We start from the raw sequence: 57,293 nt of genomic DNA on the forward strand, positions 1-57,293 counted from the left end.
GTGATACCCGAGACTTAATGAAGCAATCGCCTGATATTGATGTAGAAGAACTTGCAAAATATGCGAAAAGCAAAAATGTAGATTTAATTTTATGGACCAGTTGGCTCGTATTGGATAAACAATTGGATCAAGCTTTAGATGTCTTCGAAAAATGGGGCATAAAAGGTATTAAGGTAGACTTTATGCAACGCGATGACCAAGACATGGTTAACTATTACGAAAAGGTTTCTAAAACTGCTGCAAAAAGGAAACTCATGGTCGATTTTCATGGTGCCTTTAAGCCAACCGGTTGGAATAGAACTTATCCAAATGTGATGACATCTGAAGGCGTTTTAGGTAATGAGATTAGTAAATTTGCAGGCTCCATTACTCCAGATCATACCACAACCATTCCTTTTATTAGAATGGCTGCCGGACCAATGGATTTTACACCGGGCGGGATGTTAAATGTACAGAAAAATGCATTTGCAGGTGTGCCGTCAGAACCGATGACACTAGGAACACGTTGCAATCAATTGGCTATGTATGTGGTTTTCGAAAGTCCGTTGCAAATGCTTTGCGATATTCCAACGCATTATTATAAAGAGCCAGAAGCGATGGAGTTTTTAAAAGAGGTTCCGTCCGTTTGGAAAAATACGGTGCCTTTAGATGCCAAAGTTGGCGATTATATTGCTGTAGCCCGTCAGGCAAAAAACAACGATTGGTATATTGGCGCAATGACAGATTGGACGGCTAGGGATTTAAATTTAGACCTTTCTTTTTTAGGCGATGGAAAATATAAAATGATGATTTGGAAAGATGGTGTTAATGCCGATAAAAATGCGAAGGATTTCAAACAAGAAACCCTCGAGGTGGATAAAACCACTAAATTAACTATAAAATTGACAACCGGCGGTGGCTATGTGGCAAGATTAGTAAAAATATAAATAAGCCATAAGGGTAATTTAACTAGAAACGAGAATAACCAAATTGATATACACATAACAATGAAAAGAAGAAAATTTATACAAAACACAGGTTTATTAGGTGCCGGAGTATTGGCATCGAAGTTCTCCTTTGCTGCAGATTTAGTTCCGGAGTTTCCGGTAGTAAGGGTGGCAGCCGGTAAGCGGCATTTTGAAAGCAAAGCTGTTGATGCAGCAATTAAAATCTTTCAAGCCAATGTTAAAAACCCAGAGTTAAGTTGGTTATTTGAAAACTGCTTTCCAAATACGCTAGATACAACAGTTTATCATTCTGAAAAAAATGGCAGGCCCGATACCTATGTTATTACTGGCGATATAGATGCCATGTGGCTTCGCGATAGTTCTGCACAGGTTTGGCCATATTTGCAATTTGTTAATGAAGACGAGCCACTAAAAAAGCTAATTTCGGGTGTAATTATTCATCAAACACAATGTGTTTTAAAAGATCCTTATGCCAATGCATTTTATGGCGATGCAACCAAAGTAGGTGAGTGGAAAACGGATAAAACGGCCATGCAACCTGGGGTTCACGAGCGTAAGTGGGAAATCGATTCTTTATGTTATCCCATCAGATTGGCTTATCATTACTGGAAAAAAACAGGTGATAAAACCCCATTTGATGCAGATTGGAAAAAAGGAATTGAAGCTACTTTAAAAACATTTAAAGATCAACAGCGCAAAACCAATAAGGGTAACTATCATTTCCAAAGAGAAACCACGCAGCCAACAGATACACAGCCAATGGCAGGTTATGGATTTCCTGTAAACCCGGTAGGCTTAATCTGTTCTGCTTTCCGTCCGAGTGATGATGCAACGATTTTTCCTTTCCTAATACCATCAAACTTTTTTGCGGTTACAAGTTTAAAACAAGCTGCAGAGATGATTAAAGCTTTGCAAAGTGATTCAGCCTTAGAGAGTAGTTTGTTAAATTTAGCTAATGAGGTAAGCGCAGCAATCCAAAAACATGCTATCGTTACGCATCCAAAATATGGCAAAATTTATGCTTTTGAGGTTGATGGTTTTGGAAGTTCATATTTAATGGATGATTCTAATGTTCCAAGTTTGCTAAGTCTTCCATATTTAGGCGCAATTAAATTAGACGATCCGATTTACATAAATACTAGGAAGTTTGCCTTATCGAAAGATAACCCATACTTTTTTAAAGGTACGGCTGCCGAAGGCATCGGCGGACCACACGTTGGGCAGGATATGATTTGGCCAATGAGCATTACCATGCGTGCCCTTACTTCGAAAGATGATGCAGAAATTAAGTATTGTATTGATACCTTGCGTAAAACGCATGCAGGAAAGGGTTTTATGCACGAATCTTTTCATAAAGATAATCCGGCAAATTTTAGTAGAGCGTGGTTTGCATGGTCAAATACCTTGTTCGGCGAGCTGTTATGGAAAACATATCATGAGAAACCGGCTTTATTACAGGCATAATTAAGCCGTTATACTGATACAAAGCCTCTTGATTTAAAAATTGAGAGGCTTTGTTATGTAAGCTTTATCGGATAAAATTTTAGTTCATAAGCATAGCGTTGGAGTGCCAATTTAATTTCTGTTCGTAATAATAATTTTATAGATACTGATGACTTGAAATCACGTAAATTATGTAAATTGCTTCGATTTATTATTTAATCATAGTGAAAAATTCTCCCGAAAGCATTCTCTCAGATATCAATGCGATAAGCAAAATTCCTGCTGTAGCTAACATATTGGAAATTGTATGTCAATCAACCGGAATGGGTTTCTCTGCAGTTGCTAGAGTAACCGAAGACAGGTGGATTGCCTGTGCCACGTTCGATCAAATTAACTTTGGCTTAGTTCCTGGCGGAGAACTTGTTTTAGAAACAACAATCTGCAACGAAATTAGGGAACATCAAAAAGCGGTTGTAATTGACAATGTTGCTGAGGATGAAAAGTATGCACACCATCACACACCATTAATGTATGGTTTTCAAAGTTACATTTCGGTTCCGATAACGCTTAGAAATGGTAAGTTTTTTGGTACGTTATGCGCTATAGATCCAAATCCGCATAAGGTTGATACACCGCAAACTATCGGCATGTTTACCATGTTTGCCGATCTTATTGCATTTCATTTTGACGCTTTGGATCAGGTATCCATATCAGAGCAAAGACTTCAGGAAGAATTGGAAATTTCGCAATTAAGAGAACAATTTATTGCAATTCTAGGTCACGATTTAAGAAATCCATTAAATGCGATTTCAAATAGTGCCCAGCTTTTATCTCGATTAAATCAAGAAGAAAGGGTACAGCGCTTGGGCGATGTAATTAAAAACTCATCGTTTAGGATGAATGGCTTAATCGAAAACATGCTGGATTTTGCTAGCGGTCGTTTAGGTGGAGGAATAACCATTACCAAAACACCTGATGAAGATTTGGGAAAAGTGTTAACACAGGTTATCGAAGAGCTGAAGATGATTTATCCTGAGCGTTCCATTAAAACGACATTCTGTTTGGACTACCCGGTTAGTGCAGATGGGAAACGAATAGCCCAGCTGTTTTCTAATTTATTAGGTAATGCTTTAAGTTATAGTGATCGAGAATCGGAGGTAGAGGTTACTGCTTTTAGCAACAAAGATGAATTTAATTTATGCGTAGCAAATCCAGGCAAACAAATTCCAACAGCCACAATGGAACGACTATTTCAACCGTTTTCTAGGGGAGAAGTAGAGCCAAACAAACAAGGTCTTGGCTTGGGTTTATACATTGCCTCAGAAATTGCCAACGCACATGGCGGTAAGCTAGATGTATCTTCTACGCCAGAGAAAACCTGCTTCACATTAAGCATCCCAATAAACAATTAATTTGTTTAAGGGTTAAGTTTCTAAGAATGATTATTGTAGATGAAAATGTTCCTACCTCTAATTTATTAGAAATTAAAGTTGGCGATCAAATTAACAACGAAGGGAAATCTGGAGCTGTTGAAATAATCAATCTGCACGAAACCGATGAATATCTTCTGTTCCTTTTCGGTTTAACAAATGGACTTGAAATTGAAATTAAAAAATTAAAGCAAGTTTGTTAGGTTAAAATAGGTCGAGGATCGAAAATCACCTTAAAAGATTTGATCTTCTCATTTTCAAGAATATACCAACCGCTCGAAAAGATTTTCTTTCCGCTCATATCAATATCATAAAAAAGACACACTTCCTCATTATCGGTGAATACCTTTTTTACATCATATTTCAATTTCATTTTCTTCATGTCTTCGATATAGACATCGGCTCCATTTCTTTCGCCCATAACACCTTTAAAATTCATGTCGTCATGAAGCTGTTGCCTAGCCAAATCAAAATCTTCGGCATTCAGTGCATTAATGAAATCTAATACAACAACTTTAGCATTGTGCTCGGTAAGTTCTTTATTTGAAATTGCCATAATCAAAAATACGTTTTATAAATTTTTAAACGATTATAAAATCTAATTTGTTTGGCTAAATATTTGGAGATAAGAGGAAGTTATTATTCAGACTATTGCTCAACTACGATTTTGTAGGCATATCTGGATTTTGCCTTGAAAAGAAAGGTAACAATTCTTCCTGCACATAAGGTATGGCCCGCCGAAATTGATTTCTTGTTCAGTAAAATATCATCTCCAACTGATGAAGTAATTAAACCGCTTCCAAATTTTTCATCAAATAACTTAACAATTCCCTTGTGCCTACTCATTTTGCTCTATTCTTAATTAATTTAAAAATATGCATTAAAATCCATTTTACACTGGCCAAATAGATGAATAGTCTTAATTAATAGATATTGCCTTCGTTTTCGATTGATTATCCTAAATGAAGAAAGATTTTCAAACCAATATGGTCGAAGCATACTTTGTAAAAAAAAGCCCCACATTTGTGAGGCCTAAATTTTAATCATTATACTTTTTTTGGCGGAAGATCAAATGCAATTGCTTCATGTTCAAAATGCCCGTTATGGGCGCCATCGCAAAAAGGTTTATTCTTAGAAAGTCCACAACGGCAAATGGAAAGTACAGTTCTACCCTGCAATCCATATTCATTTCCATTTCGATCAACGATTTCAAAATCGCCTTCTATCTTAACCGAACCGTTATTGTTGATTGTTAATTTTGTTTTAGACATAATGTTTTGTTAGCTGATGCAAAACTATAACATTGTTTAAGCTTTATGTAATATGATGCTAGTTTAGAATTATTCCTGTTACGACGTTGACTTACGAAGTTTTGTAGGGTTTTGCATTGGGGAACTTCGTCAGTCTCCAGAGGTTATATCTTAAAACTGACGAAGTCCTACCACGCTCTTGGCCATTAAGACTTCGTAAGTTGACTGATTGACTTACGAAGTTTTGTAGGTTTTGCGCTGGGGAACTTCGTCAGTCTCCAGAAGTGGCGCCTTAAAACTGACGAAGTCCTCCCACGCTCTTGGCCTTTAAGACTTCGTAAGTTGACTGATTGACTTACGAAGTTTTGTTGGGTTTTGCGCTGGGGAACTTCGTCAGTCTCCAGAAGTTGCGTCTTAAAACTGACGAAGTCCTATCACGCTCTTGGCCTTTAAGACTTCGTAAGTTGACTGATTGACTTACAAAGTTTTATAAGGTTTTGCGTTGGGAAACTTCGTCAGTCTCTGGAGTTAAATCTTAAAACTGACGAAGTCCTACCACGCTCTTAGCCATAAAGACTTCGTAAGTTGACTGATTGACTTACGAAGTTTTGTAGGGTTTTGCATTGGGGAACTTCGTCAGTCTCCAGAAGTTGCGTCTTAAAACTGACGAAGTCCTTCCGTGCTCTTGGCCATTAAGACTTCGTAAGTCTAAGCTGAAAAATTATAAACTTTTCCTATTTCAGTTTTGAAATTATACCGATAACCAGAATTTGAACGGTTTGTGTTTCTTAAATTTAAGCCAGATTTTAAGGCGTTTGGTGTTCTAACAATACAATTACCGCCAGACAACGACTTGATTGATAGCTTTACGATTTTTCCATTCTTCCACTCCAGATTTGTAATTTCGAAATCGCCTCTAGCTTTGAGGCCTTTAATATTTCCATTAGCCCACTCTTTCGGCAAGGCTGGTAAAAACTGCAACTCGCCGGTTTGGCTTTGTAAAAGCATTTCTGAAACACCAGCAGTGTAGCCAAAATTTCCATCAATTTGAAAAGGAGGGTGGGCACAGAATAGATTTGCATAAATACCGCCACCGTTGTTATAATCCATTCCCGAGCCGCCAACTGGAGTCATAAAGTTTTTTAGAATGGTATAGGCATGATTGCCATCTTGCAGTCTTGCCCAAAAATTAATTTTCCAGGCCATAGACCAACCTGTCGAAGCATCACCTCTGGCAAGAAGACTTACTTTAGCCGCTTGTGCCAATTCGGGCGTATTAATGGTGCTAATTTCTCTTCCAGGATGTAAGCCAAACAAATGAGAAACATGCCGATGGTTATCCTTGGGATCATCTCTATCGGTTTCCCATTCCTGTAACTGACCCCATTTCCCGATTTTCGGCTTTAATAAATGGTTTTTAAGATCAAGAATGTGATCTCGGTAAGTTTTATCAATTTTTAAAATATCGGCAGATTCGATATAGTTTGTAAAAAGATCATAAACAATCTGTTGATCATGTGTTACTCCATCTTCAGTGGGTCCGTGTTCTGGCGACCAGCCCAAAGGCGAAACCAAAGTGCCATCTGGCCTGCGTTTTAAATGATCGTCCCAAAACTCTGAAATCTCTTTAATTATCGGGTAAGCAAAATCCCGTAAGTATTTTGTGTCTTTGGTAAAAGCATAATGATCCCACAATGCTTGCGCATACCACGCACTTCCGGGTGTATTCCATAAAAAACTCTGTCCGCCGAAAATGTTATTTTCTGTCTTAACGGTCCAGCCACGAACGCCCGGATATTGTTTTTGCGTGCTAATTTTACTCACTTCACGCATACTATTAATGTAATCCAAATAAGGGATTTGGCACTCTGAAAGATTGGTTGGTTCAGCTAGCCAATAATTCATTTGAATATTAATATTTGAGTGGTAATCACTTCCCCAAGGTGGATCGTTGGTTTCGTTCCACAAACCTTGCAAATTAGCAGGTAAACCACCTTTTCTTGAAGAGCTGATGAGCAAATATCTTGCATATTGAAATATAAGTGCTTCCAAGCCATGGTCAGGGGTATTTTTATAGTTTTTTAATCTTTGATGGGTCGGCAATAAAAGGTTTGAACTAGGCGTAGATCCAAGTTTAAGAGATACTCTATTAAAAAGATTTTGATAATCGGTAATATGGCGATTTAATAATACTGGATATGGCTTTGCTGATACATCTGTTAATTTTTTTTGAATTTTAGATTCCGGTTCCTCGCCTTTCCAGTTCTTTTCCCTAACGTTTAAATAATTGGTGGCACCGGTAAGCAAAATCGTTACCACATCAGCATGGTCTATTTTTAACTGTGAATTTCCTTTTTCATCAGTTATAATTTTGCTTGTTCCGTTTTCTATTTTTAGTAAAGCTGTGGCTTGATATGTCAATCCATTTGCCAAACTTCCTTTAAAAATTAGTTGATTGCCACTTACCGAAACCTGCGATCCATGCTGGTCCCTTAAACTAACGATTCCAGAAAATGTACCTTTTTTGCTGGCTGTATAACGTAAAACTATCACCTTATCTGGAAAGCTGCAAAAGTATTCCCGCTTAAAATTTATATTATCTTTTGTAAAGGAAATCTGTTGAATGGATTTTTCAAGATCGAGTGTTCTGCGGTAATTGGTAAAAGAACTTCCATTGTGATCAAAATCAATAAATAAATCACCAAAAGCCTGATAGGCACCACGGTCATTTTCATCACCGCTCCAAAGTGAGTTATCATTAAACTGAATATGTTCTTGGTCTACGCCTCCGAAAACCATACCTCCAATTCGGCCATTTCCAATAGGATACGCTTCAGTCATCCAAGTTTTGGCAGGCAGATCATCCCAAAGCTTTAAATCGTTAGTAAAATTGACTTTGCTTTTATTTTGCGCAGAAAGATGAGCTGCAAAAGGATTTAGTCCTAAAAAGCATAAGGAAAATACGGCATATTTTAAGTAGGAAAACATTTGGTCGGGTTAGATTGTGTGTGTTCCAAATATAAATTATAATCTGGCAAAAACACGATCAAAAGTTTTTTTAAGGCTTGTTTATTTTAAGATAAATAAAATTACAAGAAGTATTGAAACGGTTGGTTTGTTCCTGTATTTGATTGGCTATTAGCAGATTGTTGATTCAAAAAATCTGCTGTAAAATCATATTTCACCTGCTCGTAAGCTGTTGCAAGATTGTGCAGATGATCCAATTCATAAAGATGAACGGCGTCTTTATTTTCACTTTGAGTTAAAGACTTAATTTTATCAATTACTTGTTTATATTCTTCGTAAGAAGCGACTGGGTTCATGGCGATAATTAAAGGATTGCCAATTTAACATCGTCGATTTAAATTTGTTTTGGTTTTTTTTCACATGCTGTTAAAAACAACTTTTTAGAATAAAATTAAGTTCTTTAATTAATTGCTTTATTTTAATAACAAATTTTCTATTTTAGTTTCTTGAAAAAATCGCTAATTAAAATTTATCTATTAAAATGAAAAACGGTACAGTAAAATTTTTTAACACAGAAAAAGGCTTTGGATTTATAAAGGAAGATAACGGGGGAGAACTTTTTGTTCACGCATCAGGATTGATCGATGAGATCAGAGAAAATGATACTGTAGAGTATGAAGTAAAGGATGGAAAAAAAGGACCAAACGCAGTAAACGTTCGCGTGGTTTAAAAACGGGTTAATTTCTCCCGATTTATTTGGGAGAAATTAAATTTTATTATTTGATCGCTAAAACTTAAACATTAACCATTAGCGAATTGCATTTAAACTTTGGATTTGAATACCCTCAATCTTAAAGCTAAACATTTAATCATTCCGATTAGGAGTAAAAAGAAATCAATCTAAGCTTAAAGCTAATCGCATATTTATTAATTTTGTGTTATCCCGAATCCAAAATTTTTAAGTCTTGCATCCCATTTTTTTGAGCGTTATTGGCGCAATCTTTATTTTCTCTTTAATTATCATTAAGCTTTTTCTGTATGGAAAAAATAAAAGATATTTAAATTTTTGGCTCTCTATTTCCATAACTGGAATTATTTGGTTTGCCTTAATCTATCTGCTTACAAACTCCGGACAAATTAAAAACTACCCATTTCTATTTAATAAGGGTTTGCCTTTATATTATCTAATCGCACCTGGCTTATTTTTATATATCCGTGGCTCTTTAAATACCAATTATTCTAATTTTAGAAAACAAGATCTTGTACACTTAATTTTAACCATACCTGCTTTTATTTCGATTCTACCCTATAATTTACTTAGTTATAATCAACAACAGGAAATTGTAAGTCGCATTGCCAGAGATGTTCACTTTGCTTTTAGCAAAAGCCAATATATTGTAAATCCAATGCATTGGTTTGCTTTTCCAGCCTCCGCATGTGTTTACTGCTTTTTTCAGTTTAGGGAAATTTGGAAGGCTTCAACATTGAAAAATGATGGTTTAAAGAGCATAAAATGGCTGTATGTTTTTACCGGTGTATGTGCTGCAATTTTTATTGGCATGCTGGCCATGAACATTTCGGTGTTTAAAAACTTGGGCGAGGCCTGGTTTATTCTCCAAAATAGTAAAATTGTATCTTTCTTATGTCTCAGTGTACTTTTTCTAAGTTTCCTCTTTTTTTTACATCCAGAATTTATATATGGCTTTAAAAGAGCAGCGGTTATCAACCAAATCTCACCTGAAGCAGAAAATATTGAGCCGGAGCCTTTATTAAAATCAGAAAAAGGGGAAGCTAAAATCCGTAAGATTGATACGAATTTGGTACTCCGCGTAGAATCTTTCATAAAAGAAGAAGAAGTTTTCAGACAGGCAGGTTTAACATTAAGTGGTTTTGCTTCGCTGATTGATATTCCCAATCATAAATTAACCGAACTTTTTAACCATCACTATAAACTTAACTTTAACAGCTACATTAACAGTTTACGGATTGATTACGTGAAGACCAGACTGGATGGCGGAGATTGGAAGCAATTTACTTTTGAAGCCATTGCAAACGATGCGGGTTTCTCTTCAAGAAATACATTTTTTTTAGCCTTTAAAAAAGTAACAGGTTTAACTCCTTCTGGCTATATTTCCAGTTTAAAAAACGATAAACTGTAACGATTTAGAAAATCGATACAAGCCAATCATCCGCAAGGCAATGAATTAACCCTGCTTTTCTGATTTTTGTGCGCCAAATTATTGTGAATTGTTTGAGAATCAATTTTTCATTTCTTGATGAGCAGTGCTAGGCGGCGTAACCATTTACCAAACTATGCTAAACTCAAAATTTAAATCAGTAATGTTGTTTAAACTTTCATCAGAAAAAATTACCGAACTAAATCGCTTCATTTATTCAGATTCCAAATCGATTGTTGTTCTTACCGCTGTTCAGGATGTACCGAGTGGAGCAGTTTTTGAAGAAAAATCCAGCTTAGAAATTCTTTTGGAGGAATTGGAAAAAACGGGTTAAAACCTGAACATATTTTTGCGCTTATTTAATTTTCCAAACCATTTTAGAAAATGCAGTGTTTTTAAAATAAAAGGATCATTATGGAAAATTCAAATCACGACCCAAAGGAAAGAGAAAATCTATCGCACGAAGAAGAAAGTAAGGAGAGATCAGAACAATCCAATCAAGACAAAGCACTTGAAGATAATCCAGTTCAACGCGGATTAACAGGTGAAAGCGATGAAGAAGAAGGAGCGGGAGACTTGGCGGGCAATGCCGCCGGAAGTTCTGACGAATAAATATTTGCTAGAAATTTATACCTAATTTCTAGCAAATTCATTTTTCTACATAGGTCAAAATATCCACCAAATAATTAAATTCGATGGATAAACCACATTATTATGTCGCAAAAGTTAGAAGTCTGGCAAAGAGGGCCATTACCAAACATAATTCCAGTATTGCAACCTGTAGCGCATGCATTGCTTCAGGCAAGAGAAGAAATTAATGAATACCTAGATGGATTTCCTGTCGAGCTTCTTTGGATAAAAGTTGCCAGAATGGCTTCTGTTGGTTTTCATCTACAACATTTAAGTGGCGTACTGGACCGTGTTTTTACTTATGCAAGATCAGAAAGCCTTACCGAATTTCAATTTGAACAATTACGTGAAGAAGGAACAGATTCTGTTGAAGGATTTACTGTAGGTCAGCTGGTTAAACGCTTTGATTTACAGGTAGATTTAGCGCTCGAGCAAATAAAAAATACAGATGAAGCGACCTTGGCAGATTTTAGAGGAATTAGACGTGCAGGCTTACCCTCTACTGTAATCGGACTGCTTTTTCATGCTGCTGAGCACACCATGCGCCATGTTGGTCAACTCATGGTAACAGCAGCGGTTGTAAAATCGATGAATTAAAATCTGTTTGAGCATAACTGCTATTAACGTCATCCAATATTTTAATCTTATAAATTCTATTATTTCCAATGCTGAATTTTCAATTCATCACCTACAGAAATTATACCCGAACCACTATGAATTAAGTTTTGACCAAATAAAATCTTCTTATTAAAAGTACGGTATTTGGCCAATGTTCTTAAGGGTTCCTGACCCTTAATTCCAGTTTGTTGATCAATGGTAATCAATACACATCTTGCACATGGTTTTACAGCTGTGAATGCAATTTCTCCTAAACTAAATGAATTAAATTGATCTTCAAGGTGAGGTTCACCACCGGTAAAAACAAAATTAGGGCGAAAACGATCCATTGTTCTGGATTTTCTTATTTAACTACCTCATAAACTCAGTACACCGATAAAAAAAATATATACAATTTATTAATATATTAATTAATAGATACTTATCATATTCAGTTTCATTTTTTGATATATAATAACTACAAATTCTGTAGTGTAAATTTTTGGTTTATATAACTATGTTGATAAATAATGTATTATTATATAGACTTACTTTTGCTTATGTAACATTTTTTTTACTACTTTTAGGAATAAATCTAACATAGTAAAAGTGAAAAAATTAAAATTTAAGCCTAAACATGGCTTTTTTGTTGCATTGGCAACTGGAATGCTAGTCGTTAACAGTTGTAAAAAAGAAGTAGTCCCTCCAGTAGCAAAGAATATGGAATTAGTATTGAAAGATAAGTTAATGGGTACTGTTCCACTGTCAGGCTCATTAACTAATAATGATATGCAGATTATTCAAGAGCTTGAGTATTTAAATAAAAAGGCAGATGCAGACCATAGTTATAATCCTTGCCATGGTACAGCAAGATTAGGTAATATTCGATTTCAAGGTACTATGGAACATTGGATAATACAATTTGCATATGTTATGCAAAATGGAGCAACTCATAAACGTGAATATTATATACCAGAAAGTTCATCTAATATTTGGAATCCACGTGGGCCAGGTTATGCCGATTTGGTAGATGAGGGTACAAAGGAAATTTTCGAAATAAAATCACAAACCATTGGTAATTATACTGGTTTTGGAATGAGCAACTATGCCAGAGAGCAAGCCATAGCAGAGATAAATAAGTACGTTGCATCAGCGAAAAAATTTTGCGGGGGTGGCTGGAAGCATGGGGAAAATTTTACAAGAATGAGTTTTATGTTTTGTTCCCTAATCCCCACCCTGTAGAAGCATATATGAGCGAAATGCCAGGTATTGTACTTTATGGTCCAGGTAGATATACCCCGCCTGTAAATGCTCCTGTGGTGGATAGAGAATTCTCAAGAAAAATTGCCAATTTTTTTCGGCAGTTAGCAGGAAGCGTTTCTTCTACTTATGAAGGTGCAATTGCAATGGATATACAAATAAAGCAGTTCATAATAGATAACCCTAGAGTGAAAGACTACTTGAAGGCGGCTGGTATAGCACTTATAATTGCAACCATTGCCGAAGATTTTGCAACAAGTGGTGCAGGTATAGCTGATGATTGGGCTTGTTATGTTATTGCCCGAAATATGTGGATCCTTTCTAATGCAACTACGGTTGGTGCCATAGCAAATATGTAATGATGAAAAAAGCGAATAAAATTAACACAGAGTTTTTTTGGGATGGTGCTACTTGGTCCAATTTATTTAAACTATATTTTGACATTAAAGCAAGCTTAAATTTTTTGAACTGTGGTAACCAACAATTGGTGCATTTTTTTGAAGAAACTGTTGGTGTTACCCCAAATTACCCAATTCGTTTGCACTGGTATGGCCCACTTGATGGTTGTGTATTTAATTATGAAAAAGGTAAAATATCAAAACTAGATGCAGTCCTTTCTTTGCTATATGGACGCATGAATGTTAGCATAACCTGGCAATCAAAATCGGGCAGAATTTACGACATGGCCGATGAGGATATAGACTGCGATGATTTAATCTTTTGGTTTGAAAATTTGGAGAAGGAAGAATGTTTAAGAATGATAAATCCTATAATAGATTGGCACCGTTTGGTTTATACATCAGGTTTTATAGATGTGCACAAAAAAGTTTGGGCGGTAGATTTTTCCGTGCCTTTTGTAGAATGCATGAATAGTCAGCTACTGCCCATTTTTGAAGAAAGAACTGGTATTACCATCAATAAAAGCAATAGAGTAGTTTTAGGTAGCATGCCTAAAATTGATCCGATCACTCCAGAAATGATAGCCGAATCGGATAAAATTGTCAGATTACAGCGAAGTATAGGATTATTTCCACAATTGGATGACGAGGCATTTGAAGATTTTATTGAAAAAACCAAGCCCACTAACGATTACCCTAAATTTCAATATCAAAAAGGTACAGTATCAACTATTTCTTTATACTTTTGGATTGCTCAAAATATATTTGCTTACCATCAGGATATTAAGTGGCAATCAAAATCGGGTAGGATTTATGATATTGCAGATGAGGATATAGATTATAACGATATTGAATTTTGGTTTGATAATCTTGATGTAGAAAAGGTTTATCAAGCACTTTATCCTAAAATAGATACTCCTTTTAAACTTAAAAATCTTAGTTACGAATTAAAAGTTTATCAGATGAGCTTAGATGCTATCATTCACATGCATTTAAAAACCGATTGCTTAGCTGATGCTGAAAATTACATTATTGAAATTGATAATTTTATTCAAGAGATTAACGAGAAAACTGAAAAAAAAGATCCAAAGTATGCGGTTATACATGGCTGGGAAAGCAAGATTGAGGATGGGTTTATAGATTACAGCCTAAAAATTGGAGATAATGGGATTGCATTCTTAAAAAAACTCTTCAAGTTTGTTTCCGATTTAAACTGCTTTGATGAGGTGGTTATGAATTAAATAGTTGTGTTTTTCAAGTAATAGTGTTATGCTACGACTTGAAAAAATTTGGGATGTTATTTGTAAAATGTTAAATCATCAAGTATTAGTGACCCTCTTTCCAGGTCTGAACTTTTAGTTCATCACCTACAGAAATTATACCCGAACCGCTATGAATTAAGTTTTGACCAAATAAAATCTTCTTATTAAAAGTACGGTATTTGGCCAATGTTCTTAAGGGTTCCTGACCCTTAATTCCAGTTTGTTGATCAATGGTAATCAAGACACATCTTGCACATGGTTTTACAGCTGTGAAGGCAATTTCTCCTAAACTAAATGAATTAAATTGATCTTCAAGGTGAGGTTCACCACCGGTAAAAACAAAATTAGGGCGAAAACGATCCATCAAAATTGGCTCGGCAAGTTTTTCGTTCAATGCATTCAAAGATGATTGTCCAATGATTAAACAGGGGTAACCATCAGCAAAGCTAACCACTTCATGATCTGTTGCATATCTTGGATCAACAAATCTATTTTCCGTAGGAGCCATTTTAACCAACCTTACTTTAATCTTCATAAAATTAGAAAACCAATCACTTACCTCGCGGCTTACTTCAACACCCTTAGAAATATCGTCCCAAATTTTAACCGTAATATTTGCTCCTGTTTGTTCCTCCAGATCAAAGGAAATGTTTTGATTAAAACGGGTTTTATGATTAATGGTTAATCTACCTTCAGCAATATTTACCTGTAACTGGGAAAGTTCAAAATGTTTACGTTGGGTAATAAATGTGCCCTCATCATCAATTAACATCCATCTTCTGTCATAGTGCAGGCCTCTGTCTTCCATTTGGGCACTTTGTAAACTCATGCCTCCAAGAGATTTTATAGGATAAATATTGATTTCTGAAAGGTAAAGCTTGTTCATGTGTCAAAGATAAAAACATCTTTCTATCAGGGAGTTTATTTGTAATCAACATTTGTAAAAATGACTTCAATCACTTTTTTATATAACCCTAATCCCTTATGTAAATAAGTGGTTTTAATAGGTTTGCCAATAGAAAACAATAATTCTTATGTCACACACCTTTCATATCCCAGTATTAGGCCTGGGCTATTCTATTGATACGCCACTAAAAGTTTCCCGTTACGGAATCTCTTCTGTTTTATCTATTGTAGATGATGAATTGATTGAACGGATGCGTGAATATCATTCAAAAAAGAATTTTTTTCAATTTATTCCAATTACAAAGTCAGAGCCTGATTATCGCTCAAGGAGAATTACAACCTACTTAAATTTTTTAAATACGGTAATTGGCGAGCAGTTTAAAATTTTAAAAAATCAGGACTTTGTTGAGGGAAACGATCTCTCTAGATATTTCGAATTATTGCCAGAAACCTCTAAACTAAAGCAAGGTTACGATTTAATGATAGATTATCCCGATGGGCCAAGCAAAAAAACATTTCAAAATCTCTTGCGCAATGCCATGAAACTGGGTTCCATTGATGTAAATATAATGGCCAAAGTAGATAAAATGAATTACCAGAACGAAGAATACACTGGTGATCTAAATACAGATGCCTTGGCAGCTTTACGGGGTTTTGCAGAAAGTAATTTGAATGCCTCGGTCATATTGTCGGCAGGTATGAATCCAAAGCTCTATAGCTATATGGAAAATTTTAGAGATTTCTTTCCCGATAAAACGGGCAAGCTGAAAAAGAAAATTATACTAAAGGTTAGCGATTTTAGATCGGCATTGATTCAGGCAAAATTTTTGGCAAAAAAGGGTTTATGGATATCCGAATTTAGAATAGAATCTGGTTTAAATTGTGGTGGGCATGCATTTGCAACAGAGGGGTCTTTATTGGGCCCGATTTTACAGGAATTTAAAGCTAAAAAAAATGAAATGCTTTTAGAGCTTTTTGAAATGTACAGTGCATCGTTAAATCAAAAAGGATTCAAAATAGAAAATAGGCCTAAACAGCGCATCAGTGTTCAGGGGGGAATTGGCACAGCAGCAGAACATGATTTTTTGCTTAAATACTATAACCTCGACGCAACCGGTTGGGGAAGTCCTTTTTTGTTGGTACCAGAAGTGACCAATGTGGATGCTGAAACACTAAATCTATTATCTAATGCAACGGAAAACGATTTTTATTTGAGTGGTGCATCACCTTTGGGCATTCAATTTAATAATTTCAGAAATAGTTCGATAGATTTTCAACGCATCGAGCGCATAGCGAAGGGAAGACCCGGAAGTCCTTGCACTAAAAAATACCTATGCAATAATACCGAATTTACAGAACAGGCCATCTGTACGGCATCAAGAGAATACCAGCATCTAAAAATTAAAAGCTTAAAAGAGACTCAGCTTACCGAAGAGGAATTTCAAAGGCAATATAATCTGGTTACCGAAAAAGTCTGCCTTTGCGAGGGTTTATGTTCGTCTGCATACTTAAAATACAACATCAATAAACCCAAAGAAAATAAGGCGGTAGCCATTTGCCCGGGGCCAAATCTGGCCTACTTTTCTGATATCTATTCTTTTGACGAAATGGTAGGGCATATTTATGGAAAGATTGATCTTTTAGAACAGGTAGAACGGCCACATTTTTTTATAAAAGAACTTAACCTGTACATCGATTATCTTCAGAAAGATATAAAAAAGCAATTCCAGAATTTCAGTGATAAAAAACGGAAACAGTTAAACGGATTTAAACTCCAGTTATCAGAAGGAATTGATTATTATAAAAGTTTATTCAGCGAGATCACCGATCAAGCTTCATCTCAATTAAAAGAGCTGGCTATTTGTGAGCACATACTGGATAATATCATTATTGAATAGAGAGAGCACATTATGATAAATTTCTATATTTACCAAACTACAGAAATATATTAAATGGATAGGTCGAAATTTCTAGATGCAATTATTGAGAATGCCATTGATGGAATTATTACTATTGATGATAAAGGAATTATAGAACATTTAAATCCGGCTGCGCTCGAGCTTTTTGGCTACACTAAAGAAGAACTGGTCGGGCAGAATATTGCTGTTTTGATGCCCGAGCCGGATCATTCCCGCCATGACGGATATCTTTCCAGATATGAACATACAGGCAAAAAAAATATAATCGGAATCGGTCGTGAGGTTCTGGGCAAGCGAAAGGACAGTTCTATTTTCCCATTTAGACTCGGTGTTAGCGAAATTAAATTTACCGACCGTAAAATCTACACCGGTTTTATTCATGATTTAAGTAAGGAAAAAGCAAATGAGGAACAGATCAAAAGCTATACCGAAAAACTTGAGGTCAAGATTAAGGAGCGTACACGCGATTTAGTAAAACTTGTTTCTGAGCTGGAAACAGCCAAAGAAAATATGAGTGTGCTCTTTCAAAAAGAAAAAGAACTTAACCAATTAAAAACAAGGTTTGTTTCAATGGCCTCGCATGAGTTCAGAACGCCGCTTAGCTCCATCCAGCTATCTGCGTCGCTAATCGATAAATACACAATCAAACAGGATGCTAGCAGTGTAGAAAAACATACCTCAAAAATTAAAAACTCGATCAATAACCTCACTACCATACTAAACGACTTCCTTTCGCTGGAGAAGCTGGAGGCTGGTAAGGTCGAAGCTTCTGCACAATCGTTCAACATCATCAGCTTTGCCGAAGAAATAACGGAAGAAATGCAGATGATGACCAAACAGAACCAGCATATTATTTACGAACATACCGGCTTAACCGCAGAGGTGTTTTTGGATGCCAACCTGTTAAAGAACTGCATCATCAATCTAATTTCCAACTCCATAAAATATTCTGGAGAAGATACACTGATTCAGTTTAATACCATTTTAAACAGCGACGAACTTGCTTTAGAGGTAAGAGACAACGGAATCGGAATTCCCAAGGCCGATCAGCATAGTCTGTTTGAACCTTTCTTTAGGGCGCACAATACTGGGGATATTCCGGGTACGGGATTGGGGCTCAATATTGTACAGCGGTATGTTGGGTTAATGAACGGAACTGTTTCTTGCAAGAGTGAACAGAACCATGGAACAGTTTTTACCCTATTTTTTAAGATCAGTAATAAGTTGATAAATCCATCCAAATCCCATGAATAAAAAGGTTTTAATTATTGAAGATAATGATGATATAAGAGAAAGTACGGCAGAAGTGCTCGACCTGGCAGGTTATGAAACTTTTACGGCCAAACATGGCAAGGTTGGTGTAGATCTGGCTTTGAAGCATTTACCAGATATCATTCTTTGCGACATAATGATGCCCGAGCTGGATGGATATGGTGTACTTTATCTCTTGAATAAAAACCCTAAAACAGCCAGTATCCCTTTTATTTTCATTACCGCGAAAAGCGAGCGTGCCGATATGCGAAAAGGCATGGAAATGGGGGCGGATGATTACCTGACAAAACCGTTTGACGATGTTGAGCTGTTCAAGGCTATAGAAAGCAGGTTCAGAAAAAAACAGCAAACGTCAGGATTTGGTACGAATGCAGGCAACACCGAGGCAGTACTTGAGGAGCTTCGTAAAAAAGGCAGATCTAAGCCGATTGGCAATAAACAGATTATTTATGTCGAGGGCGATGAGCCTACACATCTCTACTTTATTATTAAAGGGCAGGTAAAAACATACAAGCGTTTTAAAGATGGAAGGGAACTATCATCTAACTTATACCACGATGGTGATTTCTTTGGTTACGAAAGTTTGTGCAACGGCGAACTTTATTCGGATAATGCAGCAACATTGATCGAATCTGAGATTATACAGATTCCAAAAATAGACTTTATGGAATATCTGCTCAATCATCAGGCAGTATCCAAAACATTTATTGGCTTATTATCGGGAAACATCCGCGATAAGGGTAAACAGATGCTGCAGCTTGCATATTCATCGGTAAGAAAGCGTGTGGCCGAAGCATTATTGCAGGTGGCCACTAAATTTAGCAATGATACAAGTGATGGCTGTACCATTCGAATTTCAAGAGATGATCTTGCTGCGCTTGTCGGTACAGCTAGTGAAACCGTAAGTAGAATGCTGGCCGATTTTAAAGATGAAAAATTGATTGATAAAACCGGGAATGCAATAAACATTCTATCGCTGGAAAGACTTAAAAATATTAAACAGTAAGCATAAAATATTTGACAGATAATTGCCCAATTCATAAAGCCGTTATAAAGCTATTTTGAGATTTCTTTTGACCGGGAAATCTCAGATAAATTCTCTTCCAACTTCGCAGCAATGCTTCTTTGAAACCGCTCCCCATTAAAGCTTTCAATCTGTCCAAGAGTAATCATAAGCAGATATTGAATGTCAGAAAATAATCCAGATCATTTTTTATTCTAAGATTTCTCATCTTAAGCGCAAGTTGACTGCCATAGTTTTGTACCTATAAACTCTGTATATGAAAGCTATAGCTTATAACATCAAGCCTGACGAAAAAGAATGGCTGGTGCTTGCCAATTACAAAAAACACGACATTACCATAATTGCCAACAGCCTAACTGCCGATACACTTTCATTTGCAGTTGGCAAGGAAGCGCTGTTGGTTTTTAACAACGATTATCTCAGCGAAGCTATGATTCAGGGACTTAAATCGTTAGGGATAAAATACATTGCAACCTCTTCTTTTGAAACAGATCATCTTGATTTAAAGGCGGCTGGTTTTGCAGGAATCAAAGTGGCAAATGTTCCATTAGAAACCGGAAATACAGATCCAAAATTGCGAATGGAACAGGTGATCAAAAATCTAGATCAATGGGCTGCAGGTAAATGTGTAGGTAAGGCATGTTGTTGCCAAAACGACTGCGCCACAGTTAAATCATTAAAGTAATGGAAACTGCCCAACTGCTTAAAAAATATAGCGTTGCAGCGCCAAGATACACCAGCTACCCCACAGTTCCTTACTGGGATAATGAAAGCTTCAATACTCAAGATTGGTTAAAAACCGTTTCCAAAACCTATTCAGATCACAGGGATGAAGGCATAAGCTTATACATCCATCTTCCTTTTTGCGAAAGTCTGTGTACGTATTGCGGGTGTAACACTCGAATAACAAAAAACCATAAAGTAGAACAACCCTATATCGATGCAGTCTTAAAGGAATGGCAAATGTATGTTTCGGTTTTGGGCGAGAAACCCCATATAAAAGAACTTCATCTAGGTGGTGGAACGCCTACTTTTTTTAGTGCAGAAAATCTTGAGGTACTTATCAGCACGATTTTCCAAAAAGGGATACTGTCAAAAGATGCAGAACTATCTTTTGAAGCACACCCGGCAAATACAACCATCAAACATTTAGCGGTTTTGCATAGTTTGGGGTTTAAGAGAATGAGCCTTGGTATTCAGGATTTTGATCCAAAAGTTCAGTTTCTTATTAATCGTTTTCAAACACCTGATCAAGTTGCTAAAGTAACTACCAAAGCCAGGGAAATCGGATATACATCGATTAATTTCGACTTGATTTATGGGCTTCCCGGTCAGACACTTTTTGGTTTAAACGAAACGATTAAGGAAGCGATTGCAATGAAACCAGATCGTATTGCCTTTTACAGCTATGCACACATACCCTGGTTAAAACCCGGACAGAGGCACTACACCGAAAAAGAAATTCCAGTAGGCGATGAGAAATTTGCGCTTTACCAATTGGGCAGGCATTTACTTACCGAAGCTGGCTATAAAGATGTTGGCATGGATCATTTTGCATTAAAAAGCGATTCGTTATTCCATGCGGTTGCAGAAAAGAAACTTCACCGAAATTTTATGGGTTACACCAATCAGCATACCCATTTGCTTATCGGTTTGGGGGTATCGTCCATTAGCGATAGCTGGACTGCCTTTGCCCAGAATCCAAAAACGGTTGAAAGCTACCTTGATAAAATCCAAAATGGAATATTTGCTCTTGAAAAAGGACATTTATTAAGTGCAGAAGATTTAGAAATCAGAAAACACATTCTGAATATTATGTGCGCCGAACACACTATTTATGATAATGGAATCCCAGATCATGTACAGACTCGATTGGAACCTTTGTTGGCAGATCAATTAATAGCTGTTGATGAAAAGGAAATCAAAATTACTACACAAGGAAAATCCTTTCTAAGAAATGTCTGCATGGCTTTCGATGAAAAATTATGGCTTAAACAGCCCAAAACCCAACTTTTCAGTTCGTCAATTTAACTTATTTACAAATGGAAGATCAGCATAAAACCATAACAAAAGCGATTTGCTATCACTGTGGAGAAGATCTGCCCAAGGTGAAATATCAAATAGAGGATAAAGATTTTTGCTGTGCAGGTTGCCTTGGTGTTTTCAAAATCTTATCCGAAAATAATTTGTGCAATTATTATGCGTACAACAATAACCCAGGCCAACAGCTTAAGGGCGAAAGCCATCTGGAATATCTTGATGAGCCGAAAATAATTGCTCAGCTGCTTGATTATAAACATGAAAATTCGAGTATAATCACATTTTACATTCCGGCTATCCATTGTAGTTCCTGCATTTGGCTATTGGAACATCTTTATAAAATCAATCCGGCAATATTTAGCTCAAGAATAGATTTTCTTAAAAAACAGGTTACCATCAGTTTCAATCACGATGAAATCTCACTTCGAAAACTGGTTGAAACGTTAGACCAGATTGGCTACGAACCTTTAATTAGTCTGCAGGATGTTGTAAAAGAGCACAGTAACTCAATAGATAAAGCACTGGTTTTGAAAATTGCCGTTGCCGGATTCTGTATGGGCAATGTAATGCTGTTTAGTTTTCCCGAATATTTTGGTCTTTCAGGTTTAGAAAAGCAGTTTCAGTCTATGTTTGGCTGGTTAAATCTTGCCTTCAGCATTCCGGCAGCATTTTATTGTGGTAAAGATTATTTTACTTCGGCACTAACGAGTATCAAACATAAGCACATCAATCTAGATACGCCATTGGCGCTAATTATTGCTGTCCTTTTTTTGAGAACAGTGTTTGAAGTTGTCTTTAGCATTGGTCCAGGCTTTGCCGATACTTTAACAGGTCTGGTATTTTTACTTTTGATGGGGAAATGGTTAAAGCAGCGTACGTATCACCACATTTCGTTTGATCGTGATTACCGTTCTTATTTTCCAATCGCTGTTACCACTTTGCAAAATGGCAGGGAAAAGCCCGTTTCTATAAACGAAATTAATGTTGGCGATCGCCTATGGATTCGGAATAGTGAATTGGTTCCGGCAGATTCTATTTTAATGAAAGGCGATGCATGGATGGATATGAGTTTCGTAACCGGAGAATCGGAACCTATGCACAAAGTTTTGGGCGAAATTATTTATGCCGGTGGAAGACAAACAGGAGAAGCGATAGAACTTGAGGTAATTAAGCCCGTTTCTCAAAGCTATTTAACTGGGTTATGGAACAACGAGCATTATAAAAACAACAGCGAAAAGCAGAACTTTAACGATAGTGTAGCCAAATATTTTAGCCTCAGTGTTTTTCTAATCGCTTTTTCGGCAACGGCTTATTGGTTGTTCCAACACGATAGTCATAGAGCTTGGTCTTCATTTACGGCAGTAATTATTGTGGCTTGTCCTTGCGTGTTGGCCTTAAGTACACCATTTACTTTATCGGCAATTTTATCTGTATTTGATAAAAAAGGCTTTTATGTTAAAAATACCGATGCCGTTGAGGAATTGGCAAAGTGCAACACCATTATTTTCGATAAAACAGGAACTTTAACCAGTAGTGAAAATGCCGAGATTAGATTCAGTGGGGTACTAAATAAGGAGGAAAGCATCATTGTGGCATCCTTAATGCGAAACTCAGTACATCCTTTAAGCAGGCACATTTTAAAGGCCCTAAATGTTGATCAATTTTATTCCCTAACTGATTACAAAGAAGTTGTAGGGAAAGGTTTGACCGCCAAAATTGATAATCACCATATTTATGCAGGGCATTTATCTATGCTTCCAATTGGCATACAAACCGATAGCGAAACAGGGGTTCATATTGTAATTGATCGATCTTATAAAGGCTATTTTGAAATTAAACAGCAATGGCGCTTGGGTTTAACACAACTGGTTTTAAAACTTCAAAAATTTAGCTTACAAGTACTGTCCGGAGATACGGATAAAGATTTTTGGATACTTAAAAGCATCTTCTCAAACTCAACCAAAATCAGATTTAGGCAAAGTCCACACCAAAAATTAAGCAGCGTGATCGAACTTCAGCATGCGGGGAATAGAGTAATGATGCTTGGAGATGGTTTAAATGATGCCGGGGCATTAAAACAAAGCGATTTTGGAATCGCAATAACCGATAACATAAACAACTTTACACCCGGTTGCGATGCCATTCTTAAAGGCAATTCGCTTAATTATCTGCCAAACTTTATCCAGCTCAGTAAGGATGGGTTGAAAATTATCAAAATCAGCTTTGCTATAGCAATCGCTTATAACTGTATCGGAATTTATTATGCCGTTCAGGGTACATTATATCCATTAGTGGCAGCTGTGTTAATGCCAATTAGCACAATTACCATCATTTCTTTTACAACACTGGCTACAAGATGGTTTGCCCGCAAAAATAAACTGATATGAACATACTTTACTTTCTGGTTGGCTGCAGTGTTTTAATGGCACTTGTTTTTTTAGGAGCGTTTGTGTGGGCATATAAAACCGGACAGAACGACGATACCCATACGCCCGGAATCCGAATGCTTTTTGATGATGAGATTGCCGATGAAAAAAGTGAAGAAGATCACTTTTCCAGCTAAGCACCATCACCGTTTGAGCAGACTGTTCAGGATACCTTTGATACATAAAACAAACAAAACTTCTTTTCTATTATGCAGTTAGAAAAATTTACTTACGATAACAGGATTGTTCGAAACTTTGGTATTGCAACCCTGGTTTGGGGCATTATCGGCATGACGGTTGGCTTGCTTATAGCCATGCAACTGTTTAAGCCAGCCATGAATTTAGGCAACCAATATACCACCTTCGGGCGGATTAGACCATTGCACACCAATGCGGTAATTTTTGCCTTTGTTGGCAACGCGATTTTTATGGGCGTATATTATTCGCTCCAACGCCTGTTAAAAGCCAGAATGTTTAGCGATGTATTAAGCAAAATTCATTTTTGGGGATGGCAACTCATCATAGTTTCGGCGGTAATTACTCTTCCATTAGGCTTTACCACATCGCATGAGTATGCCGAACTTGAATGGCCAATTGATATTGCCATTACGCTAATTTGGGTCGTATTTGGTGTAAACATGTTCGGTACAATTATAAAAAGAAGGGAGAGGCACCTTTATGTGGCCATTTGGTTTTACATCGCCACTTTCGTTACCATTGCTGTTTTACACATTGTAAACTCTTTTGAGCTTCCAATTTCTTTTATGAAAAGTTACTATGTGTATGCTGGTGTTCAGGATGCACTGGTTCAATGGTGGTATGGACACAATGCAGTAGCCTTTTTCTTAACTACTCCTTATTTGGGAATGATGTATTATTTCTTGCCAAAAATGGCTGGCAGACCAGTGTATTCGTACAAATTGAGTATTCTTCATTTTTGGTCGCTTATTTTTATTTACATCTGGGCAGGCCCTCACCATCTGTTATATACATCCTTACCTGGCTGGGCTCAATCTTTAGGTGTTGCATTTTCGATTATGCTTATCGCACCAAGCTGGGGCGGGATGATTAACGGTTTGCTAACCTTGCGTGGCGCATGGGATAAAGTTAGAGAAGATGTTACGCTTAAATTTATGGTGGTTGCACTTACAGCTTACGGAATGGCCACTTTCGAAGGGCCATTGCTATCTCTTAAACAAATTAACGGAGTTGCACACTTTACCGATTGGATAGTAGCACACGTACATGTTGGCGCATTGGGCTGGAATGGTTTCTTAACGTTCGGTGTGTTATATTGGTTAATTCCAAGAATTTATAAAACAGAACTTTACTCTAAAAAACTGGCAGGTTTCCATTTTTGGATTGGCACATTAGGTATTTTGTTCTATGCAGTACCTATGTACTGGGCTGGTTTTACACAGGGCTTAATGTGGAAAGAATTTACGCCAGAAGGTTTGTTAAAATATCCAAATTTCCTTTCAACCACCTTACAGATTATCCCGATGCATGTTCTACGTTCTATTGGTGGGGCGCTTTATTTAACTGGAGTAATTGTAATGACTTACAATTTAGCTAAAACCATGTTAAGTGCTAAACTAGTAGCCAATGAACCTGCTGAAGCCATGCCATTAGCCAAAATAATTGTAGATAGTTCTCCTACAGATAAAGCTTGGCATAGAGTTTTAGAACGTAAGCCAATGAAGTTTATGGTTTTTTCCCTGATCATCATTTTAATCGGCGGGATGGTAGAAATGATGCCAACCTTTACCATTCAATCTAACATTCCAACCATAGCAAGCGTAAAACCATATTCGGCATTAGAGCTTCAAGGAAGAGATTTATACATTAGAGAAGGTTGTGTAAACTGTCACTCTCAAACAGTGCGTCCATTTCGTTCAGAAACAGAGCGTTATGGCGAGTACAGTAAAGCAGGTGAGTTTGTCTACGATCATCCATTTTTATGGGGAAGTAAGCGTACCGGGCCCGATCTGCATCGTGTTGGCGGAAAATATTCTGATGCCTGGCACTATAACCATTTAATGGACCCTACATCTATGTCGCCTGGAAGCATTATGCCTCCTTACCCTTGGTTGGTAGAACAAAAATTAGATACAACAACTACAGCTCGTAAAATTAGGGCAATGCAAACCTTGGGTGTTCCGTATGCAGAAGGTTATGATAAACAGGCAAATGATGACCTGAAAATTCAGGCTGAAAAAATTGCCTTAGACTTAAAGCAGAATAACATCAAAGTTAAAAGTGACAGAGAAATCGTAGCCATTATTGCCTATCTGCAACGTTTGGGTACCGATATCAAAGCCAATAAAGAAACTATTCCTTCAAATCAATAATTTATGTTTAATCAGATTAAAGACTTAGCTGGAGGTGAAATTTACCTGATCACTTCACTGCTCATGTTCATGGTGTTTTTTGTAATCGTAGGCATTTACCTATTTAAGTTAAGCAAAAGGCACATCGAAACCATGAGCGCATTACCCATTCAAGAAAACCAAACCAAAGCATATGAAGAAGATTAAACTCTCATTTTTGTTTCTGCTTTTATCCATTACGGTATTTGCAGCCGATGAAAAAGTAGCTGTTGCTATGCCTGCAGCCGAGCCAAGCTTAGGTTTAACCAGTTCGGAAATGCTTATAGCAATATTATTGCTCTTTGTATTAGTGTTGCTTTTCGTTTCCATTACACTGCTTAATGCGTTTAAAGTAATGTATAAGGAACAGTTAAACCCAACACCATTTTTAGAGCCCTTTAAAGAGCCTGTTTTGGATTATGATGATTGGTTAAATCTTCAGCCAAAGAAACCCTCAATCTGGACGAAGCTTTTAAGTTTAAAGCCAATTGAAGAAGAAGGAGATTTAGTTATAGATCACGCTTATGATGGCATTAAAGAACTTAACAATCCTGTGCCAACATGGTTTAACGTACTCTTTTTTGGAACCATGATTTTCGCCGTGGCTTACTTGTTTTATTATCATATAGGTGGCTATGGCGATTTGCAGGATCAGGAATATGAGCACGAAATGGTAAAAGCACAAACTGAGAAAGCAGCTTATTTGGAAAAATCGGCCAATACAATTGATGAGAACTCAGTTAAGTTTGATAATTCGCCAACCGTTTTGCAAGAGGGCAAAGGCATTTTTACTTCAAACTGTGTGGTTTGCCACGGCGATAAAGCTCAGGGAGTTATTGGCCCCAACTTAACCGATGATTATTGGTTGCATGGTGGCGGAATCAATAACGTTTTCAAAACCATAAAATATGGCGTTCCAGAAAAGGGAATGATTAGCTGGGAGAAAAACTTAAACCCAAAACAGATCAGTGCTGTTGCCAATTTCATTATTTCGTTAAAAGGAACCAATCCGGCAGGAGCAAAGGCGCCCCAGGGAGAAAAATATGAAGAAAAAAAACCGAAGGATAACGAAATGAAAACTGCTAAAGATACCGTAGGGAAAGAAGATGTTAAAAAAAAATAAGATCGAAAATAAGAACAAAGGCAGGAATTTTCTCTATCCTAAAAAACCATCGGGTAAATTGTATGCCTATCGGAAATGGATAAGCCACATATTGTTTTTGTTCTTGTTTTCCTGTCCATTCTTAAGACTCAATGGAGAACAATTGGTTCTCCTTAATTTTATCGAACGGAAGTTTGTCTTTTTCGGACTCATTTTTACACCTCAGGATTTTTATCTCTTTGCACTCGCCATGCTCATTTTCATCATGTTCATTGTATGCTTTACCGTTGTTCTGGGCAGATTATGGTGTGGCTGGGCTTGTCCACAAACCATTTTTATGGAGATGGTTTTCCGTAGAATAGAATACTGGATTGAAGGTGATGCCAATAAACAGCGTAAACTGGATGCTAGCGAATGGAATGCAGAGAAAATTTTTAAAAAAGGAATTAAACATCTAATTTTTCTGATTATCTCTTTTGCCATAGCCAATATATTTCTGGCTTACATGATTGGTTCCAATGTATTAATTAAAATTATTACCGAACCCATTACAGGCCATGTTTCTGGATTTATTGCCATCTGGTTGTTTACCTTAATTTTTTACGGCGTTTTTGCTTACGTACGCGAAGTGGTTTGTACAGTAATTTGTCCGTATGGACGTCTACAAGGTGTTTTGCTTGATAATCAGAGTCTGGTCGTGGCTTACGATTACACCAGAGGAGAACCGAGGGGTCAGTTGCAGAAAAATGAAACAGAAACAAAAAATGGAGACTGCGTAGATTGTAATCTTTGCGTGCAGGTTTGCCCAACGGGTATCGATATCAGGCAAGGAACACAGCTTGAATGTGTGAACTGCACCGCCTGCATAGATTCTTGTAATGAGGTCATGCTCAAAATCGATAAACCTAAAAATCTAATCGGTTTCTTCAATCAAGATTTTATTAAAGAAAGAAAGCCTTATAAAGTTGGATTGAAATCTTACGGCTATGCTGCCGTTCTGTTTGCTGTCTTGATTGTTTTTTCATCGCTTATTTATAAACGAGAAGATATTCAGACAACCGTACTGAGAGCCAGTGGAACATTATATCAAAGTAGGGGAAATAATAAAACAAGCAACCTATATAATGCTGAACTGATTAATAAAACCAATAAAAATCTGAAGTTTTACTTCAGATCGAAAGACACGGATGATGAAATTGATTTTATTCAAAGAACAGATATCTTACCAAAGGAAGGCTCGACACATTTAACTTTCTTTCTCGTAAGAAAAAACAGTTCCTTAAAGAAATATAAAACCAATGCCGTTTTCGAAATTGTTGTAAATGGAGAAGTTTTAAGTACGGCAACAACAAGTTTTTTTGCTCAGCCAGCAGCAGAATAAAAGAACTGACATAATCAAAATTTATAAATATGAACTGGGGAACAAAAATAGTGCTGGGGATGCTTGCATTTATGCTATTTATAGTTGGTATGGTGGTTTACATGTTCCACCTACACGGCAGGGATGCCTTGGTAGAAGAAAACTATTATGAAAAAGGAATCAATTACAACGCAGAATACGATGCCAAACAGAATGTTTTAATTGATGATGCCAAGCCCCAAATTACCATAACCCAAAGTCAGATTATTATTCAAACTAAGGCAAGTGCAAAGTACAATCTGGTTTTAATGCGTCCATCCAACAGTATGGATGATTTAAAATTGAAGGGAAGTACCTCAGGTAGCACAAATCTTATTCTGGTCGATAAAACAAAAATGGCCAAGGGAATGTGGTTCCTAAACCTGCAATGGCATTCTAGAGGTAAGGATTATCTCTATAAAAATAACATCACCCTGTAATGGAATATTTACCTCTGGCATTTTTAATGGGGTTATTTGGAAGCCTGCATTGCGCCGTTATGTGCGGACCCATTATGCTTGGGATGCCCTTTAAAAAAAGAACCCTATTTCAAACAGGTCTTCAGCTTTTGCTTTATCAATTCGGAAGGATTTTGGTCTACACAATTTTAGGCATAATGGTAGGCGCATTAGGTCACAGCATTAAAATATTCAGTAATCAGAAAACCCTGAGTATTGTTATCGGCGTTTTGTTGGTATTATTTACCCTGTTGCAATTTAATAAACACCACAAGAATCAATTTCTTAAAATTCAGCTTAACCTTTTAAACCCAATTAGCCAGCTCATGAATAAGGCCTTCAATTTGCCCTTGTGGGGTTTATTTGTAGGCATGCTAAATGGCATAATACCTTGTGGAATGGTTTACTTGGCGCTTGCAACTGCAATGAATATAAGTAATATAAAATATGGTGCAACATTTATGTTTTTATTTGGCTTAGGAACTTCGCCATTGATGATGATGATTTCACTTGGCGGAATTTTCCTTAAAAAGTACATCCACTTCAATACTAATAAACTCATTCCATGGTTTATATTTTTTATGGGTTTGTTATTCATATTGAGATCTGCTGATTTAGGCATTCCTTTTTTATCACCCATAAAAACAAACACTTATGGCCATACAATAGAATGCAAGTAGATTTTTTATAAAGGTGGCATATTATAGGTAATAATAGAATTATTCGGTGGCAAACATTGTGTACCTTCAGCTGTTACATATTTGTACAAATCCTTAAATCTTTATTATCGCCTTTATGACAGTTACCGATATTCTTGGGTACACGCCTGATTCAAAATATAATACATCAGTTGCTTATTTTTCAATGGAGTTTGCTATCGATCAATCACTAAAAATTTACAGTGGTGGTTTAGGCTTCCTTTCCGGCTCGCATTTACGCAGTGCTTACGAATTAAAACAAAACCTTATTGGTATTGGAATGCTTTGGAAATATGGTTATTATGACCAAGTCCGAGACCGCGACAATAATATGGTTGCAGATTTTATTGAAAAGGATTATTCTTTTCTGGAAGATACCGGAATTGTTTTTTCGGTTCCCGTACACAGCACCACGGTTAAAGTTAAGGCCTATTTGTTAAGGCCAGAAACCTTTGGTTCTGCACCATTATTTTTGTTGAGTACCGATTTGCCTGAAAATGATGAGGTAAGCAAAAGTATTACACATCGTTTATACGATCCGAATGAAGCGACAAGAATTGCACAATCTATTATTTTAGGAATTGGTGGTGGTTTACTTCTGGAGCAATTAAACATTACCCCAGATATTTATCATATGAACGAGGGACATGCTGTTCCGCTTAATTTTTATCTGTATTCGAAGTTTAAAAACCTCGATGAAATTAAGAAAAGGATGGTATTTACCACACATACGCCTGAAGTTGCTGGAAATGAGGAACATGATTTTGCCCTTTTAAAAGAGATGTCTTTTTTCTACCATCTGCAGGATCATGAAGTGAAATATATACTTGGCCTAGAAGGCGATAAATTTAATTATACATTGGCTGCGCTTAAGTTTTCTGGCAAAGCCAACGGTGTGTCTAAACTTCATGGCGAAGTTGCAAGAGAAATGTGGGGCGGTTATGATGGCATTTGTGAAATTACATCCATTACCAATGCCCAAAATAAGCAGTATTGGCAGGATGAAAGCTTCGCAAAAAAAATGGGCGAAAACGATCAGCAAGGAGCGGGAAAGCGCAAGAAGGAAATGAAATCCTTGCTGTTCAAAGAAGTTGCCAACCAAACCGGAAAGTTGTTTGATGAAAATGTTTTAACCCTAGTTTGGGCAAGACGCTTTGCAGCATATAAAAGGGCAGATCTTTTAATGCACAATTGGAACCGCTTTCTTGATTTACTTGAACAAACAAAGTATCCTGTTCAAATTATCTGGGCTGGAAAACCTTATCCTGAAGATACTGGCGCAAATAGAATTTTCAATGAAATTATCAATAAAACAAAAACCTTTAAAAACTGTGCAGTTTTAATAGGCTACGAATTAGGCTTATCTGAATTGTTGAAAAAAGGTTCGGATGTTTGGCTAAACAATCCTAAAATGTATCGAGAGGCTTCGGGAACCAGTGGGATGACAGCTGTGATGAATGGCGCCATCAATCTTTCTATACCAGATGGCTGGATTCCTGAATTTGCTACGGATGGCGAAAACTGTTTCATAATTGAACCCGCATCGGATGATCTTTCAGAAACTGATCGCGATGCTAAAGAAAATGCCCATTTAATGGATGTTTTGGAGCAAAAGGTTTTGCCTACTTATTATAGCAACCCATCAAAATGGTATCACATGATTCAGAAAGGTATTGAAGATGTAATTCCCGAATTCGAATCTACAAGAATGGCTAAGGAATATTATGAAAAAATGTACGACAAAACGGATAAAAGTTAAAGCTGTTTCTTAATTGAACTATAAGCATAATTTCTTCTTTATATTAAACTTGCTTATGAAAAAACCTTCAAATTTTAAAATTTGAAGGTTTTTTTATTTATAGTAATCTTAATACAATTTTAAGATATGGTTTTCACTTGAATTATTCTACTTCCTAAAAGGTAAGGTTATTACATCGAATAATTTTTCTGAGTTTGGATATTCCCCTTCATTAACTACCCCTAATTTTTCAGGAACTATATTTGGTTTGTAGTAAAAGGTATTAAAAACAATATCCCAGATGGCTAATGTATTCCCAAAATTTTTGGCTTCATTAATATTGGCACTGTGATGAAAACGATGTGTTTCCGTGCCAATAAAAATATAATTTAAAAAACCGGCCTTTATGTTCACGTTAAAATGTGATATCAAACTCTGCAAATCGATAAGTAAAGTTGCGATCAATGCGGCTTCTGGTGGAATGCCCATCAGTATTAATGGAAGCTGGATTATAGATGTAGTTAAGAAAGCATTTATTGGATTGAATACAGCATGCATAACTACATATACTTTATCTGGCAAGTGGTGCGCAACGTGTACTTTCCATAAAAAAATGCCAATACGTCCCTTTCCTGTATGGCTTAATCGATGATACCAATATTGAAAGAATTCAAACACCAATAAAAATAAAATAACACTTAACCATATTGGTAATTTGGTGAAATAGCCAACGTGTGTTTCACTATAATAAATGGCCAAAATACCGAAACCAGCCTTGGTAAGTGCAATTATTGGGGCGTCGACCATAATAAATTTTAAATCCCTCCAAAAACTTTTGCGGGTCATCTGCCATTCTTTTTTCAGTGGATAGATACGCTCAGCCGTTATCAAGGTAAAGACAAGAAATATTGTGGTTATGCCGTAAACCATTTTGTAATCGGAATTGAAATTAATCGCTAAAAATGCAATTGCCAATACAGCAAAAAGTAAAAATGGATATAGAGCGTAAGTAATTATCTTTTTCATTTTTAATTTTTATTCTTTTTATAAGTAATATTAATTTGTTGAACTTGTGATGAAGCTGAATAGGTAAATGCTAGTTTTTTAAATGAAGGCATACCTGTAAAAAAACCGAGTTGCCAATTATTGCTATAACCGAGTTGTTCTGATGGAAGACCTAAAAAGTGATCTATTTTTCCATTGTTATTTTCATCATGCAGGAGCAAGGCAGCATATTGCCCATATGCTAAATCTGAAAATTGAAACTGGGCTTTTCCGTCTTTTATTGGTGAAAACAAAGTCTTGAAAGGAGATTTTGGAATTTCATTGCCCTTTTCAAACAGCATAATAATCGCCTTACCATTGCTATTGTTGTATCCAGTGGTGTTGATGTTAAGAGTTCCTTGGGGATGTTGCCCAAAAACTGTTGTTGATGATATTAAAAGAAAAAAGATAAGTAATTTCATAATGGACTTTTGTTTATTTTTGAACACTGTGTATTGTTATGCAAACCTAAGCGGTTGTATGGTTGGGTACAAGTAACATAAACCCGCAAGTGCCCAATAGTGGACATTTGATCTAAAAAGTTCAGTATTATGAAATCTGTAAAGGAAAAAGTTGTAGATAGGAGAATAAAGAAAACCAAGAAAAGCTTAACAGAAGCTTTAATCAGTTTAATATTAGAGCAAGGGTATGAAAAGGTAACCGTGCAAAATATTATAGACCGAGCAAATGTAGGCCGATCAACCTTTTATATACATTATGAAGGAAAAGAGCAGCTTTTACTTGATGGGCATAATAACTTGAATGTGAAAATGTTTTCCGATGATTTTGATGATGATCAACTGAACAATGATATCTCTTTTGTTAATCTATTTGAACATATTTTAGAAAATGAAAGACTTGCAAAAGCGATGCTTGGAAAGCAGGGCGGTAATATGATGACAGTTTTTTTTAGGAATAGCATAGCGCTTAAGATTAAGAAGCATTTTAAATTTCGTTTCGGGAGCAGTAAGATAGAGCAAAAACTTCTTACTTATTTATCTGACGCCACAGGAGCAGCAATTGTAAGTCTGCTGGTATCTTGGCTTGAAGATGATATGCCGTTCACAGCAAATGAGATGTCTATAAAGTGCAAAATGCTGGTAACGGCAATCTTCGCTTAAAGGTATTTTTAGAATTCCCATTTTCTATTAATTGTTGATTTACAAACGTTATACTCATTATGCTCAATTTGGCTACATCTATCCTCATTTGGACTACATTTGGTTGGTAACCGTTCTCGACATTTGTTGTGTTAAATAAAAAATAATTATGACACAGCAAAATAATCAATCCGATACCAACAAAGTTTGGTTTATTACTGGCAGTTCGCGAGGGTTTGGAAGAGTTTGGACGGAAGCGGCACTTAAGCGTGGGGATAAAGTAGTGGCAACAGCACGCCAATTATCAAGCATTGCAGATTTCAAAGAAAAGTATGGCGAAAACGTGCTTACATTAGAATTGGATGTAACCAATGCAGAGCAAGTAAAATCTGTTGTAGCACAGGCGCATGCACATTTTGGAAAACTGGATATTGTGCTCAATAATGCAGGCTATTCTTTAGTCGGTACCATCGAAGAATCGAGTGCAAGCGATATTAAGGCCATGTACGATACCAATATTTTCGGCCCCATTTCTGTAATTCAAGCAGCCTTGCCCTTGTTGCGCAAGCAGGGTTATGGTCATATTCTGGGTACTTCAAGTAATCTTGGCCATGTTACCTTACCCGTTATCGGTTACTATTGTTCATCTAAATGGGCATTCGAGGCCATTCATGAAAGTTTAGCGCTAGAAGTTAAAGCCTTTGGAATTAAGGTAACCATTATAGAACCCGGTGCTTATGCAACTGAATTTGGAAGTCCAGAATCTTTAAAGTTTGCCTCTGGATTAGATGTTTATCAAGATTTTAAAACCCAATTTTTTGGCACTTTAGGAGAACTGGAAAGGGGCGATCCAAATGCAACACCCGATGCCATTTTTAAAATAGTAGATTCAGAAAACCCACCGTTGCGGATTAATTTAGGAAGCCATAATTTGCCTTGGGTAAGAAGTGCTTATGCAGAAAGATTGGCCAGTTGGGAAGAATGGGATGCTGTTTCTTTAACAGCTCAAGGCAATACAAAGTAATTACTTGGTCAAAAATTAATTATAACTGGCAATGCTTTCCCTTGCCAGTTATAATTGCATTAAATTTATTTTATGAAAAAGGAAGAAAATATTCACCGGAGAACGGATTCTTTATCTGATATGCATCGTGCTTTTGGTTTACCTGCTCCGGCTCATCCTTTAATAAGCATTATTGATGGCGCTACCAATCGCATTATCTTGTCTCAGTTGCCAAGTTCTCATGTGCTCAATTTTTATAAAATCTCCTATAAACCCAGTATTGGCGGAAAATTAAAATACGGTCAGAATTATTACGATTTTGATGAAGGCGGTTTATTGTTTGCGGCGCCTGGTCAAATTATAGGTGGCCACGGCAATAACGAGGGCGAAATCTGTTCGGAATTTACCTTATTAATCCATCCTGATTTTTTGTGGAATTATCCTCTGGCAAAAAAGATTAAGCAATATGGTTTCTTTTCCTATTCGGCAAATGAAGCCTTGCATCTATCCGACAAAGAAAAGGCGACCATGATTTCTATTTTTAAAATTATTCAAGAAGAACTAAACAGTAGAATAGATGATTTTAGTCAGGATGTAATCATTTCTCAAATTGAATTGCTGTTAAATTATGCCAACCGATTTTATAAGAGACAGTTTATTACTCGGAAAGCTGTAAACAACACTTTACTCGAAAGATTGGAAACCATTTTGGACGAATATTTTTTGAGCGATAAATCCGTAAGTCAAGGCATACCAACGGTACAATACCTTTCTGATAAACTGAATATTTCTCCAAGCTATCTAAGCGATGTATTGCGTTCGTTAATTGGGCAAAATACACAATACCTTATTCACCAGAAAATAATAGAGAAGGCAAAAGAAAAACTTTCAGCAACTAATTTATCAGTGAGCGAAGTTGCTTATGAGCTTGGATTTGGGCACCCGCAATCGTTTAACAAATTGTTTAAAGCTAAAACTAATATTTCGCCATTGGAATTTAGGAGATTGTTTAATTAATTCAATTTTAGATGTTGGATTAAGAAACTGAATTAATGGATTGATAAGTAGGCATCCGGTAGGATTGGTTTTGCCAAGGATACAGAAATTTTTGACGTTTTTCTAAAGCTCAGCGCTGATTGAACATTTTTTTTATATTCACTCTATTGCACGGAATTTATTCAGCTATAAGCTTCAAATTACCAGATGGCACATCTAAAAATTCTTGATAACTGGCCGGATTGGCTGGTTTTTCATTTTCCTTTGTGTGTTCGGCCACCCTTACAGATACAGTTCCATTATCGAGCATTTTCCCTTTAACCCGATCACCTACGGCAAAAGATTTGTTAATAATCCCCACGACACCTCCAACCGTAATCACCGCACTGTATGGTTTTGTAAATTCATATGTATATTCTTTGTTGCTAGCTTTCTTGCAGGTCATCAACGGAATAAGATCACCATAAGGCTCAGAATTTTCGTTGTTTTCATAAGTTATGTCAATTTTGCTATACAAATCCGTTGTCGATATGAATCTCAATTATACATGAGTTAAAATGCTTATTTCAATTGATAACTTTAATGGTAAAGTAGGCCATATTTTTTATTATCAATTAGGTCATAGTTTTCCATCTCTTAACTTAATTACTAAGATAATCAGGGTTTAACGAGGAAGCAAATTATGTTTATGTTAAGAAATTGGTTTTTATGCCGGTGTGATAAAAAGCCAATAATAAAATTTAATCTTCATATAGCTTATTGTTGTTGTTTTATAATGCTTTATCTAAATTTAAACCTTACCTGTCCGTGCGTAGATCATGAGTGGTAAAAAAGTAGAATAATTTTTCAAAATCAAGAACAATAAAATAGAATCATATGAGGAAAATAATTTCGTTTATGCATATATCGCTTGACGGTTTTGTTGCTGGACCGAATGGAGAAATGGACTGGATAAAAGTTGATGAAGAAATCTTTGATTATGTTGGTAAGCGAATCGGCGAAACCAATACGGCATTGTATGGCCGGGTAACTTATCAAATGATGGAGGGTTACTGGCCAACAGCCGGAGACGAACCGACAGCGAGCAAGCACGATATCGAACATTCAAAGTGGTATAAGGAAGCTTTCAAGATTGTTTTATCAAAAACGATGGAGGAAGCGGATTTGACCAATACAAAAGTAATCAGCGAAAATCTTTCTGATCGTATAAATGAAATTAAACAATCTGATGCAGAAGATGAAATACTGCTTTTTGGTAGCCCCACTGCAACCCATTCGCTTATCCAGCAAAACTTGATTGATGGTTACTGGCTTTTTGTTAATCCGGTAGTTTTAGGGCAGGGGATTCCGTTGTTTACAGATATAAAAGATAAAATAAAGCTAAGACTATTGCCCATTACTCGCCAATTTAACTGCGGCGTAACTGAATTGAATTATTTAGTTGATAGGGGGTAGTATTTTATTCATTTATCAGATTAGGTGAATTGATTGCCGATAATTCTATATTTAGCAAATGAAATGGACTGGGCCACTTAGAATTACTGTAGGATGCTTTCTTCTGTTACAATTGCTTGTTACTAGCTCCATAGCACAGGTAAAATGGCCTAAAGGTCAGTTGCTTCCATCTTTTTCATCTCCTGCAAAAGTGCAGGATTTGATTACACTTCGACAAAATTCTCCATACTCTTCAGCAGAAATGTATTTGTTTGCTTCGTTAAAGGGAATTGTAAATAAGACTAAACCGCGGATTTTCTCTTATGAGGGTGATTCGTTTGGCGAAGGATCGCATACCTGGCTGCAATCTTTGGGTTTAAAATGGTTAGAACCTACGGATAAATGGGATTTGATTATCAAATACAGGAATGAAATCTCAGGCTTAATCGTTTATGATCCCGCTCAAACGCATACCATTAATCTGGCCACTGTACTTGCCAAAAGTAAGGGCGCATTAATTGCCTCGCCTTTGTTATTGGCTAAATTAACGGCTCCGCCATATAATCTGCCAGTTTTGCTAGATCTGCAAGGGAAGTTTCACAGTAAGTTGGAAGTCTATCAAACACTTTATGATACGTATTGGCCTCAGCTAGATCATCGCTTGCTGATTGGATTAAATCCCAATGCACATAAAGCTGCGCTCCGCGAATATGCTGTGGCATTGGGTGCAGCGGTAATTTGGCTCGATCCAAAAATTGCTGATGAAAGTGAATTGCTGAACAAATTTCTATCTTCTATGGCACCGGGTTCAAGTTTTATGGGCTGGTGGCCACAAGAAGGGCCGGGAGTAGAGCGGGCCTCGAAATATGGCATTGCAACGATAGCAAGCGATTGGTGCTCCAACTTAACGGTTCACAGCGGTACATCAAGAAATATAAAAAAGAAAGCCATTCCCCCAAAACCGGCATTAGAAAATAAGATCTATGTTGCATTTATACTGAGTGATGGAGATAATTTGCAATTTACCGAACATTTAATGCGCAAACTTTGGAATAATCCAGATCGGGGTGCAGTGCCCATGGGATGGACGGTGTCGCCAGCAATGTTAGATGCCATGCCGGGTGCGCTAAACTACTATTATAAAACCGCTACCAAAAATGATAATCTAATATCTGGACCTTCTGGCGTTGGTTATACTTATCCAAATGCCTGGCCTAACGAAAATTTACTCAAACAGTATGTTTCTAAAACCGAAGACTATAACAATCGTGCAGGTTTACGGGTAATCACGGTATGGAATACCATTACCGGTGGCATTAATAAAAATGTTGGGGAAATCTACGCTACAGAAGCAAAATCTTTGCTTGGCCTTACTGCACAAAATACCGGCGGTGGGCTTACCATTTACAATAACAGCTTACCGGGAATGGCGCTTTCCTGTAATTATTGTACAAATGAACAGGCGATGAAAAACCACATCAGCGCTGCGTCTAATGGCTGGAATAAAACCTCTCCACGCTTCATTATTATACAAGCTCAACCTTGGACGAATATTTCGCCAACCAGTTTTAAAAATGTAGCCAACTCACTGAATGCCGATTATGTAATTGTTCGCCCAGATCATCTTTTTCAGCTCATTCGAGAAGAAAGGGGTATGGAAATTGATCCGAAATAGAAACCGAAATATTCGAAGCCAATGCGGGAGATACTGCTTTTATTCCACGCAATACACCTCATAGCTTTGCCAATCCGGTAGAAAATAACCCAGGCTTGTTAATTTCAATCCATCAGCCGGGCGACAAACAGATGGAAGCTGATTTTGAAACCATCGCATCCGGAAATTTTCCCAAATCGTGGGAAAATGATCCGACTATTGTTGGGCCACCAATTAAACTGGATTGATTTTGGCAATGATCTGATAGAAATTTTTCGAGCACCGTAACTAACAAGCACGCTATTATAGAGGCTTTGATTACAACTGATTCAGATTTTCGAGGCAATCATTCGCCCGCAGTAAAACTGAAGCTTTTAACTCCGGCTCCATTTTATCCCAAATTCGGTAAACCATAGAAAGTCTAGGGTTGTGTTGAAGTTTTGCTCTGTGGCGATCATGAAAATTCCAATATAGACTGTTAAAAGGACAAGAATTTTCACCTATTTTTTCGTTACGATCATATCTGCAGCCTTCGCAATAATTGCTCATTTTATGAATGTAATTGGCCGAGGCGGTATAGGGTTTTGTGCCAACAATTCCTCCATCGGCATACTGACTCATTCCCCTGGTATTGGTGATTTCGACCCATTGAATGGCATCGATATAAATGCCGAGATACCAAAAATCTACATCATCCGGATCTATTCCGGCAAGCAGTGCGAAATTTCCGGTAATCATGAGGCGTTGGATGTGATGAGCATAGGCCAAATTCAAGGATTGTGAAATGGCATGTTTAAGGCAATTCATTTTTGTATGGCCCGTCCAATACCAATCCGGAAGTTTGGTTTTATGGTCAAAGTAGTTAAGCTTCTCAAATTCGGGCATCTGCATCCAATAAACGCCCCGCATATATTCACGCCAGCCTAATATCTGTCTGATAAAGCCCTCTACCTGATTAATGGCTACTGATTTTTTGTTGTTTTCCCAATAATTCAACGCGGTGTTAATTACCTCCGATGGCGAAATCAATTTTGTGTTCATACAAAATGAAAGCCTAGAATGGTAGAGCGACCATTCATCTGTATGCATCGCATCCTGAAAAGTGCCGAATAGTTGCAAACAGTTTTCACAAAAATACTGCAAAAGCTGGATCGACTGATTTCTGTTTATGGGCCACTGAAAGTATTCGGGCTTTATATTTCCAATGGTTTTAATGTTATTTGCTACTATGCGGCCATGCTGTTTGCTCACATTATTATCAAATAGGAGTGGTGGATTTGGTTTATGGTTTTTTGGAAGCTTCTTTCGGTTTTCTGCATCAAAATTCCATTTTTCTCCTTCAGGATCCTGATCATGGTTAATCAGAATCTGGTGTTTTACCCGCATAGCCCGATAAAAACTTTCCATGATTAACTCCTTTTTACCAGAGAAAAATTGCGTCAACTCATCTCTATCGGTATAAAAATGTTCGCTATCAAAACACTTTGAAGCAATTTTGAGTTGGGCGCAAAGATTGCGGAGTTCTTGATCTACTCTATATTCATCAGGTAATTGGTATTGAAATTCCTCAATATTATACTTTTCAATACATTCGAGTACGTTTCCAGAAATACTTTGTTTGTTGTTTGGATGATCTAAGTTTAAGTAAAGTGTCTCAAATCCGCGGTTGGATAAGGTGTTTTCGAAACTTTCCATTGCAGCAAAGAATGCACAGATTTTTTGAATGTGGTGCCAAACATAATCGGTTTCTGTCTTTACCTCCATCATTAAATAAAGCGCAGTTGGATCAGGTTCTACAAACCAACTGTGCTGTAGGTTAAGCTGGTCGCCAAGAATTAGTTTTAAGGTTTTATATTTTCTTTTCATGGCAATTTCCGTTGCAACTAATCTTGAATAAAAATTTGCAAGATTGTTTCCAATTCCTGCACACGGAAATGGGTTCAGTATGAAGAACAAATATTTATGAATTCGGTTTATCCTAAAATGACTTTACGGCCTTTTTTTACGAATGAGGTTTTGTTGGAAGAATAGAAGGATTTTTAACAGGAGATGTTTTTTCGTTAGTTGCGACAGCGGTCTGTTTTTTGATTTTTTTTACCACCGAGGTGCTTAAATCGTGTTTTCAATTCCAATGCTTACCTTTAGGAAGCGTGTGTTGCCTGAAGATCAGTGAGTGCTCTAGGAGCTATACCGAACTTTTTCTTAAATGCATTCGAAAAGTGGGATAGACTTTCGAAACCTAAATCCAAATAAATGGATGAGGGTTTTTGTTTCTTCATTTCGATGAGGTGCTTTGCCTCGTTCAATCGTTTATTTAAGAGCCAACGGCGTGGCGGACAATCAAAAAGCTTTTGAAAATCTCTTTTAAAGCCCGCCAAGCTGCGGCCGGTAAGCTGTGCGAACTTTTCTATTGGTATATTAAAATGAAAATTGTTGAGCATAAATCTTTCCAAGTCGATTTTGTGGGGCTCTGAAAAGTCGAATAAGAAGTTTAGCAGTCCTGGCATTGCGAGGAGCAGTAATTTTACACCTTCTTTTACCTTAAGGATTCCCATTTCGTCTGTCATGGCCGTTCCAGAACTTCGGGCATACGGCACAACAGACTGAAAATAACCCTGCAGGAATTCATTCACTGGAATTAACAGATTAGGTGGACCCATATATTTTTGATCGGCTTTTAGCCTTTCTTCCAATACAATTTTGCGCAACAGATCTTCCTGCAGGGAAATTACAATCGTTTCATAATTGCCACCAGGTAGCGGTGTTTTGGTAAGTGTACCCAATTGGTTTCTGCCGATTAGCAACATTTCTCCTCCCGTCATGGAAATGGTTTGACCAACGGTTTCCAAAGTTAGCCGGCCCGAAACCTGAAGGATTAAGGTATGGTGGTTCCATAAACAGACCTTTTCTTTTCGTTCTGTAGATAAGTATGAATAGAAGATTACGCCGGGAAGTATTTCTGCTGGACTAATCATTTAGCGTTGTAAGTATGTACCGCCTAGTATGGCACCTATTGCAAAAGTAGTGTTTAAAGTATTTATTTCTTCTGCGGTAAATACAATATTCATAGCCTCTATATTTTCTGGCAATCGTGATCGTCTGCTCATGCTCACCAATGGCATAATGTGATCACCTTGCTCATTTACCCAAGCAATGGCCAGCTGTGTTGGGGTACAGTTTTTATCTTTTGCCAATTGTTTCAATACTTCTACTTTTTCGAGGTTATGGATAAGGTTTTCTCCCTGAAAGCGAGAGAAATGGTTGCGATAATCATTTTCTGCCAGTGGGGCTTTCAGTTCGCCTGTTAATAAACCTTCGGCTGTATTGGCAAAGGCTATAATTCCAAGGCCTAATTCTTTTGCTGTTGGCAACAGCTCGCTTTCAATTTGACGATCGGCCAAAGAATAACCGATTTCCAACGCACTTATTGGATGAATGCTATTGGCCCTACGAAGTTGATCGGCTGTAATTTCCGATACCCCAATGTAACGCACTTTGCCTTCCTGAATCAGATCGGAAACCGTTCCGATAATGTCTTCCACTGGCACACTATCATCCATTCGACTAGGTTGATATAAGTCGATGGTTTCAATGCCCAGGCGAGTAAGGGAATAGTTAATGAAATTCTTGATTGCGATTGGACGGAGATCTAATCCGAGCCATTGGCCATTATGGAAAATGGCGCCGAACTTTACACTGATGAAGGCATCATTTCTCCTATCTTTAATCGCTTTGCCAATTAACATTTCATTGTGACCGGCACCGTAAAAGTCGCCAGTGTTCAGGAAATTAATGCCATTATCCAAAGCTTCGTGGATGGTTGCAATACTTTCCGTTTCGTTTGGGGTAGGGCCGCCCCAAATTGATGACATGCGCATACAGCCTAAACCAAGCTTGGATACCAAAGGACCGTTTTGGCCCAACTGAATTTTTGTTATGTTTTTCATAATCCAAAGATCAACGATCCAAATCTGAAAAAGTTTCTCCTATAGCTCAAATATCTTGTCTGTATGGCTCACTTTAATATAAAAAAAGGTGACCATCTAAGAATAGTCACCTCTTTACTTAAACCTATATATTGGGTTTAGAGAGAATTATTTTTTGCTTAAAGTTTCCAATAATTCCTCCAAGTAATTTAATGTCATGGTAAATCCGCCTTGGAAACCCATTTCAATCATTTTTTCCATGCGTTCAAGAGATTCGTTTTTAATTATGATACTCACTTTTGTTACGCCATCTTGTTCGCTGAAGTTTAAGTCCCAATTAGAACCTGGCAAGTCGGGATGACCATCCTTGTCTGCAAAAGCATTTAAATATTTAAAATTTGTTTTCGGGCTAACGGAAGTAAATTCCTGAACCGACCAATGTTCATCTCCTTCAGGACTTACCATTGCATAAAATCTACGTCCGCCCGGTTCGAAATTCATTTCTTTTGTTCTTGAGCCCCAAGGTTTAGGTGCCCACCACTGATCCAAAATTTCTTGTTTGGTAAAAGCATCCCAAACTAACGAAAGGTCGGCTGCAAATTCTCTGTCTACAAATACCGTTTTTGAAGCTTTGTCAACGGTAAAATCAAATAGCAAATTGTTTTTCATTTTTTCTGTTTTTTAAGTGTTGATAATACTTGGTCTAGTTGATTAAATCGGCTTTCCCAAATCTTCCGATATTGGTCTAACCACTTATCTATTTCTTTCATTTTTTCAATTTCAAGAGCGTAGTAAATTTCTCTGCCCCGATATTCTTGCTTAACAAGCTCGCACTCGGTTAGGATGCGTAAATGTTTTGATACCGCCTGTCGTGTCGAATTGAAGTTCTCGGCAATGGCATTAGGTGTCATTGCTTGTAAGGCAATTAAGGCGATAATTCCTCGTCGGGTTGGATCTGCAATAGCTTGAAATATGTCTCGCCTCATTTATTTAAAATTTTAATAAGAAACTAATTGGTTGCAAATATATATGCAACTTTTCGGTTTCGCAATTTTTTTTTTAATTTTTTTTCATTTATGACTGAAGAAAGCTAAAGGGTATAACATTACTAAAGAAAATGCCCTTTTGCATGTTCTGAAAGGGTAAACGTATTTTCGTTGTTTTAAAAACAATGAAAACCATTTCATTTGCTTCGTGTTTGAAAAGAGGGTGATATCATGGTGCCCTTAAAATTACAAATATGAATACAGGAAATATAGCCTACATAAATCTCGAAGAATTATCGCGAGCAGATTACAAAATTATTGATGGAGAGGCCGATATTACAGGATGGCCAGTAATAGATGAAAGCGGAAGCAACATTGGAAAAGTTAGAGATCTATTATTTGATCCAGAACAAAATGCAATTCGGTATATTATCGTCGATCTTGATGAAGTTATAGCACCAGAAGAAAAAGCTGTGCTTTTGCCTATTGGTTTTGCCAATCTTGGAGCCGATAAAAAGGAGGTTGTGATTCCTGTTTTGCATGAAAGCCAGTATGTTGCTTTGCCTCAGTACATTATCGGTGAAATTACTAGGGAAACGGAAATGAAAATCAGGTCGGCTATAGGAAGTCCTGCCGCATTGCGGATAGAAGAAGAAATTGCGGAGATGGATCCATCCGAATTTTACAATCACCATCATTTTGATCGTGGTAGATTGGGATTTACCCCCTCAGATTCTCCATCTGTTGACCAAAGTGAAGCGTTGACGCCCAATAATCGCGAGGAAGAGCGCAATACCATTCATGAACTTATTAATCATTCAGCGAATCATGAAAATGCTCATCAGGTGGATCATCAATTTGAACCATTTGAAATCAACACAGGCGATGACACATTTACTATAGAGCCACAGGAAAATGGTACGTATAGGATTCTTTCTGGAGAAGAAAAAATTGGTGTTGTGTATGCAGAGCCAGGTGAAAGGGGTGTACAGTGGAGAACGATGGATCAATTAGATGATCGATTTGTGGAGGTGATAGGTGAAAATATCAAACTTCATCACTCATCCATCTCGAATTTATAATCTAAGGTTATTTAGTTAGATTATAAACATCATCCAGCATTTGTCGTCATTAGGCAATACTATTAAGCTTAAAATCAATTTAAAAAAGAAGCCTCACAATATTGTGGGGCTTTTGTGATTTCGTAAGGGTTTTATCACAATAGCATCTCTGCCAATGAAAAAGTTTTCAGTCATGCTTCCCGAACATTCACCTGAGAGAAAGAAGAATGTACTGTATAAATTCGGCAAAGCATGTGAAGACGGCAAGGAGAAATATTAAAAGACTTCTAAGTCAATGACTCTGAAGATAAATATATCTCTTTTTAATTTTTATGATCAACTTCAAAATGTCTTCAGTATCTTATACCATATTTGTTTCCCATGAAGATCCTAATCATTGAAGATGAACTCGGGTTGCAACGCAGTATAGCGCAGTACCTATTATCTCAGGGAAACTTATGCAGTCAGGCCTCTACTTATACCGAGGCACTTGAGCGGCTGGCAGTTTATGAGTATGACTGTATTTTGCTCGATCTTACCCTTCCCGATGGTGAGGGGCTTCAGATATTGAACTATCTCCAAAAGATGAACAGGACCGAAGGTGTAATTATAATTTCTGCAAAAAATTCAATCCACCAAAAAATTGAGGGCCTTAGCCTCGGAGCGGACGATTACCTGGTCAAGCCCTTTCATCTATCAGAGCTGAATGCCAGAATACTAGCAGTTGTTAGGCGGAAAAGTGCTCACGGCGAAAGGCATATTGAATTTAATGAGATCAGGATAGATCTTGATGCCAAAGAGGTACATGTGAATGGTAAGGCGGTATATCTGACGAAGAAAGAATTTGATCTTCTGCTTTATTTTGTTTCCAACAAGGGTAAGGTGATTTCTAAATCTGCTGCCGTGGAGCACATCTGGGGTGATGATTCGGATATGGCCGACAGTTTTGATTTTATTTATACCCACATCAAGAACATCAGGAAAAAACTCACCGATGTTGGGAGTAAGGATTACTTTCAGTCGGTATATGGTATTGGATATAAATTCACGGAAGCATGAAGTTATTTACCAGATATAACAGGATACTGATGATCATCAGTCTTTTTGGACTGCTGCTAATCGGAATTCTTTTTTACCGGATGCTGATCTATTATCTAGACCAGCAGATTGACCATGACCTGGTGGAAGAGGTTATGGAGGTAAAGGAGTATTCAGCAGAAGGCAATTTTTATCAACCACATGAATTTGAGGACCTTATTGTTCAATATAAAAAGATACAAAAAGTCAATCCTTCCAGTAGCTATGCCGATACTGTTTTCTACAATCCAGTTAAGCATAGGAAAGAAACTGCAAGATACCTTAAAACAGAATTCAATCTGGTTGGGCAACCTTACCAGATTTTGGTCATCGCTTCGAAATTTGAACGGCAGGAGCAGATTAGAGACATCTGCCTGATTATCCTGATTCCGGTTACCCTTCTTTTTGCTTTGGTGCTTCTGATAAACAGGGTTTTGCTTAGAAAAATCTGGAGCCCTTTTGAACAACTCTTAAAAAACATTACAGCATTTAATATCAATCATGAACGTCCGTACGAACCTGTAGAGATGCCGGTTGCTGAATTCAGGCAATTAAACAAGGTACTGGTTGAGCTGTCGGGAAAAGTGAAATCTGATTATAATGAGATCAAGCTTTTCACTGAAAATGCTTCTCATGAAATGATGACGCCTCTCGCTGTAATCAACTCAAAGCTTGATAATATGCTTCAATCTCATGTTCTGAATAAGGAAGATGGCGAAACCCTGATGGAATTATATAAAGCGACTTCTCGTTTGACAAAGCTTAATCAATCTCTATTGCTTTTGGTCAAAATTGATAACAATTTATTGCAGGACGAGGAAAGGGTTAATTTAAAATCGCTTATAGAGGAAAAGCAAATTTATTTTCAGGAGCTCATTACAGAGCGCAATATTACCGTAGAAACTGTATTGGCTGATGTAACCATTTCTGCAAGCCGAAGCCTACTTGAGATATTGATCAATAATCTTTTTAGTAATGTGATCAGGCATAATTACGATGGGGGTAAAATTAAGATCATTCTGGATGAAGAAAAAATAGTATTTGCAAATACGGGGCACAATAAAGCGCTTGACCCTGGAAAAATATTTGACCGATTTTATAAAGATAATGTCTCTGAAGGAACAGGTTTGGGCCTTGCCATACTCAAGCAGATCTGCAACCGGCAACATTATCAGCTTGATTATTCCTACCATCAAGACCTGCATACCTTTACCGTAAAATTTAACCATCAATAGAATCAAATGGCCATTATTGAACCTACCAATCAAGAAATCGGAGCAAATAGAAAAGGGAAAAAATATGCATCTTCCACGCGTTTATGGCACTGGGTAAATCTCGTCTTAATTACGGGATCACTGCTCACTGTACTGATCAACTCCACGCTCTTTGACCGCTCCCAGCGCAGCTTTGTAAAAGGTGAACTTATGAGTGCCGGGGCATCTGTAAGTGATAATCAGGCCCAAGCGGTTACACATGGACTAGAAGATCAGGTTTGGGGCAAACACATATATTTTGGCTATGGTTTAGTCGCACTTTTTCTTTTCAGGATAATTGCTGAATTTTTTTTACCTCAACCACAAAGACTCTTTCCCAAGATTAAAAGAGCCATTCAGGCTTATTTTTTCTTAAAAAAAGAGCGGGAGGTAGCAAAACACGAATTGGTGGTAAAGGGACTTTATCTTATTTTTTACCTCCTCCTTTTAATTATGGTGGTTACCGGGTTGCTGCTCGCTTTTGATGATTATACTGGAATACCGAAAGATATTAACCACAGCATAAAAGAATTCCATGGGTTTTGCATGTATCTAATACTAGGTTTTATTGTTCTGCATGTTGCAGGAGTTTTCCTGGCCGAGAGAAAGGATGATAAGGGAATTGTTTCTGATATGATCAATGGTGGAGAAACCAATATAAAGGATGATTTTTTAACATAAGCATGCGAATATATGAGCAAGTTGCATAAAGAAGAGCACCTGAAGAGTTCGGCATTTATTTCGGATATTGTTATTGGTATGAGCGACGGGCTAACCGTTCCATTTGCACTTGCCGCAGGTCTAAGTGCCGCAGTAAGCAGCAATTCGATTATCATTACCGCTGGCATTGCCGAGATCATTGCTGGCTGCATTGCTATGGGGCTGGGTGGTTACCTGGCAGGAAAAACTGAACAAGAGCACTATGAGAGCGAACTCAAAAGAGAATATATCGAAGTAGAAAATGTTCCTGAAAGGGAAAAAGAGGAGGTAAAGGAGATTTTTGCCGGATACGGGCTAGACAATAAAGCACAGGAACTTATTGTTGATCAGTTGAGTAAGAATAAAGACCACTGGGTAGATTTTATGATGAAGTTTGAGCTGGGCCTGGAGAAACCGGATATCAATAGAGCACGAAACAGTGCACTTACTATAGGTTTGTCTTATTGCGTTGGCGGTATGCTTCCCTTATCAGCCTATTTTTTTTCTTCAAAACCGCAGGATGGCCTGATTTTTTCTGCAGTACTGACCACAATCTGTCTTTTTGTATTTGGCTATTTTAAAAGCTTGTTAACCGGTCAGCCGCCTGTAAAGGGCGCTATAAAGGTTACAGCCATAGGTTTGATTGCGGCCGGTGCAGCATTTCTCATTGCCAGATTGATTACTTAGCAAGTCATTATTTCTGCATTTTCATATAACCAATTTCTTTTTTAACAAAATTTTAACAGATTTTAATTTAAAACTTCAGAATGTCTTCAGACTTCATCTATAGTTTTGTTACAAGCAATCGGTTTTTTTACCCCTATAGTAGGATGAAAAGATGGCTAAAGTATACGGAATCCTAAAGTCTTTTTATAGATAGAATTTTACACAGATTTTATTCAGCATTTCTCCATCGATACTAAAAGGGTATTCGTCGGGACCTTGCCAGAATATTTCATTGCATTGCTCATTTTAACTATAAAAAGAATATGGATAGAAAAGATTTTCTTAACAGTATGGGGATGAGTGCAGCGGCCTTTGCCCTGATCAACTGTATAGGTTGCAAAAAGAATAGTGAAAGTAGCTCGTCTGATACCACTGGTCCTACTGGTGTAAATTTTACGCTTGATTTAAGCCTAGCAGCCAATGCCACATTGCTAAGCAATGGTGGATCATTGGTTTCGAATGGGGTTATTATTGCAAAAACGAACGCTGGGGCTTACATTGCCGTACAACGATCATGCACACACGAAAGCTATACGCTCACTTACCAATCGGCAAACAGCCGTTTCTACTGCCCCAACCATGGAGCAACCTTTTCTGAAAACGGAGCAGTAACCAATGGTCCAGCTTCACGCTCCTTAACTGTTTATAATACCCAGCTTACTGGTACTACTTTAAAAGTTTATTCTTAAATAATATGAAACTACTTTTTGTTGCCCTATTGGGGCTATTTATTGTTCCCGCGTTGTGGATGGGAAACTTTACAGAGGCACAAAAACAGGCCAAAGCAACACACAAACAGATCCTAATTAATTTTTCAGGCTCAGATTGGTGTGGTCCATGTATTCGCCTGCGCAAAGAAATTTTGGAATCGGAAAGCTTTGAACAATATGCAGCTGCAAATTTATTACTGGTCAGGGCAGATTTTCCAAGACAGAAGAAAAACCAGCTTACGAAGGAGCAAATTAAGCTTAACGAATCGTTAGCAGAGGTATATAACAAAGATGGCAAGTTTCCTTATACGGTCTTGGTTGATGAAAATGGAAAGGTATTAAAAAGCTGGGATGGATTTCCTGATGAAAGTCCGCAGGCTTTCGTTTCCGAAATTGACAAACTAAAAAAATAAGGCTCAGAATGGAGAAACCTGTTTCTGTAAACCGAATACTAAAACTCATGGGAAACCGCTTTGAGTTTACCGTGATCGCTAAGAACGAGCAGGAGGGAAATGTTGCTATAGATGCAGCGATAGAAGAAGTACAAAGGATAGAATATCTGTTGACCACTTTTAGCGATCTAAGTCAGACGAGTCTCATCAATGAAAATGCTGGTTTGCAACCGGTAAAAGTAGATGGAGAAGTGATTGGGCTTATTGAACGGTCTTTCAGGATATCAGAAATTACCGACGGTGCTTTTGATATCACCTATGGGTCGATAGATAAACGGCTTTGGAATTTCGATCCGAATATGACGAGCTTACCTGATGAAGCAACCGCCCTGAAATCTGTTGGGCTCATCGATTACCGAAATGTAATCCTGAACAAGGAGAAATCGACCGTGTTTTTAAAAAATAAAGGCATGCGTATCGGTTTTGGCGGGATTGGGAAAGGCTACGCAGCCGATCAGGCGAAGTTGGTACTGCAAAAAATGGGTATTAAAAGCGGGATTGTGAACGCAGCCGGAGATCTGATTACTTGGGGAACCCAAGCCAATGGGCATCCTTGGACGGTAGGTATCGCAGACCCCGAACAGACAGACAGGCCATTTTCTACACTAAAGATTAGCGATATGGCAATTGCCACTTCGGGCAGTTATGAAAAATTTGTAACGATTAATGGGAAACGCTATTCCCATACCATCGATCCCAAAACGGGGCTTCCGGTAAGCGGTGTAAAAAGTGTGAGTATCATCTGCCCAAGTGCTGAGCTTGCTGATGCGCTGGCTACACCCGTTGTAGTGATGGGTGTAAAAATAGGGCTGGAGTTGATTAACCAGATTAAACAAGTGGCCTGTATTGTTATCGACGATAATGATCGGGTATTTACCTCAAACAATATTAATGTGATATAAATATGAAAATTTCAAGAACATTTTTCCTTTCGATGGTTACTGCAATTTTACTGAGCAGTATGCTGAGTGCTTGTAGTAGCGTAAAGCCTTATCAAAAAAGTAAGCTTAACGATGCCGATATGATCCTTTCGGCCCGAAAGGCCCAGAAATTTGAGCAGAGTTTTCAGCTGTACCGCGAAGGGGCTTCGGGTGCCAATGGTGGCAAGAGCGGGGGTGGCTGTGGCTGTAATTAGTTTAAGGATCGCAAAATGAAAAAAATATATCTTCACGTGCTTTTCATGTACTTCGGTATTTTAAGCACTTACGCACAGACCAAACCTGAACCGGTAAAAGTAGATAGCAGTAAGTACCAATCTCGAAAACTTAAAATTGATGAGATCAACCTTGTTTCAGCTTATTATCATCAAAATGGCAATAATTCTGCCGTTACGGGTGGTATTGGTACCGAGAAATTAAGCGATTTTGCAAATACAATTGATTTGCAAATGTCGAAATTTAATAAGAATGGAAAGAAAAACACCTTCCTGTTCGAACTGGGCGTTGATCATTATACTTCGGCATCATCAGATAAAATAGATCCGAGCACCATCTCTTCAGCATCTTCGGCCGATACCCGTATTTACCCTTCGTTAAACTGGACGCACTCCAATGAAGAAACAGGGAATTCCTTTGGTTTTACTGGATCTTATTCAACAGAATTCGATTACCAATCATTGGGAGCAGCATTCAATTTGACCCGTTTATCAAAAGATAAAAATACCCAGTTCGATTTCAAACTTCAGGCATTCTTGGATCAGTGGACAGTAATTCTGCCAATAGAACTTCGAACGGGCAATACAGGAAGGGGCGGAGAACAGTACGATACCGCACCACGAAATTCATTCAGTGCTTCCTTCTCATTGGCTCAGGTAATTAACCAGAAATTTCAGGTCTCGTTGATTTTAGAGCCGTCTTATCAAAAAGGTTTATTGGCCACAAAATATCAGCGTGATTATTTTACCGATGGATCTCTTCGCTCAGAGACGCTACCGGATAAGCGTTACAAACTTCCTATAGGGTTGCGCATGAATTACTTTTTGGGTGATCGTTTTGTAATCCGAACATTTTACCGTTATTATATGGATAACTGGGGCATTAGGGCGCATACCGCAGAGCTTGAGATACCCGTTAAGATTAATTCATTTTTCTCTATAAGCCCATTCTATCGATATAATAACCAGGTTGGAACGAAATACTTTGCACCCTATAGCCAGCATTCGCCATCTGAACAATATTTTACCAGTGATTATGATCTTTCTACACTGACAAGCGATTTTTATGGTGCAGGTATTCGATTTGCGCCACCAAAAGGCGTTTTCGGCTGGCAGAGACTCAACATGCTTGAACTTCGGTATGGACACTATTCACGGTCTACAAGTTTGGTTTCCAATATCGTTTCCCTAAACCTTAAGTTTAAATAAATTGCCTTAAATAGCCTTCATTTGTTAAACTGAAGGCTATTTTCATTAAAATGATTTTTAACATCGTTATTCTTGACATATCCCTGCCCAAGAGAAAGTTTTCGCTCGCTTAACTAAATTTAACCAACTCAAGATGGAAATTCGAATTCCTTGCAAAAAAAAAGCCCTAAACTTTCGTTTAAGGCTTTCTGTGATCCTATGGTACAGAATTCAAACCATTTTATGGAAGATTTAAAACTTTTACAGAATCTTACGATCCTTTAACTGCTAAAGCAAAAGCGTAGACCGCTAATTAATTAGAGCAATTTCTGGTTAATAATCTTTGATAATTGATCTCTATATCCGGCACTTGCGGGCAATTTTGCCTTATCGATTAGAACGTGGTTGTCTACAATTTTTTGGATATGGTTAATGTTTACGATATAGGAGTTATGTATGCGTATGAAATTGGCTGGTAGTTGTGTTTCGAGTTGCTTCATGCGCTTGAATATTAACGATTGCCCCTCCTTGGCCACGATATTTACGTATTCTTTATTGGCTTCAAAGTACAGGATGGAATCGTAATTGACCTTTATAACTTGTTTGCCCGACTTAACAAAAATACAGTCGGACAAAATATCATTTTCCTTGAAGTCTATAGGCTGTTTTAGCATAGAAAAGTAGTCCTGGGCTTTAGAGGCTGCCTGGGCAAATCGCTTGAAGGTAATGGGTTTTAGCAAATAATCCAGGCCGTTAAATTCATATCCCTCTAGCGCATAAGAAGAATATGCCGTTGTAAAAATGATTGGCTGGTTTTTGGGCAGTACGGTGGCCAGCTCCATCCCGGACATTTGGGGCATTTCAATATCCATAAATATCAGGTCGGCTTGCTCTGTCTGAAAATATTCTGTTACCTCAAAAGCATCAAAGCATTTCTGCTTTAACCGCAAAAATGGTATCTTGTTAATGTGGTCTTCCAATAGATTAACCGCATTGGGCTCATCGTCAACAATAAGACAGGTTATTATATTCACAAGGGTATATTTAAATGAACGCTGAAATAATCATCTTTTTCTGTAATCGTTAGGTCGAAACTGTTTCCATATAACAGTTGCAGCCTGTTCCGCAGGTTTTGCAGGCCACTACCGGCCTGTTTTTCCAGCTTTGCTGAAACAATACGGTTACACACTTCTACAGCTATAGAATCGGCACATCGTTGTATATGTAAAACAAGCAGGTTGTCTGTCCTGCGCTTATCAATGCCATGCTTAAATACATTTTCCACAAAAGGCATTATCAGCATAGGGGAAACCTTTACCAGACTTACATCTCCCTTAACCTGAAAGTCCAATTTCAGCGGGTGTCGTATCCGCATTTTTTCCAGATCTATATAGTCACTGATAAAATTAATTTCGGTAGCCAGCAGTACTTCTTTTTTTGGCGCCTCATCTACAAAATAGCGCATAATGTTTGACAGTTTTTCCAATAATGCGGCTGTTTCCGGTGATTCCTTTTGTGCTACATAATAAATATTATTAAGGGTGTTAAACAGAAAATGTGGTTGTACCTGAGCTTTCAGCAGGTTCAGTTCCATTTCAGTTGTATGTTGCTTTAAAAGCTCTTGCTCTCTGCGCACGGTAAAATAATCAATCGCAAAGCGAAATATAAAGCTGAAAAAAATCCTTATGATATTGGAAACACCGGTTCCAATGTATAATTGAAGGCGGGAGCTGTCATCAATATCTTTTGGGAAAAAGACAGACTGCATAAATGTCCTGAACTCGACTTTCGCTATGGTGATCACAATTAGAAGGAGTGCTACCAGTTGCCAATAAAACAGTTTCTTTCCCGGCTTATAAAACCTGGGGAACAGCCAATAGGCATTGCCATAAATAATAAGCACCGTGGAAAGCATATTGGCCACTGTAAATATAGACGACCATAGAATGTCTTCTTCCTGCAAGTAGGAACAAAACATAAGCAGGGTGATGATCATCCACCCAATCCATTGAAGCTGGTTGAGCGATATTTGCCACTTAAAAAACTTTACCATGATTTCAAATATACCAAGAGTAGTGCTGAACATCAACCAATTTCAATGAATGATGGTGTTTTTTCAATGGATGTGTTTGTTGAAAATAAAAGACGAAGTATTGAAATTATGCTGCCAGGCATAGAATCTGTTTCCCGGGCCATTTTGAAAAGCAGATTTTTGAGATATACATTTTTCATAACGTGCCCAGCCAAACGGTATGGCGCTTAAATTTTTATCTTTTATGAAACGATCGAACATTGTATTTTATGTTGGAATCCTTACTGTGATAATGTTTACTTCCTGTTCAAAGAAAAACAATCCGGATGATATTCAGCCCAAAGGCTATGAAGGTATATCCCCAAAAATACAGGGACTCATTTCTGCAGAGTTGCTGGATAAGTTTAGCGGTCTTGGTTTAAAAATAAACCGTGGCGGTACACCGCCGAATATTGAAGGTATATTTATTGATAATCCTCAAACCCTCCAGGTACCGTTTAATGCTAATGACCCATATCCCGTGGGAAAAGTAGATAAGGATTATAAATTCAAATTCTATGACCAGATTGATGATGATGTAAAAATGAGCTATAAGGATGCGGTCAGTGTAGACAAAGGTGATGGCATCGGCTCTCTTATTTCAGGTAGCGGTAATCTGTTCACGCTATACGGCAAAACTTCCGGTACCGAATCGGGCATTTCTTACACGGCCGTAATCATTGTCTCGGGAGAAATAACGCCGCAGGGAATTAAAGATTTCCAGTTTGCTGCCATATTGGTTGATAAAACCGGCGACGCAACCAACACGATATTGCAGCCCAAAGGTACAGGCCGTATCTGGAAAGATGGGAATGCCCTGGCCTCCGCAACCACCATTTTTTAATTTATAAAAACATAAAACAGATGAAAAAATTATTGTTCTTAATTCCAGTGGTATTGTTATTGACAACCTCGTTTGCAAATGCCTTTGCTTGGGCTGTAAAAGACCCCGTTGTTATTGAGGTAGCCACCAAGCATACATCAGTGGGCGATGCATTGCAAGCCGTGAAAACGGCACTGCTGAAGCAAAAATTTATTGCTACCGATGGTGTACAGAAGACAGGATTTACCGCCACCAGGACAACGGGAGCAAAAGCAGATTATTATGTAGCTGATGTAACGGCCAAAGGTGAAAACGGAAAAATAAAAGTCACTATCTCCTTTGTAAAAGTGGGCACAGGAATGCTCAGACTGCAAAAAGTAGCGGAGGCTGTTAAAGAGGATGTGGAAAAATGATGAACGTCAAGATAATAACAAGTGTTGCGGGTTTCTTTCTTAATTCGAAAAGTATTAAAACTTAAAAATTATGGCCAAGTCGAAAAAAATATTTTTTACTTTTCTAGCAGGTTTGCTTTGGGTAGTTACAGCGAAAGCCCAGTATGTTGAGCCAAACGAGTTTAAATCTCCCGTTGAGCTGATTTTTCCTAATCAAAAATTTGATTCCAGCGCAGCCAAAGATGCGCTGGCAAAAGGAACAGCGACGCTTACAGGCATACTCGGACAGGATAAACCAAGCGGTTTAGGCGAAAGTTTTAAAAAAATTTACCTGTTTCCTGCAACACCCTATTTTAAGGAATGGTACGATTTAAAAAAGAAAGGTGCCCAGGTTAAAAAAGGTAAAATAAAAATTGCCGCAATAGATAGTACGGCGGCACGTTACAGCTACTGGTGCCAAACAAATATAGAAGGAAAATTCACCTTTCCGAATCTGAAGCCGGGAAAGTATATTATGCTCGTGACCTTAGACCGTGTAGCCTCACGAACTTCTGATAAGTATCAAGGGAGCGCTTATGATAATTATGGGGGGCAGGCAGACTATTATTCTACACAAACCCACAATACTTTTTACAAGGAAGACTTTATGAAAGAAGTGGAGATACCCGCGAGTGAAAATGTAGTAACCGTAAAATGGAAAACCAAATAAGCCTAATAGTAACCGTAATTGGGTATAGAAAACCATTGACCGGTTTTGATAGATTGTACCTATGAACTGCAGATTAAAAATTTTGCTTAAACTTTTTTGTGCTTTTATAGTGCTTGCGCACTGCCTTAACTTATCGGCCCAGTATGTAGCTAAACCCGTATTCAATGTGGATAGTATGGTTGAAAAGAAGATGGCGACTATGGGTATGGTAGGAGTAGGTGCTGCTATAATCGTAAACAAAAAAGTAGTGTGGCAAAAGGGTTATGGATATGCCGACATGCGAAACAAAATTCCTTTTACTCCTGAAACAATTATGAATATCGCCTCCATAAGTAAAGTTGTTACTGGTGCCTGTTTAATGAAAGCAGTGGAATTGGGTAAACTAAGCCTTGATGAAGACATTAATAATTATTTACCATTTAAAATTGTAAACCCATATTTTGCAGGCGAAAAGATCACTTTAAGAATGTTGGCTACTCATACCTCGGGCCTTGCTGATCGTTATCCTTTTTATACCGATAGTACCTATTTCAACGGCAAAGATTCTCCGGAGGCGTTGGGCGATTTTTTAAAACAGTATTTTGTTCCTGGCGGAAAATATTATACACGGGAAAATTTTCTCCATTACAAGCCGGGTACCTACCGTGATTATTCCAATATCGGCGCAGGTTTGGCAGGCTATATTTTGGAATTAAGGACAGGAGAAAAGTTGAATGATTTTAGCAGGCGGTATATTTTCAAACTTCTTAAGATGGAAAATACAGGATGGTTTCTTTCTGAAATAGACACCGGCCACCATTCTAAATTATATGCCAAGCAAGGGGAAAGTATAAAGGAGATATCATTGTACGGCGTAACCACATACCCGGATGGAGGTTTACGTACGTCAGTGTCAGAATTATCAAAGTTCTTTATTGCATTGTTGAATCACGGAGTATATAAAGGAATACGAATTTTAAAAAGAACGTCTGTTGATGAAATGCTTCGCCTTCAATTCACAGAATCAAACAAACCCGAAAATGTACACCCCGATCAACTTAACTCGGGTGTTTTTTGGGCAACAAAAATGGGCGGCTCCAGAATTGGACATAACGGGTCTGATCCCGGCGTAAGAACATTTATGC

Annotated in this window: 63 protein-coding genes (2 of these 63 running past the window's edge); 46 read left to right on the plus strand and 17 right to left on the minus strand. The window is 37.5% G+C overall.

Annotation, left to right across the window (positions count from 1 at the left end; genetic code table 11):
• The 4 genes from DF947_RS00495 to DF947_RS00510 form a co-directional block, all read left to right on the plus strand.
• Positions 1–926 carry the 3' portion of a glycoside hydrolase family 97 protein gene (locus DF947_RS00495; RefSeq protein ID WP_109927739.1) on the plus strand. It extends 1,015 nt beyond the left edge of the window, so the window shows 926 of its 1,941 coding nt (coding positions 1,016–1,941); the start codon falls outside the window, past its left edge; its stop codon occupies positions 924–926.
• A 60-nt stretch (positions 927–986) separates the two neighbouring features.
• Complete coding sequence (locus tag DF947_RS00500) at positions 987–2,411, plus strand: glycoside hydrolase family 125 protein (RefSeq protein WP_109927740.1); 1,425 nt, start codon at positions 987–989, stop codon at positions 2,409–2,411.
• Between the two features lie 203 nt (positions 2,412–2,614).
• Positions 2,615–3,802 (plus strand): GAF domain-containing sensor histidine kinase, encoded by a 1,188-nt coding sequence (locus DF947_RS00505; protein ID WP_240615286.1) that lies wholly within the window; start codon positions 2,615–2,617, stop codon positions 3,800–3,802.
• A 26-nt stretch (positions 3,803–3,828) separates the two neighbouring features.
• Positions 3,829–4,023 carry a hypothetical protein gene (locus tag DF947_RS00510; RefSeq protein WP_109927742.1) on the plus strand — a complete coding sequence of 65 codons (195 nt, stop codon included), beginning with the start codon at positions 3,829–3,831 and terminating at the stop codon, positions 4,021–4,023.
• Here DF947_RS00510 and DF947_RS00515 read toward each other — a convergent pair.
• The 5 genes from DF947_RS00515 to DF947_RS00535 form a co-directional block, all read right to left on the minus strand.
• On the minus strand, positions 4,020–4,376 hold the full coding sequence (locus DF947_RS00515; protein ID WP_109927743.1) for a nuclear transport factor 2 family protein: 357 nt from the start codon (positions 4,374–4,376) through the stop codon (positions 4,020–4,022). The genes DF947_RS00510 and DF947_RS00515 overlap by 4 nt on opposite strands.
• A 92-nt stretch (positions 4,377–4,468) precedes the next feature.
• Positions 4,469–4,666 (minus strand): cold-shock protein, encoded by a 198-nt coding sequence (locus DF947_RS00520; RefSeq protein ID WP_109927744.1) that lies wholly within the window; start codon positions 4,664–4,666, stop codon positions 4,469–4,471.
• Between the two features lie 200 nt (positions 4,667–4,866).
• Positions 4,867–5,091, minus strand: coding sequence for a CDGSH iron-sulfur domain-containing protein (locus tag DF947_RS00525; RefSeq protein WP_056087622.1), 225 nt, complete (start codon positions 5,089–5,091; stop codon positions 4,867–4,869).
• A gap of 687 nt (positions 5,092–5,778) precedes the next feature.
• A complete protein-coding gene (locus DF947_RS00530; RefSeq protein ID WP_109927745.1) occupies positions 5,779–8,058 on the minus strand; it encodes a glycoside hydrolase family 95 protein in 2,280 nt (759 codons plus the stop codon).
• A 101-nt stretch (positions 8,059–8,159) separates the two neighbouring features.
• Complete coding sequence (locus tag DF947_RS00535) at positions 8,160–8,393, minus strand: hypothetical protein (protein WP_109927746.1); 234 nt, start codon at positions 8,391–8,393, stop codon at positions 8,160–8,162.
• 185 nt (positions 8,394–8,578) lie between these two features.
• On the opposite strand from DF947_RS00535, the gene DF947_RS00540 reads away from it, so the two are divergent.
• From DF947_RS00540 to DF947_RS00560, 5 genes are all read left to right on the plus strand, one after another.
• Positions 8,579–8,767 (plus strand): cold-shock protein, encoded by a 189-nt coding sequence (locus DF947_RS00540; RefSeq protein ID WP_109924190.1) that lies wholly within the window; start codon positions 8,579–8,581, stop codon positions 8,765–8,767.
• A gap of 235 nt (positions 8,768–9,002) precedes the next feature.
• Positions 9,003–10,196, plus strand: coding sequence for a helix-turn-helix domain-containing protein (locus DF947_RS00545; protein WP_109927747.1), 1,194 nt, complete (start codon positions 9,003–9,005; stop codon positions 10,194–10,196).
• Between the two features lie 154 nt (positions 10,197–10,350).
• The gene (locus tag DF947_RS00550; RefSeq protein WP_146202852.1) at positions 10,351–10,548 is read left to right on the plus strand and encodes a hypothetical protein; all 198 of its coding nucleotides are present in this window, start codon (positions 10,351–10,353) and stop codon (positions 10,546–10,548) included.
• Between the two features lie 80 nt (positions 10,549–10,628).
• The gene (locus tag DF947_RS00555; protein ID WP_109927749.1) at positions 10,629–10,826 is read left to right on the plus strand and encodes a hypothetical protein; all 198 of its coding nucleotides are present in this window, start codon (positions 10,629–10,631) and stop codon (positions 10,824–10,826) included.
• Between the two features lie 102 nt (positions 10,827–10,928).
• A complete protein-coding gene (locus tag DF947_RS00560) occupies positions 10,929–11,441 on the plus strand; it encodes a DinB family protein (RefSeq protein ID WP_109927750.1) in 513 nt (170 codons plus the stop codon).
• A 59-nt stretch (positions 11,442–11,500) separates the two neighbouring features.
• On the opposite strand, the gene DF947_RS00565 is transcribed toward DF947_RS00560, so the two are convergent.
• Positions 11,501–11,791, minus strand: a complete 291-nt coding sequence (locus tag DF947_RS00565; protein WP_109927751.1) for an MOSC domain-containing protein — start codon at positions 11,789–11,791, stop codon at positions 11,501–11,503.
• 259 nt (positions 11,792–12,050) lie between these two features.
• Between DF947_RS00565 and DF947_RS00570 the strand changes: the two genes are divergently transcribed.
• From DF947_RS00570 to DF947_RS00580, 3 genes are read left to right on the plus strand one after another with little or no spacing between them, the layout of a single operon-like run.
• Positions 12,051–12,683: a hypothetical protein gene (locus DF947_RS00570; protein WP_109927752.1), complete on the plus strand. Its 633-nt coding sequence runs from the start codon at positions 12,051–12,053 to the stop codon at positions 12,681–12,683.
• Positions 12,684–12,691: 8 nt separating this feature from the next.
• Positions 12,692–13,060, plus strand: a complete 369-nt coding sequence (locus DF947_RS00575; protein ID WP_109927753.1) for a hypothetical protein — start codon at positions 12,692–12,694, stop codon at positions 13,058–13,060.
• 2 nt (positions 13,061–13,062) lie between these two features.
• Positions 13,063–14,340 carry a hypothetical protein gene (locus tag DF947_RS00580; protein ID WP_146202853.1) on the plus strand — a complete coding sequence of 426 codons (1,278 nt, stop codon included), beginning with the start codon at positions 13,063–13,065 and terminating at the stop codon, positions 14,338–14,340.
• 85 nt (positions 14,341–14,425) lie between these two features.
• Here the strand turns inward: DF947_RS00580 and DF947_RS00585 are convergent, their stop codons facing one another.
• Positions 14,426–15,247, minus strand: coding sequence for an MOSC domain-containing protein (locus tag DF947_RS00585; RefSeq protein ID WP_109927755.1), 822 nt, complete (start codon positions 15,245–15,247; stop codon positions 14,426–14,428).
• Positions 15,248–15,395: 148 nt separating this feature from the next.
• Here DF947_RS00585 and DF947_RS00590 point away from each other — a divergent pair, with 148 nt between their 5' ends.
• The 14 genes from DF947_RS00590 (at position 15,396) to glgP (ending at position 31,733) form a co-directional block, all read left to right on the plus strand.
• A complete protein-coding gene (locus tag DF947_RS00590; RefSeq protein WP_109927756.1) occupies positions 15,396–17,165 on the plus strand; it encodes a hypothetical protein in 1,770 nt (589 codons plus the stop codon).
• A 54-nt stretch (positions 17,166–17,219) separates the two neighbouring features.
• Positions 17,220–18,440 (plus strand): PAS domain-containing sensor histidine kinase, encoded by a 1,221-nt coding sequence (locus DF947_RS00595; protein WP_109927757.1) that lies wholly within the window; start codon positions 17,220–17,222, stop codon positions 18,438–18,440.
• A complete protein-coding gene (locus tag DF947_RS00600) occupies positions 18,433–19,464 on the plus strand; it encodes a response regulator (protein ID WP_109927758.1) in 1,032 nt (343 codons plus the stop codon). The genes DF947_RS00595 and DF947_RS00600 overlap by 8 nt, the downstream gene beginning before the upstream one ends.
• 274 nt (positions 19,465–19,738) lie before the next feature.
• On the plus strand, positions 19,739–20,167 hold the full coding sequence (locus DF947_RS00605) for a Rossmann-fold NAD(P)-binding domain-containing protein (RefSeq protein WP_109927759.1): 429 nt from the start codon (positions 19,739–19,741) through the stop codon (positions 20,165–20,167).
• Complete coding sequence (gene hemN, locus DF947_RS00610) at positions 20,167–21,513, plus strand: oxygen-independent coproporphyrinogen III oxidase (protein ID WP_109927760.1); 1,347 nt, start codon at positions 20,167–20,169, stop codon at positions 21,511–21,513. The genes DF947_RS00605 and hemN overlap by 1 nt, the downstream gene beginning before the upstream one ends.
• 11 nt (positions 21,514–21,524) lie before the next feature.
• Complete coding sequence (locus DF947_RS00615; RefSeq protein ID WP_109927761.1) at positions 21,525–23,909, plus strand: heavy metal translocating P-type ATPase; 2,385 nt, start codon at positions 21,525–21,527, stop codon at positions 23,907–23,909.
• Positions 23,906–24,085 carry a cbb3-type cytochrome oxidase assembly protein CcoS gene (ccoS, locus tag DF947_RS00620; RefSeq protein WP_109927762.1) on the plus strand — a complete coding sequence of 60 codons (180 nt, stop codon included), beginning with the start codon at positions 23,906–23,908 and terminating at the stop codon, positions 24,083–24,085. Before DF947_RS00615 ends, ccoS begins: the two co-directional genes overlap by 4 nt.
• Before the next feature lie 72 nt (positions 24,086–24,157).
• Positions 24,158–26,299, plus strand: coding sequence for a cytochrome-c oxidase, cbb3-type subunit I (ccoN, locus tag DF947_RS00625; RefSeq protein WP_109927763.1), 2,142 nt, complete (start codon positions 24,158–24,160; stop codon positions 26,297–26,299).
• A gap of 3 nt (positions 26,300–26,302) precedes the next feature.
• Entirely contained in the window at positions 26,303–26,485 is a 183-nt protein-coding gene (locus DF947_RS00630; protein WP_109927764.1) for a hypothetical protein, read from the plus strand.
• Positions 26,472–27,440: a cbb3-type cytochrome c oxidase N-terminal domain-containing protein gene (locus DF947_RS00635; RefSeq protein WP_240615287.1), complete on the plus strand. Its 969-nt coding sequence runs from the start codon at positions 26,472–26,474 to the stop codon at positions 27,438–27,440. The genes DF947_RS00630 and DF947_RS00635 overlap by 14 nt, the downstream gene beginning before the upstream one ends.
• The gene (gene ccoG / locus DF947_RS00640; RefSeq protein ID WP_109927765.1) at positions 27,424–28,800 is read left to right on the plus strand and encodes a cytochrome c oxidase accessory protein CcoG; all 1,377 of its coding nucleotides are present in this window, start codon (positions 27,424–27,426) and stop codon (positions 28,798–28,800) included. The genes DF947_RS00635 and ccoG overlap by 17 nt, the downstream gene beginning before the upstream one ends.
• Positions 28,801–28,829: 29 nt before the next feature.
• On the plus strand, positions 28,830–29,258 hold the full coding sequence (locus tag DF947_RS00645; RefSeq protein ID WP_109927766.1) for a FixH family protein: 429 nt from the start codon (positions 28,830–28,832) through the stop codon (positions 29,256–29,258).
• Complete coding sequence (locus DF947_RS00650; RefSeq protein WP_109927767.1) at positions 29,258–29,956, plus strand: sulfite exporter TauE/SafE family protein; 699 nt, start codon at positions 29,258–29,260, stop codon at positions 29,954–29,956. The genes DF947_RS00645 and DF947_RS00650 overlap by 1 nt, the downstream gene beginning before the upstream one ends.
• 115 nt (positions 29,957–30,071) lie before the next feature.
• Positions 30,072–31,733 (plus strand): alpha-glucan family phosphorylase, encoded by a 1,662-nt coding sequence (glgP, locus tag DF947_RS00655; protein WP_109927768.1) that lies wholly within the window; start codon positions 30,072–30,074, stop codon positions 31,731–31,733.
• A gap of 147 nt (positions 31,734–31,880) precedes the next feature.
• Here the strand turns inward: glgP and DF947_RS00660 are convergent, their stop codons facing one another.
• Together DF947_RS00660 and DF947_RS00665 are read right to left on the minus strand one after the other, a co-directional pair.
• On the minus strand, positions 31,881–32,738 hold the full coding sequence (locus DF947_RS00660) for a sterol desaturase family protein (RefSeq protein WP_109927769.1): 858 nt from the start codon (positions 32,736–32,738) through the stop codon (positions 31,881–31,883).
• 2 nt (positions 32,739–32,740) lie between these two features.
• Positions 32,741–33,178 (minus strand): DUF2141 domain-containing protein, encoded by a 438-nt coding sequence (locus DF947_RS00665; protein ID WP_146202854.1) that lies wholly within the window; start codon positions 33,176–33,178, stop codon positions 32,741–32,743.
• 129 nt (positions 33,179–33,307) lie between these two features.
• Between DF947_RS00665 and DF947_RS00670 the strand changes: the two genes are divergently transcribed.
• From DF947_RS00670 to DF947_RS00680, 3 genes are all read left to right on the plus strand, one after another.
• The gene (locus tag DF947_RS00670) at positions 33,308–33,877 is read left to right on the plus strand and encodes a TetR/AcrR family transcriptional regulator (protein ID WP_109927771.1); all 570 of its coding nucleotides are present in this window, start codon (positions 33,308–33,310) and stop codon (positions 33,875–33,877) included.
• Between the two features lie 148 nt (positions 33,878–34,025).
• On the plus strand, positions 34,026–34,880 hold the full coding sequence (locus tag DF947_RS00675) for an SDR family NAD(P)-dependent oxidoreductase (RefSeq protein WP_109927772.1): 855 nt from the start codon (positions 34,026–34,028) through the stop codon (positions 34,878–34,880).
• A gap of 72 nt (positions 34,881–34,952) precedes the next feature.
• Positions 34,953–35,876 carry a helix-turn-helix domain-containing protein gene (locus DF947_RS00680; RefSeq protein ID WP_109927773.1) on the plus strand — a complete coding sequence of 308 codons (924 nt, stop codon included), beginning with the start codon at positions 34,953–34,955 and terminating at the stop codon, positions 35,874–35,876.
• 157 nt (positions 35,877–36,033) lie between these two features.
• Here DF947_RS00680 and DF947_RS00685 read toward each other — a convergent pair whose 3' ends face one another.
• Positions 36,034–36,396: a hypothetical protein gene (locus DF947_RS00685; RefSeq protein ID WP_146202855.1), complete on the minus strand. Its 363-nt coding sequence runs from the start codon at positions 36,394–36,396 to the stop codon at positions 36,034–36,036.
• Between the two features lie 335 nt (positions 36,397–36,731).
• Between DF947_RS00685 and DF947_RS00690 the strand changes: the two genes are divergently transcribed.
• The 3 genes from DF947_RS00690 to DF947_RS22565 all read left to right on the plus strand — a co-directional run bounded on the left by DF947_RS00690 (position 36,732) and on the right by DF947_RS22565 (position 39,191).
• Complete coding sequence (locus DF947_RS00690; protein ID WP_109927775.1) at positions 36,732–37,310, plus strand: dihydrofolate reductase family protein; 579 nt, start codon at positions 36,732–36,734, stop codon at positions 37,308–37,310.
• Between the two features lie 58 nt (positions 37,311–37,368).
• The gene (locus DF947_RS00695; RefSeq protein ID WP_109927776.1) at positions 37,369–38,964 is read left to right on the plus strand and encodes a GxGYxYP domain-containing protein; all 1,596 of its coding nucleotides are present in this window, start codon (positions 37,369–37,371) and stop codon (positions 38,962–38,964) included.
• Between the two features lie 95 nt (positions 38,965–39,059).
• Positions 39,060–39,191, plus strand: a complete 132-nt coding sequence (locus DF947_RS22565; RefSeq protein ID WP_262510059.1) for a hypothetical protein — start codon at positions 39,060–39,062, stop codon at positions 39,189–39,191.
• 70 nt (positions 39,192–39,261) lie between these two features.
• On the opposite strand, the gene DF947_RS00700 is transcribed toward DF947_RS22565, so the two are convergent.
• From DF947_RS00700 to DF947_RS00720, 5 genes are all read right to left on the minus strand, one after another.
• Positions 39,262–40,809, minus strand: a complete 1,548-nt coding sequence (locus DF947_RS00700; protein WP_109928466.1) for a cryptochrome/photolyase family protein — start codon at positions 40,807–40,809, stop codon at positions 39,262–39,264.
• Positions 40,810–41,084: 275 nt separating this feature from the next.
• Positions 41,085–41,918, minus strand: coding sequence for a helix-turn-helix domain-containing protein (locus DF947_RS00705; RefSeq protein ID WP_109927777.1), 834 nt, complete (start codon positions 41,916–41,918; stop codon positions 41,085–41,087).
• Positions 41,919–42,890: an aldo/keto reductase gene (locus tag DF947_RS00710; RefSeq protein ID WP_109927778.1), complete on the minus strand. Its 972-nt coding sequence runs from the start codon at positions 42,888–42,890 to the stop codon at positions 41,919–41,921.
• A 147-nt stretch (positions 42,891–43,037) separates the two neighbouring features.
• A complete protein-coding gene (locus DF947_RS00715; protein WP_109927779.1) occupies positions 43,038–43,538 on the minus strand; it encodes an SRPBCC family protein in 501 nt (166 codons plus the stop codon).
• Entirely contained in the window at positions 43,535–43,855 is a 321-nt protein-coding gene (locus DF947_RS00720; RefSeq protein ID WP_109927780.1) for an ArsR/SmtB family transcription factor, read from the minus strand. The genes DF947_RS00715 and DF947_RS00720 overlap by 4 nt, the downstream gene beginning before the upstream one ends.
• 254 nt (positions 43,856–44,109) lie before the next feature.
• On the opposite strand from DF947_RS00720, the gene DF947_RS00725 reads away from it, so the two are divergent.
• The 10 genes from DF947_RS00725 (at position 44,110) to DF947_RS00770 (ending at position 52,195) form a co-directional block, all read left to right on the plus strand.
• Positions 44,110–44,937: a PRC-barrel domain-containing protein gene (locus tag DF947_RS00725; protein ID WP_109927781.1), complete on the plus strand. Its 828-nt coding sequence runs from the start codon at positions 44,110–44,112 to the stop codon at positions 44,935–44,937.
• Positions 44,938–45,297: 360 nt separating this feature from the next.
• Complete coding sequence (locus DF947_RS00730; protein WP_109927782.1) at positions 45,298–45,975, plus strand: response regulator transcription factor; 678 nt, start codon at positions 45,298–45,300, stop codon at positions 45,973–45,975.
• Complete coding sequence (locus DF947_RS00735) at positions 45,972–47,228, plus strand: sensor histidine kinase (RefSeq protein ID WP_240615288.1); 1,257 nt, start codon at positions 45,972–45,974, stop codon at positions 47,226–47,228. The genes DF947_RS00730 and DF947_RS00735 overlap by 4 nt, the downstream gene beginning before the upstream one ends.
• Before the next feature lie 6 nt (positions 47,229–47,234).
• Complete coding sequence (locus tag DF947_RS00740) at positions 47,235–47,927, plus strand: cytochrome b/b6 domain-containing protein (RefSeq protein WP_109927783.1); 693 nt, start codon at positions 47,235–47,237, stop codon at positions 47,925–47,927.
• Positions 47,928–47,939: 12 nt separating this feature from the next.
• The gene (locus tag DF947_RS00745; protein ID WP_109927784.1) at positions 47,940–48,632 is read left to right on the plus strand and encodes a VIT1/CCC1 transporter family protein; all 693 of its coding nucleotides are present in this window, start codon (positions 47,940–47,942) and stop codon (positions 48,630–48,632) included.
• Positions 48,633–48,934: 302 nt separating this feature from the next.
• The gene (locus tag DF947_RS00750; RefSeq protein ID WP_109927785.1) at positions 48,935–49,360 is read left to right on the plus strand and encodes a QcrA and Rieske domain-containing protein; all 426 of its coding nucleotides are present in this window, start codon (positions 48,935–48,937) and stop codon (positions 49,358–49,360) included.
• Positions 49,361–49,365: 5 nt separating this feature from the next.
• The gene (locus tag DF947_RS00755; RefSeq protein WP_109927786.1) at positions 49,366–49,794 is read left to right on the plus strand and encodes a thioredoxin family protein; all 429 of its coding nucleotides are present in this window, start codon (positions 49,366–49,368) and stop codon (positions 49,792–49,794) included.
• Between the two features lie 47 nt (positions 49,795–49,841).
• On the plus strand, positions 49,842–50,735 hold the full coding sequence (locus tag DF947_RS00760; RefSeq protein ID WP_240615289.1) for an FAD:protein FMN transferase: 894 nt from the start codon (positions 49,842–49,844) through the stop codon (positions 50,733–50,735).
• 2 nt (positions 50,736–50,737) lie between these two features.
• Positions 50,738–50,968, plus strand: coding sequence for a DUF4266 domain-containing protein (locus DF947_RS00765; RefSeq protein ID WP_109927788.1), 231 nt, complete (start codon positions 50,738–50,740; stop codon positions 50,966–50,968).
• 15 nt (positions 50,969–50,983) lie between these two features.
• Entirely contained in the window at positions 50,984–52,195 is a 1,212-nt protein-coding gene (locus DF947_RS00770) for a DUF3570 domain-containing protein (RefSeq protein ID WP_109927789.1), read from the plus strand.
• Between the two features lie 296 nt (positions 52,196–52,491).
• Here DF947_RS00770 and DF947_RS00775 read toward each other — a convergent pair whose 3' ends face one another.
• Positions 52,492–53,208 (minus strand): LytR/AlgR family response regulator transcription factor, encoded by a 717-nt coding sequence (locus DF947_RS00775; RefSeq protein WP_109927790.1) that lies wholly within the window; start codon positions 53,206–53,208, stop codon positions 52,492–52,494.
• Positions 53,205–54,227, minus strand: a complete 1,023-nt coding sequence (locus DF947_RS00780) for a sensor histidine kinase (protein WP_158526202.1) — start codon at positions 54,225–54,227, stop codon at positions 53,205–53,207. The genes DF947_RS00775 and DF947_RS00780 overlap by 4 nt, the downstream gene beginning before the upstream one ends.
• Before the next feature lie 223 nt (positions 54,228–54,450).
• Here DF947_RS00780 and DF947_RS00785 point away from each other — a divergent pair, with 223 nt between their 5' ends.
• The 4 genes from DF947_RS00785 to DF947_RS00800 all read left to right on the plus strand — a co-directional run.
• Complete coding sequence (locus DF947_RS00785; RefSeq protein ID WP_146202856.1) at positions 54,451–55,089, plus strand: hypothetical protein; 639 nt, start codon at positions 54,451–54,453, stop codon at positions 55,087–55,089.
• A 20-nt stretch (positions 55,090–55,109) separates the two neighbouring features.
• On the plus strand, positions 55,110–55,481 hold the full coding sequence (locus tag DF947_RS00790) for a hypothetical protein (RefSeq protein WP_109927793.1): 372 nt from the start codon (positions 55,110–55,112) through the stop codon (positions 55,479–55,481).
• Between the two features lie 70 nt (positions 55,482–55,551).
• A complete protein-coding gene (locus tag DF947_RS00795) occupies positions 55,552–56,169 on the plus strand; it encodes a peptidase associated/transthyretin-like domain-containing protein (RefSeq protein WP_109927794.1) in 618 nt (205 codons plus the stop codon).
• Positions 56,170–56,230: 61 nt separating this feature from the next.
• Positions 56,231–57,293, plus strand: partial view of a serine hydrolase domain-containing protein gene (locus DF947_RS00800; protein ID WP_205940719.1) — the 5' portion only. Its footprint extends 128 nt past the window's final position; only the first 1,063 of its 1,191 coding nucleotides appear in the window; the start codon lies at positions 56,231–56,233; the stop codon falls past the right edge of the window.

It is taken from the genome of Pedobacter paludis (assembly GCF_003173575.1).
Taxonomy (GTDB): domain Bacteria; phylum Bacteroidota; class Bacteroidia; order Sphingobacteriales; family Sphingobacteriaceae; genus Pedobacter; species Pedobacter paludis.

What these genes read in the sequence shown, in the direction of transcription:
- DF947_RS00520 (WP_109927744.1), bottom strand. Translation starts at nt 4,666, where the DNA reads ATGAGTAGGCACAAGGGAATTGTTAAGTTATTTGATGAAAAATTTGGA.
- DF947_RS00540 (WP_109924190.1), top strand. Translation starts at nt 8,579, where the DNA reads ATGAAAAACGGTACAGTAAAATTTTTTAACACAGAAAAAGGCTTTGGA.
- DF947_RS00555 (WP_109927749.1), top strand. Translation starts at nt 10,629, where the DNA reads ATGGAAAATTCAAATCACGACCCAAAGGAAAGAGAAAATCTATCGCAC.
- DF947_RS00525 (WP_056087622.1), bottom strand. Translation starts at nt 5,091, where the DNA reads ATGTCTAAAACAAAATTAACAATCAACAATAACGGTTCGGTTAAGATA.
- DF947_RS00770 (WP_109927789.1), top strand. Translation starts at nt 50,984, where the DNA reads ATGAAAAAAATATATCTTCACGTGCTTTTCATGTACTTCGGTATTTTA.
- hemN (WP_109927760.1), top strand. Translation starts at nt 20,167, where the DNA reads ATGGAAACTGCCCAACTGCTTAAAAAATATAGCGTTGCAGCGCCAAGA.
- DF947_RS00740 (WP_109927783.1), top strand. Translation starts at nt 47,235, where the DNA reads ATGGCCATTATTGAACCTACCAATCAAGAAATCGGAGCAAATAGAAAA.
- ccoS (WP_109927762.1), top strand. Translation starts at nt 23,906, where the DNA reads ATGAACATACTTTACTTTCTGGTTGGCTGCAGTGTTTTAATGGCACTT.
- DF947_RS00535 (WP_109927746.1), bottom strand. Translation starts at nt 8,393, where the DNA reads ATGAACCCAGTCGCTTCTTACGAAGAATATAAACAAGTAATTGATAAA.
- DF947_RS00575 (WP_109927753.1), top strand. Translation starts at nt 12,692, where the DNA reads ATGAGCGAAATGCCAGGTATTGTACTTTATGGTCCAGGTAGATATACC.
- DF947_RS00745 (WP_109927784.1), top strand. Translation starts at nt 47,940, where the DNA reads ATGAGCAAGTTGCATAAAGAAGAGCACCTGAAGAGTTCGGCATTTATT.
- DF947_RS00580 (WP_146202853.1), top strand. Translation starts at nt 13,063, where the DNA reads ATGAAAAAAGCGAATAAAATTAACACAGAGTTTTTTTGGGATGGTGCT.
- DF947_RS00510 (WP_109927742.1), top strand. Translation starts at nt 3,829, where the DNA reads ATGATTATTGTAGATGAAAATGTTCCTACCTCTAATTTATTAGAAATT.
- DF947_RS00660 (WP_109927769.1), bottom strand. Translation starts at nt 32,738, where the DNA reads ATGAAAAAGATAATTACTTACGCTCTATATCCATTTTTACTTTTTGCT.
- DF947_RS00615 (WP_109927761.1), top strand. Translation starts at nt 21,525, where the DNA reads ATGGAAGATCAGCATAAAACCATAACAAAAGCGATTTGCTATCACTGT.
- ccoG (WP_109927765.1), top strand. Translation starts at nt 27,424, where the DNA reads ATGTTAAAAAAAAATAAGATCGAAAATAAGAACAAAGGCAGGAATTTT.
- DF947_RS00695 (WP_109927776.1), top strand. Translation starts at nt 37,369, where the DNA reads ATGAAATGGACTGGGCCACTTAGAATTACTGTAGGATGCTTTCTTCTG.
- DF947_RS00560 (WP_109927750.1), top strand. Translation starts at nt 10,929, where the DNA reads ATGTCGCAAAAGTTAGAAGTCTGGCAAAGAGGGCCATTACCAAACATA.
- DF947_RS00780 (WP_158526202.1), bottom strand. Translation starts at nt 54,227, where the DNA reads ATGGTAAAGTTTTTTAAGTGGCAAATATCGCTCAACCAGCTTCAATGG.
- DF947_RS00670 (WP_109927771.1), top strand. Translation starts at nt 33,308, where the DNA reads ATGAAATCTGTAAAGGAAAAAGTTGTAGATAGGAGAATAAAGAAAACC.
- DF947_RS00755 (WP_109927786.1), top strand. Translation starts at nt 49,366, where the DNA reads ATGAAACTACTTTTTGTTGCCCTATTGGGGCTATTTATTGTTCCCGCG.
- DF947_RS00795 (WP_109927794.1), top strand. Translation starts at nt 55,552, where the DNA reads ATGGCCAAGTCGAAAAAAATATTTTTTACTTTTCTAGCAGGTTTGCTT.
- DF947_RS00645 (WP_109927766.1), top strand. Translation starts at nt 28,830, where the DNA reads ATGAACTGGGGAACAAAAATAGTGCTGGGGATGCTTGCATTTATGCTA.
- glgP (WP_109927768.1), top strand. Translation starts at nt 30,072, where the DNA reads ATGACAGTTACCGATATTCTTGGGTACACGCCTGATTCAAAATATAAT.
- DF947_RS00630 (WP_109927764.1), top strand. Translation starts at nt 26,303, where the DNA reads ATGTTTAATCAGATTAAAGACTTAGCTGGAGGTGAAATTTACCTGATC.
- DF947_RS00760 (WP_240615289.1), top strand. Translation starts at nt 49,842, where the DNA reads ATGGGAAACCGCTTTGAGTTTACCGTGATCGCTAAGAACGAGCAGGAG.
- DF947_RS00785 (WP_146202856.1), top strand. Translation starts at nt 54,451, where the DNA reads ATGAAACGATCGAACATTGTATTTTATGTTGGAATCCTTACTGTGATA.
- DF947_RS00700 (WP_109928466.1), bottom strand. Translation starts at nt 40,809, where the DNA reads ATGAAAAGAAAATATAAAACCTTAAAACTAATTCTTGGCGACCAGCTT.
- ccoN (WP_109927763.1), top strand. Translation starts at nt 24,158, where the DNA reads ATGCAGTTAGAAAAATTTACTTACGATAACAGGATTGTTCGAAACTTT.
- DF947_RS00680 (WP_109927773.1), top strand. Translation starts at nt 34,953, where the DNA reads ATGAAAAAGGAAGAAAATATTCACCGGAGAACGGATTCTTTATCTGAT.
- DF947_RS00715 (WP_109927779.1), bottom strand. Translation starts at nt 43,538, where the DNA reads ATGAAAAACAATTTGCTATTTGATTTTACCGTTGACAAAGCTTCAAAA.
- DF947_RS00515 (WP_109927743.1), bottom strand. Translation starts at nt 4,376, where the DNA reads ATGGCAATTTCAAATAAAGAACTTACCGAGCACAATGCTAAAGTTGTT.
- DF947_RS00600 (WP_109927758.1), top strand. Translation starts at nt 18,433, where the DNA reads ATGAATAAAAAGGTTTTAATTATTGAAGATAATGATGATATAAGAGAA.
- DF947_RS00665 (WP_146202854.1), bottom strand. Translation starts at nt 33,178, where the DNA reads ATGAAATTACTTATCTTTTTTCTTTTAATATCATCAACAACAGTTTTT.
- DF947_RS00790 (WP_109927793.1), top strand. Translation starts at nt 55,110, where the DNA reads ATGAAAAAATTATTGTTCTTAATTCCAGTGGTATTGTTATTGACAACC.
- DF947_RS00585 (WP_109927755.1), bottom strand. Translation starts at nt 15,247, where the DNA reads ATGAACAAGCTTTACCTTTCAGAAATCAATATTTATCCTATAAAATCT.
- DF947_RS00690 (WP_109927775.1), top strand. Translation starts at nt 36,732, where the DNA reads ATGAGGAAAATAATTTCGTTTATGCATATATCGCTTGACGGTTTTGTT.
- DF947_RS00500 (WP_109927740.1), top strand. Translation starts at nt 987, where the DNA reads ATGAAAAGAAGAAAATTTATACAAAACACAGGTTTATTAGGTGCCGGA.
- DF947_RS00565 (WP_109927751.1), bottom strand. Translation starts at nt 11,791, where the DNA reads ATGGATCGTTTTCGCCCTAATTTTGTTTTTACCGGTGGTGAACCTCAC.
- DF947_RS00550 (WP_146202852.1), top strand. Translation starts at nt 10,351, where the DNA reads ATGCTAAACTCAAAATTTAAATCAGTAATGTTGTTTAAACTTTCATCA.
- DF947_RS00635 (WP_240615287.1), top strand. Translation starts at nt 26,472, where the DNA reads ATGAAGAAGATTAAACTCTCATTTTTGTTTCTGCTTTTATCCATTACG.
- DF947_RS00750 (WP_109927785.1), top strand. Translation starts at nt 48,935, where the DNA reads ATGGATAGAAAAGATTTTCTTAACAGTATGGGGATGAGTGCAGCGGCC.
- DF947_RS00650 (WP_109927767.1), top strand. Translation starts at nt 29,258, where the DNA reads ATGGAATATTTACCTCTGGCATTTTTAATGGGGTTATTTGGAAGCCTG.
- DF947_RS00605 (WP_109927759.1), top strand. Translation starts at nt 19,739, where the DNA reads ATGAAAGCTATAGCTTATAACATCAAGCCTGACGAAAAAGAATGGCTG.
- DF947_RS00595 (WP_109927757.1), top strand. Translation starts at nt 17,220, where the DNA reads ATGGATAGGTCGAAATTTCTAGATGCAATTATTGAGAATGCCATTGAT.
- DF947_RS00710 (WP_109927778.1), bottom strand. Translation starts at nt 42,890, where the DNA reads ATGAAAAACATAACAAAAATTCAGTTGGGCCAAAACGGTCCTTTGGTA.
- DF947_RS00675 (WP_109927772.1), top strand. Translation starts at nt 34,026, where the DNA reads ATGACACAGCAAAATAATCAATCCGATACCAACAAAGTTTGGTTTATT.
- DF947_RS00705 (WP_109927777.1), bottom strand. Translation starts at nt 41,918, where the DNA reads ATGATTAGTCCAGCAGAAATACTTCCCGGCGTAATCTTCTATTCATAC.
- DF947_RS00530 (WP_109927745.1), bottom strand. Translation starts at nt 8,058, where the DNA reads ATGTTTTCCTACTTAAAATATGCCGTATTTTCCTTATGCTTTTTAGGA.
- DF947_RS00725 (WP_109927781.1), top strand. Translation starts at nt 44,110, where the DNA reads ATGAATACAGGAAATATAGCCTACATAAATCTCGAAGAATTATCGCGA.
- DF947_RS00765 (WP_109927788.1), top strand. Translation starts at nt 50,738, where the DNA reads ATGAAAATTTCAAGAACATTTTTCCTTTCGATGGTTACTGCAATTTTA.
- DF947_RS00735 (WP_240615288.1), top strand. Translation starts at nt 45,972, where the DNA reads ATGAAGTTATTTACCAGATATAACAGGATACTGATGATCATCAGTCTT.
- DF947_RS00590 (WP_109927756.1), top strand. Translation starts at nt 15,396, where the DNA reads ATGTCACACACCTTTCATATCCCAGTATTAGGCCTGGGCTATTCTATT.
- DF947_RS00730 (WP_109927782.1), top strand. Translation starts at nt 45,298, where the DNA reads ATGAAGATCCTAATCATTGAAGATGAACTCGGGTTGCAACGCAGTATA.
- DF947_RS00720 (WP_109927780.1), bottom strand. Translation starts at nt 43,855, where the DNA reads ATGAGGCGAGACATATTTCAAGCTATTGCAGATCCAACCCGACGAGGA.